The sequence below is a fragment of the Acinetobacter sp. V110_1 genome, assembly GCF_031798975.1.
GTDB classification, from domain to species: domain Bacteria; phylum Pseudomonadota; class Gammaproteobacteria; order Pseudomonadales; family Moraxellaceae; genus Acinetobacter; species Acinetobacter nosocomialis_A.
The window spans coordinates 57672-113150 of record NZ_JAVQNN010000020.1 but is presented as its reverse complement, the minus strand read 5'-3'; the positions used below and the strand labels follow the sequence as shown (position 1 = coordinate 113150).

The 55479-nt window shown below is 40.4% G+C and carries 53 protein-coding genes and 1 rRNA gene (1 of these 54 cut by a window edge); 25 read left to right on the top strand and 29 right to left on the bottom strand.

Annotated elements, in window-relative coordinates; genetic code table 11:
- Window positions 1-163 precede the first annotated feature (163 nt).
- Both rrf and RMA95_RS08410 read left to right on the top strand, forming a co-directional pair.
- A 5S ribosomal RNA gene (gene rrf, locus RMA95_RS08415) occupies window positions 164-278 on the top strand.
- A gap of 175 nt (window positions 279-453) precedes the next feature.
- Window positions 454-1050: a glutathione S-transferase family protein gene (locus tag RMA95_RS08410; protein ID WP_311070138.1), complete on the top strand. Its 597-nt coding sequence runs from the start codon at window positions 454-456 to the stop codon at window positions 1048-1050.
- A gap of 49 nt (window positions 1051-1099) precedes the next feature.
- Here the strand turns inward: RMA95_RS08410 and RMA95_RS08405 are convergent, their stop codons facing one another.
- Window positions 1100-1792 carry a TIGR04219 family outer membrane beta-barrel protein gene (locus tag RMA95_RS08405; RefSeq protein WP_311070137.1) on the bottom strand — a complete coding sequence of 231 codons (693 nt, stop codon included), beginning with the start codon at window positions 1790-1792 and terminating at the stop codon, window positions 1100-1102.
- A gap of 630 nt (window positions 1793-2422) precedes the next feature.
- On the opposite strand from RMA95_RS08405, the gene RMA95_RS08400 reads away from it, so the two are divergent.
- Both RMA95_RS08400 and RMA95_RS08395 read left to right on the top strand, forming a co-directional pair.
- Window positions 2423-3901 (top strand): sodium-dependent transporter, encoded by a 1479-nt coding sequence (locus tag RMA95_RS08400; protein ID WP_311070136.1) that lies wholly within the window; start codon window positions 2423-2425, stop codon window positions 3899-3901.
- A gap of 11 nt (window positions 3902-3912) precedes the next feature.
- Window positions 3913-4056, top strand: a complete 144-nt coding sequence (locus tag RMA95_RS08395) for a methionine/alanine import family NSS transporter small subunit (RefSeq protein ID WP_311070135.1) — start codon at window positions 3913-3915, stop codon at window positions 4054-4056.
- 40 nt (window positions 4057-4096) lie between these two features.
- Here RMA95_RS08395 and rsmB read toward each other — a convergent pair whose 3' ends face one another.
- Both rsmB and fmt read right to left on the bottom strand, forming a co-directional pair.
- The gene (gene rsmB / locus RMA95_RS08390; RefSeq protein ID WP_311070134.1) at window positions 4097-5401 is read right to left on the bottom strand and encodes a 16S rRNA (cytosine(967)-C(5))-methyltransferase RsmB; all 1305 of its coding nucleotides are present in this window, start codon (window positions 5399-5401) and stop codon (window positions 4097-4099) included.
- Window positions 5398-6360, bottom strand: coding sequence for a methionyl-tRNA formyltransferase (gene fmt, locus RMA95_RS08385; RefSeq protein ID WP_311070132.1), 963 nt, complete (start codon window positions 6358-6360; stop codon window positions 5398-5400). The genes rsmB and fmt overlap by 4 nt, the downstream gene beginning before the upstream one ends.
- A 348-nt stretch (window positions 6361-6708) precedes the next feature.
- Between fmt and ilvD the strand changes: the two genes are divergently transcribed.
- The 3 genes from ilvD to RMA95_RS08370 all read left to right on the top strand — a co-directional run bounded on the left by ilvD (window position 6709) and on the right by RMA95_RS08370 (window position 10952).
- Complete coding sequence (ilvD, locus tag RMA95_RS08380) at window positions 6709-8538, top strand: dihydroxy-acid dehydratase (protein WP_022576132.1); 1830 nt, start codon at window positions 6709-6711, stop codon at window positions 8536-8538.
- A 314-nt stretch (window positions 8539-8852) separates the two neighbouring features.
- Window positions 8853-10142, top strand: a complete 1290-nt coding sequence (locus RMA95_RS08375; RefSeq protein WP_086496571.1) for a hypothetical protein — start codon at window positions 8853-8855, stop codon at window positions 10140-10142.
- 78 nt (window positions 10143-10220) lie between these two features.
- Window positions 10221-10952, top strand: coding sequence for a sulfite exporter TauE/SafE family protein (locus tag RMA95_RS08370; RefSeq protein WP_311070131.1), 732 nt, complete (start codon window positions 10221-10223; stop codon window positions 10950-10952).
- Here the strand turns inward: RMA95_RS08370 and RMA95_RS08365 are convergent.
- From RMA95_RS08365 to RMA95_RS08350, 4 genes are all read right to left on the bottom strand, one after another.
- Window positions 10949-11851: a LysR family transcriptional regulator gene (locus RMA95_RS08365; protein ID WP_311070130.1), complete on the bottom strand. Its 903-nt coding sequence runs from the start codon at window positions 11849-11851 to the stop codon at window positions 10949-10951. The two genes, RMA95_RS08370 and RMA95_RS08365, sit on opposite strands and share 4 nt — an antisense overlap.
- A gap of 79 nt (window positions 11852-11930) precedes the next feature.
- Complete coding sequence (locus tag RMA95_RS08360) at window positions 11931-13226, bottom strand: solute carrier family 23 protein (protein WP_311070129.1); 1296 nt, start codon at window positions 13224-13226, stop codon at window positions 11931-11933.
- Window positions 13227-13524: 298 nt separating this feature from the next.
- Window positions 13525-16209: a phosphoenolpyruvate carboxylase gene (ppc, locus tag RMA95_RS08355; RefSeq protein WP_311070127.1), complete on the bottom strand. Its 2685-nt coding sequence runs from the start codon at window positions 16207-16209 to the stop codon at window positions 13525-13527.
- A gap of 171 nt (window positions 16210-16380) precedes the next feature.
- Window positions 16381-17004, bottom strand: a complete 624-nt coding sequence (locus tag RMA95_RS08350) for a TetR/AcrR family transcriptional regulator (protein ID WP_039254035.1) — start codon at window positions 17002-17004, stop codon at window positions 16381-16383.
- A gap of 149 nt (window positions 17005-17153) precedes the next feature.
- Here RMA95_RS08350 and RMA95_RS08345 point away from each other — a divergent pair, with 149 nt between their 5' ends.
- The 4 genes from RMA95_RS08345 (at window position 17154) to dnaJ (ending at window position 23116) form a co-directional block, all read left to right on the top strand.
- The gene (locus tag RMA95_RS08345) at window positions 17154-18260 is read left to right on the top strand and encodes an efflux RND transporter periplasmic adaptor subunit (protein WP_134262719.1); all 1107 of its coding nucleotides are present in this window, start codon (window positions 17154-17156) and stop codon (window positions 18258-18260) included.
- Complete coding sequence (locus RMA95_RS08340) at window positions 18257-21382, top strand: efflux RND transporter permease subunit (protein WP_311070125.1); 3126 nt, start codon at window positions 18257-18259, stop codon at window positions 21380-21382. The genes RMA95_RS08345 and RMA95_RS08340 overlap by 4 nt, the downstream gene beginning before the upstream one ends.
- A gap of 139 nt (window positions 21383-21521) precedes the next feature.
- Window positions 21522-21899, top strand: coding sequence for a hypothetical protein (locus RMA95_RS08335; RefSeq protein WP_002053984.1), 378 nt, complete (start codon window positions 21522-21524; stop codon window positions 21897-21899).
- Window positions 21900-22003: 104 nt separating this feature from the next.
- The gene (gene dnaJ / locus RMA95_RS08330; protein ID WP_263612597.1) at window positions 22004-23116 is read left to right on the top strand and encodes a molecular chaperone DnaJ; all 1113 of its coding nucleotides are present in this window, start codon (window positions 22004-22006) and stop codon (window positions 23114-23116) included.
- Window positions 23117-23229: 113 nt separating this feature from the next.
- On the opposite strand, the gene RMA95_RS08325 is transcribed toward dnaJ, so the two are convergent.
- Entirely contained in the window at window positions 23230-23595 is a 366-nt protein-coding gene (locus tag RMA95_RS08325) for a hypothetical protein (protein WP_311070124.1), read from the bottom strand.
- Between the two features lie 184 nt (window positions 23596-23779).
- On the opposite strand from RMA95_RS08325, the gene dapB reads away from it, so the two are divergent.
- Window positions 23780-24601 carry a 4-hydroxy-tetrahydrodipicolinate reductase gene (gene dapB / locus RMA95_RS08320; protein ID WP_002053870.1) on the top strand — a complete coding sequence of 274 codons (822 nt, stop codon included), beginning with the start codon at window positions 23780-23782 and terminating at the stop codon, window positions 24599-24601.
- Window positions 24602-24652: 51 nt separating this feature from the next.
- On the top strand, window positions 24653-25306 hold the full coding sequence (locus RMA95_RS08315) for an START domain-containing protein (RefSeq protein WP_311070123.1): 654 nt from the start codon (window positions 24653-24655) through the stop codon (window positions 25304-25306).
- A gap of 40 nt (window positions 25307-25346) precedes the next feature.
- Here RMA95_RS08315 and RMA95_RS08310 read toward each other — a convergent pair whose 3' ends face one another.
- Window positions 25347-26537, bottom strand: a complete 1191-nt coding sequence (locus tag RMA95_RS08310; protein ID WP_311070122.1) for an MFS transporter — start codon at window positions 26535-26537, stop codon at window positions 25347-25349.
- 4 nt (window positions 26538-26541) lie between these two features.
- The gene (gene dkgB / locus RMA95_RS08305; RefSeq protein ID WP_311070121.1) at window positions 26542-27345 is read right to left on the bottom strand and encodes a 2,5-didehydrogluconate reductase DkgB; all 804 of its coding nucleotides are present in this window, start codon (window positions 27343-27345) and stop codon (window positions 26542-26544) included.
- Window positions 27346-27465: 120 nt separating this feature from the next.
- On the opposite strand from dkgB, the gene RMA95_RS08300 reads away from it, so the two are divergent.
- Complete coding sequence (locus tag RMA95_RS08300) at window positions 27466-28368, top strand: LysR family transcriptional regulator (RefSeq protein WP_311070120.1); 903 nt, start codon at window positions 27466-27468, stop codon at window positions 28366-28368.
- Here the strand turns inward: RMA95_RS08300 and RMA95_RS08295 are convergent.
- On the bottom strand, window positions 28352-28726 hold the full coding sequence (locus RMA95_RS08295) for a hypothetical protein (protein ID WP_272235748.1): 375 nt from the start codon (window positions 28724-28726) through the stop codon (window positions 28352-28354). The two genes, RMA95_RS08300 and RMA95_RS08295, sit on opposite strands and share 17 nt — an antisense overlap.
- A 90-nt stretch (window positions 28727-28816) precedes the next feature.
- Between RMA95_RS08295 and RMA95_RS08285 the strand changes: the two genes are divergently transcribed.
- Entirely contained in the window at window positions 28817-30241 is a 1425-nt protein-coding gene (locus RMA95_RS08285; RefSeq protein WP_311070119.1) for a PLP-dependent aminotransferase family protein, read from the top strand.
- 2 nt (window positions 30242-30243) lie between these two features.
- On the opposite strand, the gene RMA95_RS08280 is transcribed toward RMA95_RS08285, so the two are convergent.
- From RMA95_RS08280 to RMA95_RS08245, 8 genes are all read right to left on the bottom strand, one after another.
- Window positions 30244-31272, bottom strand: a complete 1029-nt coding sequence (locus RMA95_RS08280; RefSeq protein ID WP_311070117.1) for an NAD(P)-dependent alcohol dehydrogenase — start codon at window positions 31270-31272, stop codon at window positions 30244-30246.
- Window positions 31273-31310: 38 nt separating this feature from the next.
- The gene (locus RMA95_RS08275) at window positions 31311-31871 is read right to left on the bottom strand and encodes a DNA-3-methyladenine glycosylase I (RefSeq protein WP_311070116.1); all 561 of its coding nucleotides are present in this window, start codon (window positions 31869-31871) and stop codon (window positions 31311-31313) included.
- 30 nt (window positions 31872-31901) lie between these two features.
- The gene (locus RMA95_RS08270) at window positions 31902-32147 is read right to left on the bottom strand and encodes a hypothetical protein (RefSeq protein WP_001287364.1); all 246 of its coding nucleotides are present in this window, start codon (window positions 32145-32147) and stop codon (window positions 31902-31904) included.
- A gap of 9 nt (window positions 32148-32156) precedes the next feature.
- Window positions 32157-32693: a peptidoglycan DD-metalloendopeptidase family protein gene (locus RMA95_RS08265; protein WP_311070115.1), complete on the bottom strand. Its 537-nt coding sequence runs from the start codon at window positions 32691-32693 to the stop codon at window positions 32157-32159.
- Between the two features lie 47 nt (window positions 32694-32740).
- Entirely contained in the window at window positions 32741-33775 is a 1035-nt protein-coding gene (gene mutY / locus RMA95_RS08260) for an A/G-specific adenine glycosylase (protein ID WP_311070113.1), read from the bottom strand.
- Between the two features lie 141 nt (window positions 33776-33916).
- Window positions 33917-34279 carry an HIT family protein gene (locus tag RMA95_RS08255; RefSeq protein ID WP_002053765.1) on the bottom strand — a complete coding sequence of 121 codons (363 nt, stop codon included), beginning with the start codon at window positions 34277-34279 and terminating at the stop codon, window positions 33917-33919.
- A gap of 187 nt (window positions 34280-34466) precedes the next feature.
- Window positions 34467-35204, bottom strand: a complete 738-nt coding sequence (locus tag RMA95_RS08250) for a dienelactone hydrolase family protein (RefSeq protein ID WP_311070112.1) — start codon at window positions 35202-35204, stop codon at window positions 34467-34469.
- 170 nt (window positions 35205-35374) lie between these two features.
- Window positions 35375-35533 (bottom strand): DUF1328 domain-containing protein, encoded by a 159-nt coding sequence (locus RMA95_RS08245; protein WP_000490267.1) that lies wholly within the window; start codon window positions 35531-35533, stop codon window positions 35375-35377.
- A gap of 194 nt (window positions 35534-35727) precedes the next feature.
- Here RMA95_RS08245 and RMA95_RS08240 point away from each other — a divergent pair, with 194 nt between their 5' ends.
- The 3 genes from RMA95_RS08240 (at window position 35728) to RMA95_RS08230 (ending at window position 38835) form a co-directional block, all read left to right on the top strand.
- Complete coding sequence (locus RMA95_RS08240; RefSeq protein WP_311070111.1) at window positions 35728-36183, top strand: YcgN family cysteine cluster protein; 456 nt, start codon at window positions 35728-35730, stop codon at window positions 36181-36183.
- 111 nt (window positions 36184-36294) lie between these two features.
- Window positions 36295-37464, top strand: a complete 1170-nt coding sequence (locus tag RMA95_RS08235) for a PQQ-dependent sugar dehydrogenase (RefSeq protein ID WP_311070140.1) — start codon at window positions 36295-36297, stop codon at window positions 37462-37464.
- 105 nt (window positions 37465-37569) lie between these two features.
- A complete protein-coding gene (locus tag RMA95_RS08230; protein WP_311070110.1) occupies window positions 37570-38835 on the top strand; it encodes a replication-associated recombination protein A in 1266 nt (421 codons plus the stop codon).
- 14 nt (window positions 38836-38849) lie between these two features.
- On the opposite strand, the gene RMA95_RS08225 is transcribed toward RMA95_RS08230, so the two are convergent.
- From RMA95_RS08225 to dapA, 5 genes are all read right to left on the bottom strand, one after another.
- On the bottom strand, window positions 38850-39689 hold the full coding sequence (locus tag RMA95_RS08225; RefSeq protein ID WP_311070109.1) for a formate/nitrite transporter family protein: 840 nt from the start codon (window positions 39687-39689) through the stop codon (window positions 38850-38852).
- Between the two features lie 312 nt (window positions 39690-40001).
- Window positions 40002-40205, bottom strand: a complete 204-nt coding sequence (locus RMA95_RS08220; RefSeq protein WP_263614885.1) for a hypothetical protein — start codon at window positions 40203-40205, stop codon at window positions 40002-40004.
- Between the two features lie 190 nt (window positions 40206-40395).
- Window positions 40396-41115, bottom strand: coding sequence for a phosphoribosylaminoimidazolesuccinocarboxamide synthase (gene purC, locus RMA95_RS08215; protein WP_108679651.1), 720 nt, complete (start codon window positions 41113-41115; stop codon window positions 40396-40398).
- Window positions 41116-41151: 36 nt separating this feature from the next.
- Window positions 41152-41751, bottom strand: a complete 600-nt coding sequence (locus RMA95_RS08210) for a lipoprotein-34 precursor (NlpB) (RefSeq protein WP_209045401.1) — start codon at window positions 41749-41751, stop codon at window positions 41152-41154.
- Between the two features lie 15 nt (window positions 41752-41766).
- Window positions 41767-42660 carry a 4-hydroxy-tetrahydrodipicolinate synthase gene (gene dapA, locus RMA95_RS08205; RefSeq protein ID WP_311070107.1) on the bottom strand — a complete coding sequence of 298 codons (894 nt, stop codon included), beginning with the start codon at window positions 42658-42660 and terminating at the stop codon, window positions 41767-41769.
- A gap of 329 nt (window positions 42661-42989) precedes the next feature.
- Between dapA and pncA the strand changes: the two genes are divergently transcribed.
- The 3 genes from pncA to RMA95_RS08190 all read left to right on the top strand — a co-directional run bounded on the left by pncA (window position 42990) and on the right by RMA95_RS08190 (window position 46148).
- Window positions 42990-43634, top strand: a complete 645-nt coding sequence (pncA, locus tag RMA95_RS08200) for a bifunctional nicotinamidase/pyrazinamidase (RefSeq protein ID WP_311070106.1) — start codon at window positions 42990-42992, stop codon at window positions 43632-43634.
- Window positions 43635-43688: 54 nt separating this feature from the next.
- Window positions 43689-44627 carry a bile acid:sodium symporter family protein gene (locus RMA95_RS08195; RefSeq protein WP_311070105.1) on the top strand — a complete coding sequence of 313 codons (939 nt, stop codon included), beginning with the start codon at window positions 43689-43691 and terminating at the stop codon, window positions 44625-44627.
- A 177-nt stretch (window positions 44628-44804) separates the two neighbouring features.
- Window positions 44805-46148: an MATE family efflux transporter gene (locus RMA95_RS08190; RefSeq protein WP_134262695.1), complete on the top strand. Its 1344-nt coding sequence runs from the start codon at window positions 44805-44807 to the stop codon at window positions 46146-46148.
- Between the two features lie 15 nt (window positions 46149-46163).
- Here RMA95_RS08190 and RMA95_RS08185 read toward each other — a convergent pair whose 3' ends face one another.
- Window positions 46164-46634: a DUF523 domain-containing protein gene (locus RMA95_RS08185; RefSeq protein WP_134262693.1), complete on the bottom strand. Its 471-nt coding sequence runs from the start codon at window positions 46632-46634 to the stop codon at window positions 46164-46166.
- Between the two features lie 519 nt (window positions 46635-47153).
- On the opposite strand from RMA95_RS08185, the gene hppD reads away from it, so the two are divergent.
- On the top strand, window positions 47154-48209 hold the full coding sequence (hppD, locus tag RMA95_RS08180; protein ID WP_019458597.1) for a 4-hydroxyphenylpyruvate dioxygenase: 1056 nt from the start codon (window positions 47154-47156) through the stop codon (window positions 48207-48209).
- A 64-nt stretch (window positions 48210-48273) separates the two neighbouring features.
- Here the strand turns inward: hppD and RMA95_RS08175 are convergent, their stop codons facing one another.
- The 4 genes from RMA95_RS08175 to fahA form a co-directional block, all read right to left on the bottom strand.
- On the bottom strand, window positions 48274-49053 hold the full coding sequence (locus tag RMA95_RS08175) for a helix-turn-helix domain-containing protein (protein ID WP_311070104.1): 780 nt from the start codon (window positions 49051-49053) through the stop codon (window positions 48274-48276).
- 295 nt (window positions 49054-49348) lie between these two features.
- On the bottom strand, window positions 49349-49897 hold the full coding sequence (locus tag RMA95_RS08170) for a VOC family protein (protein WP_311070103.1): 549 nt from the start codon (window positions 49895-49897) through the stop codon (window positions 49349-49351).
- A gap of 16 nt (window positions 49898-49913) precedes the next feature.
- Window positions 49914-50546, bottom strand: coding sequence for a maleylacetoacetate isomerase (gene maiA / locus RMA95_RS08165; RefSeq protein ID WP_039254011.1), 633 nt, complete (start codon window positions 50544-50546; stop codon window positions 49914-49916).
- On the bottom strand, window positions 50533-51840 hold the full coding sequence (gene fahA / locus RMA95_RS08160) for a fumarylacetoacetase (RefSeq protein WP_311070102.1): 1308 nt from the start codon (window positions 51838-51840) through the stop codon (window positions 50533-50535). Before fahA ends, maiA begins: the two co-directional genes overlap by 14 nt.
- 357 nt (window positions 51841-52197) lie before the next feature.
- Here fahA and RMA95_RS08155 point away from each other — a divergent pair, with 357 nt between their 5' ends.
- The 3 genes from RMA95_RS08155 to zigA all read left to right on the top strand — a co-directional run.
- Entirely contained in the window at window positions 52198-53586 is a 1389-nt protein-coding gene (locus RMA95_RS08155) for an amino acid permease (protein WP_311070101.1), read from the top strand.
- A gap of 158 nt (window positions 53587-53744) precedes the next feature.
- Window positions 53745-54425, top strand: a complete 681-nt coding sequence (locus RMA95_RS08150; protein ID WP_311070100.1) for a D-Ala-D-Ala carboxypeptidase family metallohydrolase — start codon at window positions 53745-53747, stop codon at window positions 54423-54425.
- A gap of 148 nt (window positions 54426-54573) precedes the next feature.
- Window positions 54574-55479: the 5' portion of a zinc metallochaperone GTPase ZigA gene (gene zigA / locus RMA95_RS08145; protein WP_311070099.1), read on the top strand. The gene runs 360 nt beyond the window's last position; the window shows 906 of its 1266 coding nt (coding positions 1-906); its start codon is at window positions 54574-54576; the stop codon falls past the right edge of the window.

The window sequence follows — 55479 nt, the reverse complement described above, 5'->3', positions numbered from 1 at the left end:
TTGTATATAAAGCATCAATCGATTCATAAATCGACAAAGAAACTTGATTTAGTTACTCCACTAGATAAAATGAACAAATCAGATTCAATCAGCCCAATCTGTAAAGATTTGGAAAACGCTTCGGCAAACAATAAGACCAAAGCAAGTATCCATAAACAGTTGTGCTGGCGACCATAGCAAGAGTGAACCACCTGATCCCTTCCCGAACTCAGAAGTGAAACCTCTTAGCGCTGATGGTAGTGTGGGGTTACCCATGTGAGAGTAAGTCATCGCCAGCTCATTATTCTAACACCCCAATCTCAAAAGAGATTGGGGTGTTGCTTTGCACGGAATAAATATAAAACTCTGAATGTAGACAATAAAAGCCGATATATATTAATTCTAAGAAAGAGTTCTGTTATAAGTAACAAGAAAATTAATCTTTTAAGTATGCATAATAAGGGAAGTGGATCGATGATAATTTATGGTGATGTAAGTTCGGGTAATTGTTATAAGATTAAATTATTACTTTCCTTATTAAAAATTAATCATACATGGATACATGTTGATATTTTAAACAAAGAAACTCAAACAGATGATTTTTTGTCATTAAATCCCAATGGAAAAATACCTGTATTAGTGCTGGATGATGGTCGTGTTTTGAGTGAATCCAATGCTATTTTAGGTTATGTAGCTGAAGGAACAAAATTTATTCCTACAGATCCTTTTATTAAAGCAAAAATGTATCAGTGGATGTTCTTTGAGCAGTATAGTCATGAACCATTTATTGCAGTTGCTCGCTTTATTAATAAATATTCAGGGTTACCAACAGAAAGAATACAGGAATATCATAATTTACAGCCAAAAGGCCATAAAGCGCTATCTATTATGGATAAAGCTTTAATAGAGTATGATTATCTCGTTGGAAATGAATTGACCATTGCGGATATCGCTTTATATGCATATACGCATGTCGCTGAGGAAGGCGGCTTCGATTTAAAGTTATATCCAAATATTCGAGCATGGTGTCAAAGAATTCGAGAATATTTAGGTTATGTAGATATGATTTAAATAAAAAAGAACTCATATAGAGTTCTTTTTTTATATCTGAACGTTTGATTTAGAAGTGTGCTTCCAAGCCTACATATGGACCTTTAAACTCAAATTTAAGGTCATTGTTATCATAGTCATCTAAGTCAATATTGAGTACGCGATAGCCAGCTTTCAAGCCTAAATCAACTGCTAAATTATCGACGAATTTATACTTTACCTCTGCTAATGCATCTGTGATTTTTGCATCATTAAAGTTTGTATAGGTTGCTTCGCCTTTAGCACTTAAACCTGTGAATGGAAGTTTTACTTCGCCTGACAAATAAGCGATAGGATATGTTTTATCAATATCCACACGTTTACCAGTATAGGCAGTGATATCACCATTTAATACAGTTGCACCAAGCCCTGCATCTACACTCACAATATTATCTAATAATTCGTAGTAAAGAATAAAATCGCTATGATCTAAATTAATTTTATAGTTAGCTTGGCCTAAGGTTTCTGACTTAGTTTGCGTATCTAGATTTACATAGCGAATTTTTGCATTTGGAATAAATGGAATTGGATGCTCAAAAGCGAGTGAAAGCTGTGCACTGCCTTTTCGATCTAAATCTTGATCATCTGGTAGTTGTGAAGACATGTTTGCTTTACCATCGTAAAACCAATAACCAACGTCTCCTTTAACTCCTATAAAATCAGCTTGTGCGAATCCGCTAAGACCCATCCCGAGTGCCAAAAAAGACATTTTTAATATCTTCATCATCATATCCTAAGAAAAAGAAATCTTTGAGCGCATGATATAGATATCTGGGTAGTTATGCATTGATGAAAAATAGTGTATAAAAAGCTTATAGAGTTTTAATTTTTTAAAATATTATATGTTTTTGATTTTTATATAAAAATATGTAGTTTGTTGTGAAAATTATTTTATAGAACTTAGTATAAATTTTGTGAAAAAAGAAAATGATGTTTTACTCATTATTATGAGAAAAATTAGTTGATATATCCACTTTGTGAAATCTAAAAGAATTTAAATGGTAGAAAATATCATTGTATATAGCAGCACAATAATATGCTTTAAAATACTAATATCAGTTAAAAAATGATCAGACTAGATCAAAATTTCTAAAAAAACGTAAAATTTCAGATGGAAATTACAGTAAAAAGAAATAAAAACAGGTATTGTTCAGCTATATAGGGGCAAAAAATGGACAAAAATCTTTAAGGAAGAATTTTCTATTTTTGCTTGTTTGTTTAGGGAAGAAAAATACTCAAAAGGTTCATTTTATTTTCTACAAACACAAAAGTATTTTTTGGTTCTTTTTTTGCATGCGGAATAACAATCAACAATAGCAGTAAAAATAAGTAATCTCTTAACATTAGGTGTTCTATGACAGATTCTCGTGAAAACTGGACGTCACGATCTGGTTTTATTATTGCAGCCGTTGGCTCGGCTGTAGGCTTAGGTAATATTTGGCGCTTTCCATACGTTGCATATGAAAATGGTGGTGGTGCGTTTCTTATTCCTTATTTACTTGCACTCATTACAGCAGGTTTACCCTTACTATTTTTAGATTATGCGGTAGGCCATCGTAGTAATGGGTCACCTCCTAAAGCGTATCGAGCTTTGTTTAAAGGAGGAGAAACATTAGGATGGTGGCAGGTTTGTGTCTGTATCATCATCGGTTTGTACTACGCAAGTGTACTGACTTGGGCTGGTAGTTATATTTATTTCTCTATTGGTCAGATGTGGGGAAGTGACCCGGAAGGCTTCTTCTTCAATACCTACTTACAAACCTCAAAAGCGACTGGTTTTGATTTACAGTTTGTAAGTCATTTATTCTGGCCGATTGTTGGAATTTGGGCGCTGACTTTAATCATTTTATATGGTGGAGTGAAAAAGGGTGTTGAATTATCTAACAAGATTTTCATGCCTTTATTGTTTGTTCTATTTACTATTTTAGTGATTCAGTCATTGCGTTTACCAGGCGCGGTACAAGGCTTAAATGCTTTCTTTACGCCAAATTGGTCTGCCATGATGGACTATAAAGTTTGGTTAGCAGCTTATGGTCATACTTTCTTTTCACTCTCCGTTGGTTTCGGGATCATGGTGACCTACGCATCATACTTAAAACCAAAAACCAATTTAACTGGCTCAGGCCTTATTGTCGGTTTTGCAAATGCATCGACAGAGATTTTAGCGGGTATTGGTATCTTTGCAGCGCTTGGCTTTATGGCACATGCAGCAGGTACTGAAGTTAAGGATGTCGTGAGTGGCGGTATTGGACTCGCATTTATTGCATTTCCTAAAATTATTTCAAGTTTAGGGTCGGGTGCTGATCTATTCGGTCTTTTGTTCTTCTCTTCATTATTTGTAGCTGGTATTTCTTCAATGGTCAGTATTTTGGAAGTGCCGATTGCTGCAATGCAAGATAAGTTGAAGTGGGGACGCAAGAAAGCTGTAACCATTATTGGTGGCGGTAGTGCGCTTGTATCAATTATTTTATTCTCAAGTGTAAATGCAATTAAGCTTGTTGATATTGTCGATCACTTTATTAATAACATTGGGATTATTGGTGGCGCATTATTATCGATTATTAGTGTAGCTTGGTTTAAACGTTCAGCACTTAAAGAGCTTCGTGACCATGTAAACCGCATTTCAACCATTCAATTGGGTAAAGGCTGGGATTTCACTTTAACAGTCATCACTTCTTTAATCTTGTTAACAACACTCTCTATGACTGTTTTTAATTTGATCAAAAATGGCTATGATACTTATAGTATGAGCTTACAAGGTGTATTCGGTTGGGGCAGTGTGATTTTCTGTGCAGTCGTAGCTATCGTGTTAAGCAAAATGAAAGATCGCTAGGAGGATAAGGAATGAATACTTCGGCAATCGTGATGTTAATAATTTCGATGGTGTTTGTATGGGGTGGACTGGCTTTATCCATCTTACATTTAGCAAAGCATCCTGAAGAGTTAGATGAAGTTTTAGAAGAAGTAAAAGACCAGCACACACTTTGATACTGGTCTAGAAAAAAGCAGGCTCTTAAGCCTGCTTTTTTTATGCAATTTTTTGGATTTTACAATAATAAAATCCATCACCAGATTGTGCTTGTGGCAATAATTGTCTGCCATGGGTTTGTTCGATTCCCCAAACTGCTTCGATTTTTACTTCTTTTGCATCGGTATGTTCTGCAAAGAAGTCGATCATCTGTTGTTCATTTTCAGCTTTTAAAATTGAACAGGTGATGTAGAGCAATGTGCCCCCAACTTTGAGTTGTTGCCACATATGTTCCAATATCTGTTTTTGTAGCTCAATGGTTTGCGCTATATCGGTAGATTGACGCAATAGGCGTATGTCTGGATGACGACGAATTACACCTGTAGCAGAACAAGGTGCATCAAGCACGATACAATCTACTGGTTCAGCCGGAGTCCACTCGGTTGCATCGGCAGCCAGAATTTCAGTATGGCTTTGATCTAGTGCTAGTCGGTTTAAGTTTTCAGTCACACGGACTAAACGACTCGCATCCTGATCAATGGCGATTAACTGTGCTGGTTTAAACTTTTCGAGCAAGTGAGCCGTTTTACCCCCAGGGGCAGCACATGCATCAATCACAGTTTTATTGTTTAAATCAGGCAATAGGGTTGCACATAACTGCGCATGTTCATCTTGTACAGAAAACCAGCCCTGTTCAAAACCAGGTAACTGAGTGATTTGTACAGATTGCTCAAGAACAATACCTGCTTCAGACAGAGTACACGCACGTGCCTGAATATCGAGACTTTGTAGTTTTGCTAAATAAGCATCTCGACCAATGTGTCGCTGGTTCACTCGTAAGGTTAAAGGTGCAACTTGTTTTAGCGATTGGCAGAGCGCTTCGGTTTGTTCTCCCCAATCCTTTTTTAAGCGTTTAAAAAGCCAACTTGGTAAGCCATGCGCTTGCTGTAAACCTTGCTGAAAATCATCAGTTTCACGAGTAGCTCGGCGCAAAATAGCATTTACAATGCCACTGAGTGCAGGGAACCCAAGTTGTTTAGTCGCATCTACTGTTTCTGAGATGGCAGCGTGCGCTGCAATACGCGTACATAAAACTTGATAAAGACCAACGTATAGGCAGGTTTCTACTGTCTCATTGTTTAAAGGTTTGCTGAGCAGAGGTAAGCTAATTGATTTAAGTGCAAACCATTGGCGTAGCGTACCTAGAACAAGTTCATGAAATAGTGCGCGATCACGTTCTGCAACTTGATTCAGCTGCGTATTTAAAATACTAGCAAGTGATTGCCCTTGCTGGACTTTTAATAACGTCTGAACGACTTGAGCACGTAGGTTAAAACGTGATGAATTTGAATTAACCTGACTCATGGCAGAATCTGTCCTACGTGAAGTTTTTGAGTTTGTGCAATTTGCTGAGCATTTAATGCTTTACCACCCGGCCATTGCACACTCGTCAAACAAACAAATGTATTTTCACCGCAAGCAACATGCACGCCTTGTTTATCAATTGCAATAATTTCACCAGCTTGGGCATCTGCTTTGCTTTGACTAGAAACTGTTGAGTTCCAAACACGCAGTGCATTGTTTTCATCAAGTTGAACAAAAGCGACTGGCCAAGGGTTAAATGCACGGATATTTCGGTCAATTTGAACAGCATCAATTGACCAATCAATACGAGCTTCTGACTTTACGAGTTTATGAGCATAGACCGTTAAGCTTTCGTCTTGAACTTCGCGTTCTGCCAAATATTTTTGTAGTGTTTCTTCTGACTCAAGTACCGCACAAATTGCGGTTGCACCTTGATCTGCAAGTTTATCATGTAAAGTCGCAGAAGTATCTTCGGCAGTAATTGGGCAATAGGTTTTATACATCATATCGCCTGTATCTAAACCGGCAGCCATTTGCATGATCGTGATACCAGTTTCGTCGTCACCTGTTGCAATCGCACGTTGAATTGGCGCTGCACCACGCCAGCGTGGTAATAATGAACCGTGAATATTTAAACAACCATATTTAGGTGTATCGAGCACAGCTTGTGGAAGAATTAAGCCATACGCTGCAACCACCATCACATCGGCACCTAAAGCTGCCAGTTCTTGTTGAGCTGCTAAACCTTCTTCGGTGGAAGCTTTGAAGTGGAGTGGTTGATAAACAGGAATATCATGTTCAAGTGCAAGCTGTTTTACAGGGGATGGCGTTAGTTTTTGTCCACGACCTGCTTTCCGGTCTGGTTGAGTATAAACCGCGATAATTTCATGGGAAGTTTTTAATAAAGCCGCCAATGCTGTTGCAGCAAATTCGGGGGTGCCAGCAAAAATAATTTTCACAAATGCAATCCAAAAAGAGTTTATGGGTAGTATACGTGAAAAACGTTTGAAGCCCTAAACTCATGGCGATTGAGCGTTTTAGTTTTTAAATAGTGAACAAAAAATTATTGAAAAAATTTTATTGATAAAAAAAGGTTATAAAAAAATAAAAAATTATTCATGTAAGTTTTGCTAAATATTGACTGAGTATTATCGTTCTTGGCTTTCCCAATATTATTTGCTTCTATAGAATGGAGAATGATCAAATTATGATGATGAGTCAATATTCCGACTGATCTAACGCTATATCAGTATCATTCAGCCAGAGTGGAAGTCATTTCACTCAAGCACAACTTGTTGGAAACACAAATGCCTGACTATCGTTCAAAAACATCGACACACGGAAGAAATATGGCTGGCGCACGTGGCTTATGGCGTGCAACAGGAATGAAAGATGAAGATTTCGGCAAACCAATTATTGCAGTGGTCAACTCATTTACCCAATTTGTTCCAGGCCATGTACATCTAAAAGATCTAGGGCAGCTTGTCGCAGCAGAAATTCAGGCAGCAGGTGGTGTTGCTAAAGAGTTCAATACAATTGCAGTGGACGATGGGATCGCAATGGGGCATGACGGCATGCTTTATTCTTTGCCATCACGTGATTTGATTGCAGACTCGGTTGAATACATGGTGAATGCACATTGCGCCGATGCAATGGTATGTATTTCTAACTGTGACAAGATTACACCGGGAATGTTGATGGCTGCGATGCGCCTAAATATTCCAGTAGTTTTTGTGTCTGGCGGCCCAATGGAAGCAGGTAAGGTCAAATTCCGCGGTAATGAAAAAGCGATTGACCTTGTAGATGCCATGGTTGTTGCGGCTGATGAAAGTTATACAGACGAAGAAGTTGCAGAATTTGAACGTTCAGCATGTCCAACATGTGGTTCATGTTCAGGTATGTTTACCGCAAACTCAATGAACTGTTTAACCGAAGCTTTAGGTTTATCTTTACCGGGTAATGGTTCGATTGTTGCGACGCATGCAAACCGTAAAAAATTATTCTTAAAAGCAGGCCAGCTTATTGTTGAATTGGCTAAGCGCTATTACGAACAAGAAGATGCAAGTATTTTGCCTCGTTCAATTGCAACTAAGGCTGCATTTAAAAATGCCATGACCCTTGATATTGCAATGGGTGGTTCAACTAATACAGTTCTACATTTATTGGCTGCAGCAAGTGAAGCTGAAGTTGATTTTACTATGGACGACATCGACGAATTATCACGACGAGTTCCTGTACTTTCAAAAGTAGCACCTGCAAAACAAGATGTTCATATGGAAGATGTTCACCGTGCCGGCGGTATCATGGCTATTTTAGGTGAGCTTGATCGTGCGAATTTACTTGATGTATCTGTACCGACAGTGCACGAGAAAACTTTAAAAGATGCATTAGATAAGTGGGACATTATTCGTACTGAAGATGCAGATGTTTATGAGTTCTATCGTTCATCTCCGGGTGGCGTACCAACTCAAGTGGCATTCTCACAAAACCGTTACTACTCAACTTTAGATGGCGATCGTGAAAAAGGCGTGATTCGTAATGCAGAGCATGCATTCTCTAAAGATGGTGGTTTAGCAGTTCTATATGGCAACATCGCGCTTGATGGTTGTATCGTAAAAACTGCGGGTGTAGATGAATCAATCTTGAAATTTACGGGTACAGCACGCGTATTTGAAAGCCAAGATGCAGCTGTAGATGCAATTTTAGGTCATGACATTAAAGCTGGTGACGTTGTGGTGATTCGTTACGAAGGTCCACGTGGTGGTCCGGGTATGCAAGAAATGCTTTACCCAACCAGCTATCTTAAATCGAAAGGTTTAGGAAAAGACTGTGCATTGGTGACAGATGGTCGTTTCTCAGGTGGTTCATCAGGTCTTTCAATTGGACACGTTTCGCCAGAAGCTGCGGAAGGCGGTGCAATTGGTTTGGTTGAAGATGGCGACACCATTGAAATTGATATTCCAAACCGTACGATTCACTTGAATGTTGATGATGCGACTATGGCGCACCGTCGTACAGTTCAAGAAGCGAAAGGCTGGCATCCAAAAGAAGAACGTAAACGTAAAGTATCAAAAGCGTTAAAAGTTTATGCAATGCATACAACAAGTGCGGCAAAAGGAGCTGTACGCGTTCTATAAAATATTCAATTTTAATAATTGAGTAGGAAACATGCACCCATTAACACGATGAATTGCTATCATGTTATGGGTGCATTTTTTATGTCTGGTAAAAAAAATCCGCTTGTAGGAAAAGGTGTTTTCAGATCATTCTATGGGTTTGCCATAAAATGGTGATAAAATCTTCACCTACGCAGAAACTCGCGAAATAACATGACATATTTTCTGCGCGAACTTAGGTAGTCATTTTTCTATCTCGACTACTGTTTAACCTTGCATTATGATCAAAATACCTTTTGATCTCGCTTAGGATTTATTTTTTAGAGGCACTACTCATGTCACTGCTACGCCGTTGGTTTGACCCTATCCGATCGAGCTGGTTTTACCAAAAGCCTTCTCGTCAAGCGGTGTTACCCACGGAAAATGGTTTAAGTATTTATTTACGACTTGATGATGTGTATAGCTATCTGGCTGTTCAGCAATTGTCTCAGCTAGATGAAATTTTAAGTGATGAGCTTAAACCTTTAAAAATTATTATTTCTCATACAGCTTCTGAACCTCCGAATAGCATGACGCATGAGGAATGGCAGCATTATTGTTTAAATGATGCCAAGATTTTAGCAAATCAGCATCGGTTTGCTTTTGATGAGTTCCCAGAAATCCCAAGCCAAGAAGCTTTAAAACAAGCCGCTGTCATACTAAAAAGAACCCCATTACAAGGTCAGAACTTCTTCCATTTACTTGAAGATATCTTTCACATGCTTTGGCAACAGCAATATGGAAAGTTACGTACTTTACATGCCATGGCGGTGAAGCATCAGATGCCACAGCACTTCCCAGAACGTATTTTTACAGATGAGCCTGTACAGGCAGCGTACTTTGAATTTGGTGGACGTAAATATCACGCAGTGGATGATTTATTACGTCTAACCCGTCGTTTAAAACAACAAAAGTTACTGACAGGTATTCCGATTTTTTTAATTAATCATATCGAATGGCGTGAACATTTGATTAATGATGCTGAAGCACTCAATGAAATTCAGGCTCTTCACCCTGAGCTTGATGTATTTATTGCTTTAGAAGATCCAATGAGCTGGTTACTTCTTGCGTATATTAAAGAAGAACTCGCAGACTATTATGATATTCAGTTAAAAGTCTATCCGCTCAGTTACCAAGGTCGAGACTGGTTTGACTGGAGCTTGGCAACACGTGTTTCTAAACGTACTGAGGTGGCTTTTACTCCTTTTTGTCGCCCTACAGAAGAAAGTACGCTTGAGATGGCAAAGCTTTTTTATAGCGTACCGGAAAATCAGCAACTCGATACAATTTTTACGATTTTGCAGGCAGTTTGGACGAAAGGAAAAGACTTATCTTTCCAAAGACACTTCCAAGAGTTACAGCAGCAACTCGGTATTGAGCAGTTAACTGAACAAGATGTCCCATCTGTTTTAGAGCAAAATGATGCACTTTGCAAAGACAAGCATCAGCCTGATTTGCCAGTTTTAGAATTGCGTATTGATGGGCAAAGTTATGTATTTAATAGCTTGTACCGAGTTTGGATGATCGAAAGTATTTTTAGTAATGTTTTAGAAGAAAAATACAAAACGGCCTCAACTTCTAATTGAGGCCCACTCCTAAAAACAAGAATAGGGCAAAACCTGTTTTTTCCGTAGCATAACCATGTAGGGAATCGGAGATAAACAGTGACTTTTTTAGCAATTATTATGATGGTGTTTGCCTTTGCTGGCATGATCAAAGGCATGATTGGCCTAGGTTTGCCCGCAGTATCAATGGGCTTACTCACCATCGCAATGAGCCCTTTTCAGGCTGCATCTCTTTTAATTGTTCCTTCAATGGTCACCAATGTTTGGCAGCTTTTTGCTGAGGGGCATGTTTGGGCTTTTATTCGCCGTTTCTGGACCTTACTCGTAGGCATTGTAGTTGGTTCAATATGGAGCTTTCTACCCACTTTAAGTCAAAGTCATGGGCACAGTAGTGAGATTTTGTTGGGCTGTATGTTGGCCTTATATGGTCTTTATGGACTGTGCGTCAAAAAGCTTCCACACTTAGGGAAACATGAGCGTTGGTTATCGCCGATTATTGGATATATTGGTGGGGCAATCACCGTAGCCACAGGCGTCATTATTATTCCTATCGTGCCATATTTGCAGTCTTTGCATTTAAAACGTGATGAGCTGGTACAAGCTTTGGGATTAACATTTACAGTCTCTACCATTTGCCTTGCTGTTTTTTTACACCATAACCCGATGTCTGGAGTAACACTGGACTATCGTTTATCTTTTGCTGCGTTGTTGGCTGCACTCATTGGAATGTGGATCGGTAAAAAAATCCGTTATCGACTCAATGAGCAGTTATTTCGACGTATCTTTTTTATAGGGTTGGTGTCGTTAGGGCTTTATATGATTTTGCATTAAGCCGTTTTTTCAGGACGATGCTGCAATAAAAAATCTGCAAACTGTTGGTAACTGCTAGGCAGCTGGTTGAAGTTTTGTGTGGCTAAAAGGAGTTTACGATTTGCCCATGCACCTAGAAGTTGGATCGAATGAAAATCATAATCTGATTGCAAACGCTGTGCCGCACGAGCTGGCATAATCGCAATTCCCACACCTTTGGCGACTACTTCAGCAATTGCACTAAAGTTAGGTAAGCGCAAACGGTATTGTATGTTAAAGCCTAATAATTTAGCTTGAGTTTCAATGGACTGTTGCAAAGAGTGGTGGGCTTTAAGGCCAATAAAACCATAACTTAAAGCCTCTACCAAATTCAACTGTTGATATTGAGCTAACTCATGTGTAGCAGGACAAATCAACACTAGAGGATCACTCGCAAATTCTTTCGTTTGCAAATGTCGGGTATCAAAAAAGCTTGAGACCAAGCCAAGGTTTGCAATTCCTTGGGTTAATGCATCTACAATTTCCGAACTTTCTGCTTCGTGCAAATCGATATTCATTTCAGGATGAAGCACTAAATATTGCGGTAATAAACGAGGCAAATATTCGCTTTGAGCTGAAGAGTTACACCAAAGCGTTAAGGCTTGTGTTGTAGAAGACTTAAAGCGCTGCATTTCTTGTTCGAGTTGATCTTTTTGTGCTAAAAGCTGACGAGCATGTTCTACAAAAGCATGTCCCGCTGTGGTGAGTTCTACACCTGTGGTTTGGCGAATAAATAAAGGTGTTTCAAAATACTGTTCGAGTTTCTTAATACGTTCACTCGCTGCTTGAAGAGAAATAGCAGAGCGGTCTGCACCTTTAGTTAGGCTACCTGTAGAGACAATATGAAGAACGAGCTGTAAATCAAAAAAATCAAAACGCATGATAGGAACGTATTGAAGCGCAAAAATTTATCATACTAAATTGGAATGAAAAAAGGCAGCTTACGCTGCCTTTTTGAATTTAAGTTTTATCTTTAAAACTAAATAACCAATTTAGAATAATGGCCGCAAATGTTGCGGTACCAATACCGCCTAAATTGAAATTACCGAACAATAATTCAAAGTTACCGGCACCTAAAATAATCGTGACTGAAGCAACAATCAGATTTTTATTGTTAGAAAAATCAACTTTGTTCTCGATCCAGATTTTTGCACCAGCAATGGTAATTAAACCAAATACGACAATAGATGCACCTGTTAAAACAGCGCTTGGAATGGTACTAATCACCGCGCCAAATTTTGGAGATAGACCTAAGAAAATGGCGAAGACACCCGCAATCACAAAAACAATGGTTGAGTACACACGAGTGACTGCCATCACACCAATATTTTCACCATAAGTGGTCATCCCCGGCGCGCCAACACTACCAGAAAGCGTTGTTGCTAAACCATCTGCAACAAATGCTTTGCCTAATTGTGGCGTTAGGTTTTCGCCAGTCATTGCACCTACTGCTTTAATATGGCCTAAGTTCTCTGCCACTAAAATTAATGCAACTGGCGCAATAATTAGCATAGCTTTGGTATCAAAAGTAGGATGTGAAAAGCTTGGGATACCGAACCATGCAGCCTGTGAGATCTGACTAAAATCGATTGGTTTACCTAGACCTAAACCATTGGTCGTGATGGCATAAATTGCATAAGCCAAGATTAAACCAACCAACAGAAGTAGACGTTGTAATAAACCACGCGTAAAGACTGCAATACTGCCCATACAAAGCACAGTGATTAATGCCATCCACATTTCAAATGGTTGGCCAGCAACGCCTTTAATGGTAACAGGTGCAAGGTTTAAACCAATAATCATCACAATTGCGCCAGTTACTACAGGCGGCATGAGTTTTTCAATCCAGCGCGTACCCGTAAGCATGACAATAAAACCGATGAGTGCGTAAAAGATACCGCACGCTACGATTCCACCTAAAGCCATAGACAGATTTGGATTGGCACCCGAACCTGTAATGTGCCCAGTCGCTGCTGCAACCACACCAATAAATGCAAAACTCGATCCTAAGTAACTTGGAACGCGACCACCCGTAATTAAGAAGAACAGGATGGTACAGATACCGGACATTAAAATAGCGAGGTTAGGGTTAAAGCCCATAAGTAATGGTGCTAAAACAGTGGCTCCAAACATGGCAAATGCGTGTTGGATGCCTAAAATGGCACTTTGAACTGGGGGGAGATATTCATTGGTAGAGACCGGTCGATGGTCAACATCACCTTGGTAAGGCTGCCATTTTGGAAACCAGTTGGACATAAAATGAGCTCATTATTCTTTAATTGGTGCAATGATACTCTTTCTTTGGAAAGCATTTAATCTCTGGTGAGCAGTATGTGAGTGAAAAGTAATTATTTTTTAACGATTGGTATAATTTTAAGAATTCTAAATATAAGGAATTAGTTATTTTTTTATAATAAAACTTAATTTTATGATTTTTAAAAAATATTTAAAAAAATATAAAATCGGGGAAAATTTATAAAAAATGGGGAACTTTGCAAGTAAAAAGCAGCACATCGGTGATGTACTGCCTTGTCAAACGATTGGTAAAAACAGCTTAACCCGTATTACGTAAACCAGCAGCAATACCCGCAATACTCACCATAAGTGCATGATCAACAGGGGTATGTTCTGCCTGACGCTCAGCAAGATAATCACGGCGGCGTTTCATGAGTTCAGCTTGTAAAAGATGCAAAGGAAGTAAGTACGGTTTACGCACTTGCATTGATTGATCAAGAACTTCGTTATTGCTCAGAAGCTTTGATTCATCTTTCAATTTAAGTAGCGTTTCAACAGCATCTTTTAGTCGCTGACGCAACTGGTTACCGAGTACTTTTAAATCTTCATCTTCAGTTAAATGAGATTCGTAGTAGAGTGCAATGTTGGCATCGGCTTTAGACAATACCATTTCCAGCATATCAATGAGCGTTTGGAAATAAGGCCATTGCTGAAGCATTTCATCAAGCGTTGCTTTTTGCTGGTCGGCAATCACTTCATTAATTGCTGCGCCAGTACCTAACCATGCAGGCAACATCAAACGAATTTGTGTCCAAGCAAATACCCATGGGATGGCACGTAAAGACTCGATGCCGCCACTCACTTTACGTTTTGCTGGACGCGAGCCTAGAGGCAACATTTGTAACTCAAGCTCAGGCGTGACAGTACGTAAGTACTTCACAAAATGTGGGTTTTCACGAACTGTTTGACGATAAACTTTCACAGAATGATCTGTCATACGGTTCATGAGTTCACGCCATTCTGTTTTAGGCTCTGGTGGTGGCAACAATGTCGCTTCAAGTGTTGCTGCGGTATAGATTTCAAGGTTTTGCATTGCAATACCTTCTAGACCGAATTTGAAGCGGATCATTTCACCTTGTTCTGTTACACGAATTGCGCCAGAGATTGAACCTGGTGGTTGTGAGAACAGTGCCTGTTGGGTTGGGGCACCACCACGGCTAATTGAGCCGCCACGACCGTGAAATAGAGTCAACTGTACGCCGTGTGTACGAGCAATAGCAGTCAGTTCTTCTTGAGCACGATATTGCGCCCAGTTGGCAGACATAAAGCCAGCATCTTTTGCAGAGTCGGAGTAACCGATCATGACTTCGTGTTTACCCTGAATGTGCTGTTTATACCAATGCATATTGAACAGCGTATTCATGGTAGTTGCAGCGCCATCTAAATCTTTTAGAGTTTCAAACAGAGGCACGACACGTAAAGGATGCTGAATACCAGCTTCTTTTTGCAGTAACAATACAGCTAAAACATCGCTTGGATATTCAGCCATCGAAATAATATAAGCGCCTAACGACTCAGGCGGTTGGTCAGCCAAAGTACGCATAGTTGCAAATACTTCTTGAACATCTGGGTGGCCAATCAAACTACCTTCCGGTTCATTAATATATTTCGGTAGAAGTGGACGTTTGCTTTGTAGTTCCTGAATGAGGAAGTTTTGGCGTGCTTGCTCAGTCCATGACTCAAAATTACCTAAACCTAAATACTCAGTAATGGCTGAAATGGCTTGGCGATGGCGACCTGATTCTTGGCGAATATCAAGTTTAAGTAATTCAATACCAAAACAGTTCACACGGTAGATAAAGTCGAGAAGTTGACCATTCGCAATTTCTGGCAGGTTACTGTCAATTAAAGAGCGATAGCACAGTAATAATGGTTGTAATAGCTCATCTTTGCTTTTAATTACATTGCTGTCATCTGCTTCTAAACCTTGTAGACGCTGCGCTAACCAGTGACGAGTTGCTTTTAAGCGTTCACGTGTAGCACGTAAATACTCACGATAAGGTTCTGCATGTTGGCTACCAATCGCTTGAATCATTTCTTCGGAACACGTCTGAATTGAAAGTTCCCAACGTAAGTTTTCAATATCTCTCAGGTAAAGGTCAGCAGCTTGCCAGCGTGATAACCACAGCACTTCTTGAGTGATTTGATGAGTAACGTTCGGGTTACCATCACGGTCTCCACCCATCCAAGATGCAAAGCGCACTGGCGCAATATTGAGTGGTAAGTTTTGTTGGCAATTGTCTTGAACCAACTCATTCAATTCACGAATGAATTTAGGTACGGCATTCCAAAGCGTTTGCTCAATGGTTGCAAAGCCCCATTTTGCCTCATCGACAGGAGTCGGGCGGTGCTGACGAATTTCATCTGTTTGCCAAGCCGAACTAATTTGCTGTTTTAAGTTCGCAAGTGCGTTTTGGCGTTCACGTGGAGTAAGCTTTTGCTGATCAAGCTGTGAAAGACAAGCGTTGATATCGTCATATTTTTGAATGAGGGTACGACGGCTTACCTCGGTTGGATGCGCCGTAAGTACCAGTTCAATATTTAAATCACAAATTTGCTGAAATAGTTTTTCTGTCGAAATACTTTTATCTTTAAATTTTTGAAATAAGTGAACAAGTGGATTTGGAGAATTAGCCTCCGAATCGAACTCTGCCTGTCTGCGGCTACGCACGACATGGTATTGCTCGGCAATATTGGCAAAATTGAGGAAGTGAGAAAAAGCGCGGGTGAGAGGTAATAGCTCTTCATCGGGCAGTTCTAAAAATAATTGTTCTAATTGCTTTTCGGCTTCAGCTTGACCATCACGTGCACCTTTGGCAAGCGCACGGATTTGCTCGATCTGATTAAACAGTTCCTGTCCTGCATGTTGTTTTAGGGTTTCACCTAACAAATTGCCAAGTAAGCGGACATCCTCACGCAGTGGCGCATCGATTTGCTGAACCATGCTATTTTTCTCCTGTTCTTATTCTTATCGAATATAGCGCGATTAACAAACATTCCAAGCTTTGAGCGTAAGAAAATGTGAATTTTTGCTTAAAAAATAACATTTAATTCGCTTATAGCGACTTAAAAGATGACATGCACTCAGTGCAACTTTTGGCAATCGGACTTTGGTTTAATTCCGATATTTAAGCAGGAATAAATGAATTGCATCTTGAATAATCTGGTCTAACTCTTGCGCATTCGGTACAGCAATAATCCTAAGTAGAACTTTATGGTGACGTACACCAAGCAACAACGTTAAAAGAAGCTCTGTTTGATAAACGGGATCATCGGCCTGAATAAAACCTAGCTCAGCTGCTTTTTGGAAGAACGCGGCTAACAGATTTTGAAGTCGGGTATGGGATGCCGTGAAAAATTGTTCAGCTAAAGGGCTCTGTTCTGCTGCGAGTTCAAATAACACATGTTCAAGCTTTAATGCTTCAGGTGAATAAATAATCTGCAAGGCACGCGAACATACCATATACAGTGTTTGATAAAAATCTGCCGATGCATCTAATTCAAATGGTTTAGTGCCTAGAGTCTCTTCGCAAGTTTCTGTAATCGCGCAGATAAACAGGTTTGCTTTGTCTTGAAAGTGGTTATAAACCGTGAGTTTAGTAACTCCGGCTTCCTGTGCAATCTGGTTCATGCTGGTACCGTGATAACCAGATTTTAAAAAAATAGCTTTAGCGGCTTGTAAGATACGAGCACGCTTTTCCAGATCTTTAGGACGACCACTTTGATTAACTGTTTGCACAAAACCCTCTAATAAAAGTTTAAAAAAATAGATATTTATAAGTTTTTCTTTAATTAATGTACCCATGGGTATATTAATTAAAAAACAAACAAACTATGATGCAAGCATATTGTGCCTTAAAAAATCAGTTTGAATAAGAGCGATAAGATATGAATCTGTTAAAACCTCTCATCATGAGTATGGTGATTGTTTGCACGGTCACATTAATGGGGTGTAGTAAAGAGGCTCCCAAAACAGAAGAAATACCCTATGTGATGGTGACGCAGCCTTCGACTACACTAAACGAATTAAAAAGCTATGCAGGAGATGTACAGGCTCGACAACAAACTGCCTTGGCATTTCGGGTGGGTGGACAAGTTACGGCTCGCTATGTCGATGTCGGCGACCGAGTTAAAGTTGGACAAGTATTAGCAAAGCTCGATGTAGCAGATGCTCAGCTACAATTAAATGCTGCCAAAGCTCAATTACAAAATGCACAGGCAGCAGCGAAAACAGCATCAGATGAACTTAAACGTTTTCAACAATTATTACCTGTCAATGCAGTAAGCCGTTCACAATTTGATACGGTCAAAAATCAGGACGACGCGGCTCAAGCAGCGTTACAACAAGCCCGCTCTAACTATGAAGTTTCTGCAAACCAAACTGGTTATAACCAACTCATTTCTAATAAAAACGGGGTGATTACAGCGCGTAATATTGAAATTGGACAAGTCGTTTCAGCAGGTCAAGCAGCTTATCAATTGGCGATTGATGGTGAGCGTGAAGTGGTCATTGGTGTACCTGAACAAGCAGTTGCCGAGATTAAAGTTGGTCAAGCGGCTTGGATTACTTTGTGGTCTAAACCGAATGAAAAATTTGCCGGATATGTACGCGAAGTTTCTCCTGCGGCTGATCAGTCTCGTACCTTTACTGTGAAAGTTGCACTCAAAGAAGGCCAATCTGCTATTCAGCTTGGACAAAGTGCACGTGTATTTTTTAGCTCGACTCAAACTAATGTCATGAGTGTTCCACTTTCGAGTGTTTCAGCTACAGATAATCAAGCTTATGTATGGGTAGTCAATGCCAACCAAACTTTACGTAAAGTACCTGTAACAGTTGGCGCATATGGCAGAGATAGTGTGCCCGTGTTAACTGGTTTAACACCAAATGATTGGGTTGTGATTGGTGGGGTTCATTTGCTACGCGATAAGCAGAAGATTCATCCGATTGACCGTGAAAACCGTGCGGTGAAAATTCAGGGGGCAACGAAGCCATGAAATTCAATCTCTCGGAATGGGCACTGAATAATAAAGGTATTGTCCTTTATTTCATGCTGTTGCTTGGCATTATCGGTGCAATCTCTTATTCAAAACTATCACAAAGTGAAGATCCGCCTTTTACCTTTAAAGTGATGGTCGTAAAAACCTACTGGCCTGGAGCGACTGCCAAAGAAGTTTCAACGTTGGTGACTGACCGCATTGAAAAGGAGCTGATGACGACAGGGCAGTATGAAAAGATTATGGCCTACTCCCGCCCGGGTGAGTCTATGGTTACTTTCTTTGCCAAGGATTCATTGAAGTCGACACAGATTCCTGATGTTTGGTACAACGTTCGTAAAAAGGTCAATGACATTCGCACTGAACTCCCAAGCGGTGTACAAGGCCCTTTTTTCAATGATGAGTTCGGTGATACTTTCGGTAATATTTATGTACTGACAGGCAAGGACTTTGACTACGCCCTTTTGAAAGAATATGCCGATCGTTTGCAATTACAGCTGCAACGTGTCAAGGACGTTAGCAAAGTCGAATTGGTTGGCTTACAAGACCAAAAAATCTGGATTGAGATTTCAAACACTAAAGCCGTTCAGCTCGGTATTCCTCTTTCTGCAATTCAAGAAGCCTTACAAAAGCAAAATAGTATGGCAAGCGCTGGTTTCTTTGAAACCGGTACGGATCGTATTCAAATTCGTGTAAGTGGACATTTACAGAGCGTTGATGAAATTAAGAAAACGCCTTTATTGGTAGGCAACAAAACCATTCAACTTGGTGATGTCGCTGACGTTTACCGCGGTTTTAGTCAACCAGCTCAGCCACGTATGCGTTTCATGGGTGAAAATGGTATTGGCCTTGCTGTCTCAATGCGTAAGGGTGGTGACATTATTGCCTTGGGTAAAAATCTGGAAACGGAATTTGCCCAGCTGCAAAAGACTCTACCTTTAGGTATGAAATTACAGAAGGTGTCTGACCAACCAGTAGCTGTGCAACGCAGTATTCATGAGTTTGTGAAAGTACTTGCTGAAGCAGTCATTATTGTTTTGTTAGTGAGCTTTTTCTCTTTAGGTTTCCGTACAGGTTTAGTGGTTGCTTTTTCCATTCCTTTGGTTTTAGCAATGACTTTTGCCGGCATGAATATATTCGATGTCGGACTACATAAGATTTCTCTAGGTGCTCTGATTTTAGCTTTAGGCTTACTCGTCGATGACGCGATTATTGCAGTCGAGATGATGGCAATTAAGATGGAGCAGGGCTATAGCCGAATTAAGGCCGCCGGATTTGCGTGGAAAACAACGGCCTTTCCAATGTTGACAGGGACACTCATTACAGCAGCGGGCTTTTTACCTATTGCTACTGCACAGTCTAGTACAGGTGAATACACACGTTCGATTTTTCAGGTAGTGACCATTGCATTATTGGTGTCTTGGGTTGCCGCAGTTTTATTTGTGCCTTATTTGGGTGAAAAACTACTGCCTGATTTTACCAAGACTGGGCATCAAGCACCTTGGTATGTTCGTTTATGGGCAAGATTAACGAAAAAACCGCAACCACAAACTATCGAGATTTCACAAGACCACCATTACGATCCTTATCAATCTAGTTTCTATTTACGTTTTAGGAAAATGGTCGAGTTTTGCGTGACCTATCGTAAAACTGTAATTGCGACAACGGTTGGGATATTCGTACTCTCTGTGCTGATGTTTAAAATGGTTCCTCAGCAGTTTTTCCCGCCTTCAAACCGTACCGAGATTTTAGTCGATTTAAAACTTGAAGAAGGCGCTTCGTTAACTGCTACAGAACAAGCGGTGAAAAAGGTTGAACAGTTCCTGTCTAAACAAAAAGGTATTGATAACTATGTGGCCTATGTGGGTACAGGTTCACCGCGTTTTTATTTACCGTTAGATCAGCAATTACCACAAGCCAGCTTTGCACAGTTTGTGGTTTTAGCCACTTCACTTGATGACCGTGATGAAATTCGTCGCTCGCTAGAAACCCAAATTAAGCAATTGCTTCCACAAGTTCGTACTCGTGTGTCATTACTGGAAAATGGTCCACCTGTGGGTTATCCGTTGCAATATCGCGTGTCCGGTGAAGATCTCAATCTGGTACGTAAAGAGGCGCAGCAGGTTGCTAAGGTCATTAGTGAAAACCCGAATACCACCAATGTGCATTTGGACTGGGGTGAGCCGAGCAAGATCATTGCAATTCAAATTGATCAAGACCGTGCTCGACAAATGGGTGTGTCTAGTGTGGATTTGGCGAATTTCCTGAATGCTTCAATTACAGGCAGTGCAATTGAACAGTATCGTGAAAAGCGTGAACTGATTGAGATCCGCTTACGTGGTGATCAAGCTGAGCGTGTTGAAGTCGCTTCTCTTGCAAGTTTAGCGGTGCCAACAGCCAATGGAACCACAGTGCCTTTAGCCCAGATTGCTAAAATTGAATATAAATTTGAAGATGGCCTGATCTGGCATCGTAACCGTTTACCAACGATTACTGTGCGTGCAGATATTCGTACCAAATTGCAGCCAGCGACTGTTGTGGGCGAGTTAGCGGAATCAATGGACAAGTTACGCGCTGAGTTACCAAGTGGTTACCTCGTTGAAGTAGGGGGAACTGTAGAAGAATCGGCACGTGGGCAAAGTTCGGTCAATGCCGGTATGCCACTGTTCTTGGCAGTGGTCATGACATTACTCATGATTCAGCTGAAGAGTCTGTCGAGAGCAACGATTGTGTTCTTGACCGCACCATTAGGCTTAATTGGGGTGGTTCTGTTCTTACTTTTATTCAATAAGCCATTTGGCTTTGTGGCCATGCTAGGAACTATTGCCTTATCTGGCATGATTATGCGTAACTCGCTCATTCTGATTGATCAGATCGAACAAGATCGGCAAGCAGGGCATCCAACGTGGGAAGCGATTATTGATGCAACGGTACGCCGTTTCCGTCCAATTATTCTGACGGCCTTGGCAGCAGTGCTAGCGATGATTCCACTTTCGCGAAGTATTTTCTTCGGTCCAATGGCCGTTGCAATTATGGGCGGGCTGATTGTAGCGACCATGCTGACATTGTTTTTCCTACCTGCATTGTATGCTGCGTGGTTTAAGGTGAAAAAAACAGCATAAAATACATAAATTTTTTGTGAATAAAGGTGCGAAATATTGAAAAGTCCAATATAGTAGCACCTGTCTTTACACAAAAAATACAGGATTATTTCGCTGCATAAAAAATAGGCATAGTGCAGTGAATTGAGGTGAAATACAGATGGGGCAAGACCATATCGAACAGCATCGCCGTTATATTGTAATTTCTTATGCGTTCATGTTTCTTGCATTGTTTACGGTTATTTTTGCGGCCTTTGCTTATCTGGTCGCTCGTAAAGTAGCTGTTGTGGATGATGCGGAAGTTTGGATTCATGCTCATGCGCTCTGGATTATGCGCAATGGTATTCTATTCCTCTTCATGTCAGTTTTTGCTGTTGTTTGGTTTATTCCTCTCTTCTTTTTTGCATGGAACAGCAACCTTTGGGTAACGGCATCAACAGTTGCTGGTGTTGTTTTTAGCGCTATTGCTTGGTTATTTTTATTAAATGCATGGTTAAAAGGCTTGTCTAAATATTTAAAAAATAAGGCAGTTTTTTAATATATCTGTTTTTTGAAAGTTTTCCCCTTGTAAATTCGGCTAAAGCCCCCCATTTAGTCGGCAATAGAGTATTGATAAAATTTCCGTGAGGAGCACCGCCAAACATGGCTAAACGTGATTATTATGAGGTTTTAGGCGTTTCAAAAACCGCAAGTGATGATGAGATCAAAAAAGCCTATCGTAAATTGGCGATGAAATATCATCCTGACAGAAACCCTGACAATGCCGAAGCAGAAGAAAAGTTTAAAGAAGCTTCTGAAGCTTATGAGATTTTATCCGACAGCGAAAAGCGCAGCATGTATGACCGTATGGGACATAATGCATTTGAAGGCGGCTTTGGTGGCGCTGGTGGTGGCTTTGGTGGTTTCAGTGCAGAAGATATTTTCAGCCAGTTCGGTGATATCTTTGGTGGAGCGTTTGGTGGCGGCGGACGTCAGCAACGCCAACGTCGCGGTTCAGACTTACGCTATGTCATGGAACTTACCCTTGAGGAAGCTGTAAAAGGGGTTAAGAAAACAATTACCTTTACTGCTCCGGCACCATGTGATGTGTGTGATGGTAAAGGCTCTCAAAATCCAAAAGATGTAGAAACCTGTAAAACTTGTCATGGTTCAGGACAAGTACGTATGCAGCAAGGTTTCTTCTCTGTACAACAAACTTGTGGCACATGTCGTGGCCAAGGCAAAATTATTAAAAACCCATGCCATGCATGTCATGGTTCAGGTGTAGCTGATCGCCAGCAAACATTGGAAGTTACTATTCCAGCGGGTGTAGATAATGGCGACCGCGTTCGTTTAAGTGGTAAAGGCGAGGCGATCCGTGATGGTCAAGCGGGTGACTTATACGTTGAAGTGGTTGTTCGTGAGCACGAAATTTTCCAACGTGATGGCGCCGATTTATATATGGACGTACCAGTAAGCATTGCCGATGCTGCACTTGGTAAAGAAATTGAAATTCCGACTTTGGAAGGTCGCGTTAGCTTGAAGATCCCTGAGGGAACTCAAACAGGTAAATTATTCCGTTTACGTGGTAAGGGTGTTCGCCCTGTACGTAGCAGCATGGTGGGTGATTTACTTTGCCGTATCGTGGTAGAGACACCAGTCAACTTAACCTCTCGTCAACGCGAATTACTTAAAGAATTACAAGCATCTTTCGATGGCGAAGACAGTGCTTCTTCACCAAAGAAAAAATCATTCTTTGATCGTTTATTCGATTAATGCTTGATTAGATCGTAAATTAAAAAGAAGGCGGATATTCAAAAATATCCGCCTTTTTATTGCGCTGATTCATCTTATTATTTTTATTCTGCTTAAAAGAAAATGACTACCGATTACTCTGTCGGGTGAGCGACATCAATATCGTCAACACTTACAATAACTTCGCTTGATGCAATTGGAGCTACTACAGCCTCGATAGTAGCTTGATTAACTGGTTTTACAGCTACTTTTACTGTTTCTACTTCTGCGGTTTTTTCTTCAATGATCGGGTCGATATCTTCAACTTTAACTTCAGCAGTGGTATTGCTTGCTACGCTTGTTTGAGGTGTAGGTGTTGCTGCTTGAGTATTTACGTTCGTGGTAATGCGTGCTTTAGATAAGCTTTCTAATGTGTCCCCAGGTTGGATTGCAGGCTCTGCAAATGCTACTGAACTCATCATCCCCATAACGGCTATTAAGCCCATAATTTTCGAATGCATGCTGAACTCCTTATAGTCATCTTTTTTTCATTCGTGGGTCCGTAGTGTGCAGATCAATTCTTTAACTTTTGTGAAAACTGATTAAATTTCGGTTCATCTTAAAAAATATTTTTTACTTTTTATTGTGAGCAAAGAGTTTTGATATAGTAAGCCAATTATGTAAAACACAAGATTGGGAAGGATTATGTCAGCAGCTCCACGCATTGGTATTTTGGGTGCAGGCGGCCGTATGGGTCGTATACTTATTCAGGCAGTTCAACAAGCAGGTTATCAATTGGGAGCCGCTGTTGTACGCCCAGAAAGTACTTTAATCGGTGCTGATGCTGGTGAACTTGCAGGAATTGGTTCAATTGGAGTGAAGCTTACTGGAAGCTTGGCGGAGGTTCTTAAAGACTGTGACGTTGTAATTGACTTTTCGACTCCTGCTGCAACATCTGAGCATCTAAAGCTATGTCGTGAAGCTGGGGTAGCTATCGTGATCGGGACAACGGGAATGTCCGATGAACAAAAAGCTGAGCTTGATGAAACGGCAAAACATATACCTGTTGTATATGCTGCAAACTATTCTGTTGGCGTAAATGTATCAATCAAGTTACTTGAGCTTGCAGCAAAAGTATTTGGCGATACAGTAGATATTGAAGTGATTGAGGCTCACCACCGTCATAAAGTAGATGCGCCGTCAGGTACAGCACTCATGATGGGTGAAGCGATTGCTGATACTTTAGGCCGTAACCTAAAAGAAGTTGCTGTTTATGGTCGTGAAGGGCATACCGGTCCACGTGATCGTCAAACGATTGGTTTTGAAACCATCCGTGGTGGCGATATTGTAGGTGAACATACTGTCATGTTTATTGGTGAGGGTGAGCGTGTTGAAGTCACTCACAAGGCCACTAACCGTATGAACTTTGCTGCTGGTGCAGTACGAGCTGCTGCATGGGTTGTAGGTCGTGAAGCGCACAAATACGACATGAAAGATGTTTTAGGGCTGAACGACGTACAGGTGTAAATCATCTGTACACGTCCTACATGTGGCGAGAAAAACAAGATAGAGCAGAACATGAATAAAAAACAAATTGCTTTGACCACTCTTCTTTGCTTAAGCAGCCTCTATACAGGGGCTGCCTCTACAGACAAGGCGAAACTTAGCCTTGACCGTAATCATATTAAAGTGTGGACCTATCAAAAGGCTGATAACCCAGTCTTTCAATACAAAGCTGAAACAACCTTTGATGTACCCATTGAGCGTGCTGTGGCGGTGATTTTAGATGTAAAACGCGCAGCGCAATGGGTGCCTTATATGGGTAAAGTTGAAATGCTGTCTCAGGATGAGAAAAAGGGTGAATTTACATTATATATGGTTTTAGATTTTCCTTTTCCGCTAAAAGACCGCGATGTTGTGGTGAAAGGAAAAATGAGTAAAGCTGCTAATGGCGTTATTACGATTAAGAACACAGCAATTAATAGTAATTATCCGATTCAACCCGATGTGGTTCGTTTAACTCGTTATGAAGGTGAATGGACATTCCAGAAACTAGCGAACAACAAAGTTAAAGTAACCACGAGTGGCTATGCGGACCCAGCGGGTTCAATTCCTTTAAGCTTTGTAAATATGTTTGTTCAGCAGCAACCGTATCAAATGCTGCTTAAAATGAAGCGGGAAGTAATGAACCCGATTTATGAGCAACCTAAATTGCCCGATATTTTAAAATAATAAGCAATAAAAAAAGCGCCTGAGATGAGGCGCTTTTTTATTAATCTGAACATTGCTGTAAAGTTCGAGCTGGGCTACTTTCACGTTTGATTTGAAATAAAACCAGTAACAAACCGAACCCCGCCAGTAATGCACCAGCAAATGATACTGCGCTATAACCCCAACCTAAATCGAGCACTAACGCACCTGCGGCTGCACCGACTGCGTTACCTAGGTTAAACGCACCGATATTTACTGAAGAGGCAAGCCCTGGTGCTTCATGAGCAACTGACATTACACGCATTTGCAAAGGCGGTACTAAAGCAAAGGTTGCGGCACCCCAGATCACTAAGGCAATCGCTGCTCCAATCTGACTTTGTGCAAGGATTGGGAAAATTACCATCATCACAATCAACAGGACCAAGAAACCAATCAGAGTTTTGTTGATGGACAAGTCTGCAAAGCGACCACCTAAATGGTTACCAATTGAGAAGCCGACACCAATCAACACCAACATAAAAGTAATAAAGGTAGGTGAAGCATGAGTAAACTCAGTCAAACTTGGCGCGATATAGGTATAAAGCGTAAACATTGCACCTGCACCGAGTACGGTGGTAAGTAATGCAAGTACCACAGGGCCACGCGTTAATACTTTCAACTCAGCTTTCACATTTGGTTTTTGGGCAACCATACCTTGCGGTAACGCTTTCCATAAAGCGAGCATGGTAATCACACCCAGTAAGGAAATCGCAAGGAACGACATACGCCAGCCAATGTTTTGTCCTATCCATGTTGCCAAAGGTACACCACCAATATTGGCAATGGTTAAACCCATAAACATAGTTGCCACAGCACTGGCTTGTTTGTGCGCGGGTACAATACTCGCTGCTACAACAGAGCCAATCCCGAAGAAGGCACCATGGTTAAGGCTAGTAATGAGACGTGCACCTAATAAGCTCATATAGCTTGGTGAAAACGCTGCGATCAGGTTACCCACCGTAAAGATTGCCATCAGAAAAATCAGTGCATTACGCCTAGCAAAACCACCAAACCACAGGGTCATGAATGGGGCACCTAGCATGACGCCAAGTGCATAGCCCGTAATTAGCATTCCGGCTGTTGGAATTGAAATACCTAAATCATGAGCGATATTCGGAAGTAATCCCATTGGAGAGAATTCCGTGGTGCCAATGGCAAAGGCACCAATTGCCAATGCCAGTAACGAGAACGCCGTATTTGATTGAGTGTTCATGAGTTTAGTCCCAAACTGGTGCCCATGGCTCTGGGCTAACTTCACGACTGTTACGGTCGAGTTCAGCAATCATTTGCATTTCAGCTGAAGTTAACTCGATATCCTGTGCTTTTAAATTGCTAATCAGGTTTTCACGTTTAGTCGAAGATGGAATGACTGCAAAATCACGTTGCAATGCCCATGCAAGTGCAATTTGCGCTGTTGTTGCTTTATGTGCTGCTGCAATTTCAGCTAAAACAGGGTCTTGAAGCACTTTGCCGTATGCAAGCGTCATGTATGAAGTGACATCAATCTTCTTCTCTTGTAAGAAATTCACAAGTTTATGGTTTTGAAGATAAGGACTTAGTTCAATCTGGTTTGTTGCAATATTTTCAGCACCAATTGTGTCAATTGCTTGTTGAGTAAGTGCAATATTGAAGTTTGAAATACCAATTTGTTTAGTTAAGCCCTGTTGTTTTGCTTCAAGTAAAAGCTGCATGATTTCAGGAATCGAAACGCCTAAATCTGGTGCTGGCCAGTGAATTAAAGTTAAATCGACATGGTCAGTACGAAGCTTTTGTAGGCTCTCTTTTAAGCTTGGAATAAACTTATCTTGCGCAAAATTATCTACCCAGATTTTTGTAGTTAAAAACAAGTCCTGACGTGATACACCGCTTTCAGCAATCGCTTGTCCAATTGCTGCTTCATTTTCATAAATTTGAGCAGTATCAATGACACGGTAACCTACGTCTAAAGCAGTTTTAACAGAATCAATGACTGCTTGTTCTTTAAGACGGAAAGTACCTAGACCAAAACGTGGGATATTCATGTGTTCACCTAAATTTGAATAATCATTTAACTTGAGGTGCATTTTGCTTTTTTTATTGTTGCGAAAAAATAGATGAATAAGCAAAATATCTTTGATGATTAGTCAATAATAGAATAAGCCATGAAATCAACAATTGAAGAACTGGTTGCCTTTATCACAATTGTTGATACAGGCTCCTTTGTAGCCGCAGCAGAACATTTAAAACAGACACCTTCAGGAATAAGCCGCTCTTTGACACGTTTGGAAGCAAAGTTAGGTGTGACCTTGTTAGAGCGAACAACACGTAAGTTAAAACTCACCCAAGAAGGGCAGCAGTTTCTGATAAAGGCTCGTAAAATTTTAAATGAGCTGAATGCGGCCGAAGAAGAACTTCAAAAGTCTGATCAGGGTACTGCGGGACTGATTCGTATTGATTCGGCAACACCATTTGTCTTACATGTCATTGCACCATTAATGCATAAGTTTCGTGAGTGTTATCCCGACATTGAAATCGAAATAAATAGTAATGATCAGGTGATTGATCTATTACAACATAAGACCGATGTGGCATTTCGATTTGGGGAACTCAATGATTCGAGTCTTCATGCCAAGTTAGTGTGCAAGAGTCGTTTATATATTGTGGCAAGTCCAGAGTATTTAGCGATTAAGGGCACACCAACACAGCCTGAACAACTCGAAAAGCATGATCTGATTGGTTTTACACGACCTGATTATATTAATAGCTGGCCAATTAAAGTTGGTGATGAATATTTTTTCGCACAAGCAAATATTAAAGCTTCTAGTGGTGAGACTGTACGCCAGCTCACAATTAGAGGACATGGTATTGCACGGCTATCTGAATTTGAAATTTGGAAAGATATTCAAGAAGGGCGATTGGTTGCGTTATTTGAAGATCAAATAGAACATCAATATCAAAGCATCCATGCTGTGTATTATCAACAAGAGCATCTACCAAAACGAATCCGTTTATTTATTGAGTTTTTGGCAGATCAATTAAAAGATGGTTTTAAAACCTGTCTCTAAACTTACCATAAGCATCACTTGGAAAATGAACTTCTAAAATTGGAGTCGTTTGTCCTTGTGATGAATGTTGAGATAAGAAATAGCTTTGTTGCTGTTCTCGGCAACTAAAATATAATTTTGAATAGACTGAATTCACCATGACAACTTCGTTTGAGCTATTACGTTTATATTCATAATGAGAAATCGTATAGGTCTCATCATCAGTGCGCTGTTCTAATTTATAGTCCTGTTGGTTGGTCATTTTTAAATAACCTTCAATCAAGCTCTGGCAAACCGTGTGTCTGTGCTGCTCATTTTTGGGCTGTGGTTGGCAACCCGCTAAAACAATAGTAAATAAAAATATAGTTTTTAATTTCATGATTTTACTACTCTTTGAGTTGATTTCCATAGCCTAAAGGTGTTCTATAAACCAGTACAGATACAGAAATTTTTAAAAAAGCAGCACAGAATGACTTTTCAATATCAGGTTCTTGCCAATCAATTAGCACATCGTATTTATCAAGATGAACTTAAACCTCATCAGAAGCTGATTTCTTTACGAGATTTCGCTCGTCAGCACAGTATTAGCTTAAGCACGGCAAAAAGTTGCTATGAATTGCTTGAGGCGAGGGGACTCATTTATGTAAAGCCGAAATCAGGTTATTTTGTGGTTGCTCGTAGTCAATCTAGTCCTATTCCTGATAGCCCAGACTTTTTGTCTTTACCTCGACATGTCTCAAATCTGGAGTTGCATAACCAAATTCAAGAAGCAGCCTTACAAAGCCATCTCGTACCGTTGGGTTCGATTCAATTAACGCCGCACTTTATTCCTGTAGAAGGTTTACGTCGTTCTATTCAACGTGCTTTGAAAAATTGTCAGCCTCAAGACTTTCTTTATTGTAATAAACAAGGGCATGAGCAACTAAGAAAAGCGCTATCCGATCATTGGCGTGAAGATGGTATTTATATCGCTCCAGAAGATATTTTTGTTACCAATGGCTGTATGCCTGCTTTGTCTTTGGTGATTCAGAAGCTCACTGAAGTGGGCGATAGTATTCTTATTCCTACACCTACCTATAATGGTCATTTACAGTTATTAGCAAGTTTAAAACGACAGATTGTTGAGATTCCTGCAGATCATCGTGGCATTGATCTTGAGCGTTTAGAGTCCTTAATGCAGCAAGGTTTAGCTAAAGTTTGCTTAATGACTGCGAACTACCAGAACCCATTAGGATATTGTTTTAGCAATACAGAGAAAAAGAAGATTGCTGAATTAGCTGCAAAGTATCAATGTTTTATTATTGAAGACGATATTTTTGGTGAATGTGGCTACAGTAGTGAGCGACCATTGCCTATTCGATATTGGGACCGTGAAGGCTATGTAATTTGGTGTGGTTCAGTTTCTAAGTCTTTGTCGAGTGCGTATCGGGTAGGGTGGTTTTGTTTAACTACAAAGTTAGAACATTTAAAGCTTGAGCTGCTAGTAAGTAATATCGGGGTGAATACACCACTACAATTAGGCCTAGCTGATTTTATTTATAGCCGTGCTTACAGAGAGCATTTAGAACAGTTAAGACCAAATTTAATGCGACAAGTTGAAGAATACCGTAGCTGTATTTTAAAAGCCTTTGAAGGCATTCCAATCGCATTGAGCCAGCCCGAAGGTGGCTATGCATTATGGATACAGTTGCCTAAAAGTGTAGATAGCTTGGCGCTCTATTACACTGCACAAGCTCAAGGAATTACCGTGGTACCAGGCCATGTTTTTGGTGAGGATGAACGCTATCGGCACTTCATTCGTTTAAATGCAGGGCATGAGTTAACAGCAGATGTCCGCCAAGCAATTAAAGACTTGGCGAACTGGTCACGACAACAGATGAAAGGGTTGAGTTAGTTTTATTCTGCGAAGTCTGCTTTAAGCACAATACGGTAGCGTGCTTGACCTGAGTGTAGACGTTCAATTGCTTCATTGAGCTGTGACATTGGAAACAGCTCAATTTGAGGCGCAATTTTTTTGCGTGCAGCAAACTTTAAAAGTTGACGCAGTGCAGCAGGTGAACCTGTAGGTGAGCCAGTTACTGATTTAGCACCACTAATAAGTGAACCTACAGAAACAGGAACAGGTTCAAGGGTGAGACCCAAGAAGTGCAAAGAACCATTTGGCGCTAGTGTAGAAATGAAAGCACGCCAGTTTAGGGTCACATTCACGGTACTAAGCAATAAATCAAATTTACCTTTTTGTGCTGTTACTGCATCGGTGTCGCGGCTATTTACGACATGGTCAGCACCCATTGCTTTGAGTTCTTCAGTTTTATCTGAGTTAGAACTAAAAGCAGTAATTTCACAGCCCCATGCTTTAAGGAGCTTAATGGCGATATGACCTAAACCGCCAATACCAATCACTCCCACGTGATGTGTTGCCTGAATTTTGTGTTTAAGTAATGGGTCAAAAACGGTAATTCCGCTGCAAAGTAGGGGACCTGCACTTTCTGGGTCTAAATCTTCAGGAAGGGGAATTGCCCACTGCCAACCTGCACGAACCTTATCGGCAAAACCACCAGCATGCCCGACGATTGTTGCAACACTTCCGCCTGTACAAAGTACTTGATGACCACCAATACACTCATCACAGGCTTGGCAACTTTCAGCTGTCCAGCCAATACCGACACGTTGTCCAATTTTTAGACCTTTGGCTTCTGGACCCAAAGCAACAATTCGTCCAATAATTTCATGGCCTGCTACCACAGGGTAGACAGTCGATCGCCATTCATTGTTTAAAACAGAAATATCAGAATGACATAAACCACAGTATTCAACTTTTACTTCAACCTGATGCGGTTGCAATTCACCTGCGTCAAATTGGTAAGGAACCAGTTTTTCACCTGCTTGCATTGCAGCATAGGCCTGAATCGTATTATTGCTCATCGGAAACTCCTTAAGCGGATTTGAACCGTTCTGGTGGGTTATGAAGCTTTAAATTGACAATCATTTTCATGATCATCGACCATGCCTACTGCCTGCATAAAAGCATAGCAGGTGGTTGGGCCGACAAATTTGAAACCATTCTTTTTAAGCGTTTTAGAAAGTTTTACGCTCAGTTCAGTTTGAGCAGGGGCCTTACGATAATCTACAACATCATTATGTTGAGGAGCTGCATCTACAAACTGCCAAAGCCATGTAGGAACATCACCGACTTGTACTTTGAGCGCTTGCCAAGCAATAGCATTATCACGAATGGCTTTGAGTTTACCAAAGTGACGAATTAAGCCAGCATCGGATAATTTTAGTTCTAAAAAATCATCTGTGAATGAAGCAATTTCTGGAATTGGATGATTAAAAAAGTGCTGACGGTAGCTTTCTCTTTTTTTCAGTACGGTAATCCAAGATAAACCAGCTTGCTGACCTTCGAGGCAAAGCATTTCAAATAAACGTGCTTCATCGTGTTCGGGTTTACCCCATTCTTCGTCATGGTAAGCAATATAAAGTGGATCGTCGGAACACCATCCGCAGCGTTGAGTTTTCATGATGATGCTCCTTATATTTATCTTGGAATTTTAAAGTTTAAATAGCACCCATTCATTTGGGCGAGTATCCCAATAATACAATTCAGCTTGAGTTAAGTCTTCAAACTTTAGCCAAAAATCTTTGCCAACTTTGTCTGAAAAACCGGTACTGATCAGTAGGGCATCATCGCTGATTTCCATGATCCAGCCTTGATAGCTATTGCCATTTAAAATGATCTTTTGCTGGTTGCCAGACTCGGCAAACTCTACTAAGCGATTGATCAGCGCTTCCGACATAAAATGTTCCTAGCGTAAATATGAATAAGGATTAACAGCACCACGTCCTTTACCATTTAGGTAAAGACCATAATGAAGATGAGGTGAAGTATAACGTGCATTGCCCGTATTGCCGACATAGCCAATTAAATCGCCTTTTTTGATATAGTCACCAACACTTAAGCCACGTTTGTGACCATCAAGATGAGCATAATAATGCCATGTTCCCGCTGGACCTAAAATCCAGATGACTTTGCCACCCAAGTTGTTATTACGAAGATCGGCAATCAGTCCTTCGGTGGTGCTATACACTTTGGTTCCACGTGGAGCCAAAATATCAATGCCTTCGTGACTACGGCCCTGACTGCGTGCCGCACCCCACGTGTCTTTTAGTTCGTCTCGATCAACACCTTTTACCGGAACTGGAAGTCGATTTGGAAGCTGCATACTCTCGAGCTTACTAATTTGAGCGGGTGACAGTGGTGTAGGTTTTTTAGGTGCACTGGCACAGGCAGCCAATAGAATAATAAGAAAGCCAAGTGAGAAATGAGAAACAAAACGTCGCACAAAATACTCCCTGTCATAGTTATATCAAAATTATTTTGACCACTATGTCATGAACGGCTTGTCGAGATCAATTTTTTCATAGCGGTTGGTATACCTTTGGCAATGGCCTGTTCCGGACTTAGCCACTGGCCTTCAAGTTCAATCGCCAAATGTTCTTTTTGATCAGGTTCCACGTGGAACACATGAGCATTAAGTAACCATGTGAAGTGAGTGAAGCTATGGCTGATCTGAAAAGTTTGAGCTTGAGGTTGTAGTTTAAATTGCTGACTTATGCTCAGTCGTTCATGTTCATTTTCTAAAATAGGTAAACAGAATAAACCACCCCATAGGCCATGAGCTGGGCGTTGTTGCCAGAACCACTCATCTTCACACTGAATAATAAGAACATCTGCTGTTTTAACAGGTGGTGTTTTTTTCGGTTTTTTAAAAGGTAATTCTTGTTCTAAACCTTGCTGGTAAGCCTGACAATGAGCTTGCATTGGGCAGTATAAACAAAGAGGCTTTTTAGGCGTACAAATGGTTGCACCCAAGTCCATAATCGCTTGCGTGTAGTCATGGTTGCGATGTGTCGGGCAAAGCTCTTCAGCGAGTTTCCACATTTCACGTTCGTGTTGTGGTTTGCTTAAGTCATCTTCAATGGCAAAGAAGCGAGCTAAAACGCGTTTCACGTTGCCATCCATAATCACGCCGTACTGACGTAAACCCAAAGACATGAGTGCACCTGCGGTCGAGCGACCAATGCCAGGTAGTGCAATCCATTCTTCTAGGGTTTCAGGGAACTTACCTTGCTGTGCTACAAGACCAGCGGCTTTATGCAAATTGCGGGCACGAGCGTAATAGCCAAGACCTGCCCAATAAGGGGCGACTTCATCCCAAGTTGCATGACCTAAAGCGTCTACCGTTGGAAAGCGCTCCATAAAGCGGTCAAAATACTGCAGAACTGTTTTTACCTGAGTCTGCTGTAGCATAATTTCAGAAACCCAAACTTTGTATGGATCATCTGCGACTTGCCATGGCAAATCATGACGACCATGTTGATCGAACCAGTTTAAGAGGGCATCAGAAAAAGAAAATTCAGGCATGAACAGCTATAGAAGAGAAGTAAGGGCTAAATTATAGCTGAAATTGGGAAGAAGTTTTGTTTAAAGCAAGCAATCAGAACGAGCCTGTTCAAACAGAGACTACTTTAAAACGAGTAGTCTCTGCTTCAAGCATAGAAAGGATTAATCCTCTTTTACGCCCCAACGTTGATCAAGTTTCAACGGTTGGTTTTTATAGTAAGGAATGACATGAATGTGGAAGTGGTCGGAAGTCTGGCCAAATACTTCACCATCATTAAAGCCAATATGGAAACCAGCTGGTTGATGACGAAGCTGTGTTTCATGACGGGCAATTTCAAGAAGTGTCAGTAAGCTTTCATGTTCTTTAGAGGTAATGTCAAAAAACGAGCTTACATGGCGCAGTGGCGTTACAACACAATGGCCTTTAGACAATGGATTTGGGTCAGGTAAAATTACAGCAAATTCATTCTTATCAATGATGTCATATTCATCAAAATTGCAATACGGACATTTCTTGTCAGTCATTGTTGTATCCTCTCATGTTATTCCATTAAACCCCGAGTGCGGGAAATAAGACTAGGCTTTGCTCTAGCTCAACGGGAGTATATTTATTGAAGTATGGTTTAAAAAATACAGGAAAAATATTGCAAAGTCATAAAGATTTAAGGGAGCAAATGCGAAAAAAGAACCATTTGCTCCAAATTTGCTTCTTTTATTTTAAAGTACGTTCTAGTAAAGCGTACATTTTAGCAAGGCCTTGTTTTTCCGCTTCGCTGTTGTAGCCAAGGTCGACACCATTCGCTTTAGCTCTTTCATCTGCAAGCGGGTTACTAAAGCCATGTTTAGCATCCTTTAAAACCACTACTTCATGTTTAACCTCAGCAGCTTGCATCTCTTTTTCAAAATTAGCAACATCTTCTAAGGTGACCATGCTGTCTAGTTCACCATGTAGAACTAAAACTTCACCTTGAATGTTGCCTTTTTGAGCAGGAGCCTTAGGTGTTAATGTGCCATGGAATGTCGCAATTGCTTTGAGAGGAGCACCTGAGCGAGCTAGATCGAGTACTACTTTGCCACCATAGCAAAACCCTACCGCTGCAAGTTTTTCACTATTCACTTCTGGTTGAGCAGCTAAAGTTTGAAGCCCTGCATTAGCGCGGTCAGTCACCGTGTCTAACTCTTCAAATGTCTGCATCATCCATTCGTAAGCTTGAGCTGCAGTCGTAGTCACTTTTTTATCGCCATACATATCGATTGCAAGCGCAGCATAACCGTGTTCAGCAAGTTCACGCGTACGTTGTTCAGTGTATTCGTTACGACCCCACCACTCAGGACCAATAATGACACCAGCTACAGGGCTTTCACTCTCTGGAGCTGCAAAGTAACCAATTAAATGGCTGCCATCTGGTGCAGTATATTGAATTTCACGGGTTTTAATTGCTGTACTCATGACATTAATCCTGAAATTTAACTTGATTTAAATACGCTTGATTAAAGCATAAAAAATAAAAGTCATATGAATAACTATGTAAAAATCTACATCAAAAGAAAAACATAGAAATAATCAGCCAATAAAAAAGAAGGAACGAGTTCCTTCTTTTTAATATGGTCATAATTAAATTAGGTTCGGCCTCGCGAAATAAAACCAATAACAGCGAGAATTACAGCGATCACTAATAAAATCACGGCAAAGTCTTTAGATAAACCTGCAACACCACCAAACCCTAATAGACTGGCAATGAGTGCAATCACTGCAAAAATTATTGCCCAACGGAACATATGCTGTCCTCCTTATTTTTCATTGTCTTTTTACTATATAGCGTGTTTTTTGCACGAAATGTGTCGTTTATGTGGTTGAAATGTATATTAAACAATCATTTTGTGATGCTAAAAATACGGCTTATTTTCTTAAGCCCAGTGTAGTTCAATGCTATAATCTCACTTTGCTTTATCTATATAGCTGTTAAAAACTTATGTCTACCGAGACCCTTCGTCCAATGTTTTGGAAAAATTACACGCTAGAGCAGCTGACACAGGCTGAGTGGGAAGCTTTGTGTGATGGGTGTGGTTTATGCTGTTTGGTTAAGCTAGAAGATGAAGATACCCATGAGGTGGCTTACACCAAGGTAGCGTGTAAGTTACTCGATTGCAGCACAGGGCGTTGCTCGGATTATTCAAACCGTCAGCAGCAAGTACCTGACTGTTTGCAGCTGACGCCAGAAAGCTTAAAAACCATTCATTGGTTACCATCGAGCTGTGCCTATAAACGTTTGAACGAAGGCAAGAATTTACCTTCTTGGCACTATTTAAATACGGGTACGAGACAAAGTGTCGTTAAGGCGAAAAAGTCGGTTGCAGGACGTTGTATTCCTGAAACTGATGTACATGAAGATGATTTAGAAGATTATGTAGTGCGTTGGGTGCGTTAATACGCTCCCGATGGGCATTTAAATTACAGCGTATAATAAAGTAACACTTTTATCGTAAATTTTTTAATGATCTCCGTTATATAAAAATAAAAGCAAAAGGAGATAAAAATGATGAGACAACTAGCAGCCCCCTTGTTATGCAGTAGCTTCTTATTATTAATGGCCTGTGGCTCCAATAATACTAATTCAAAAAATCCTGAACAACATACAACTGCAAAAACAGAGCAAACCAATGCTGCCAAACAAACTTATCAGATAGAGGCAGTTGCACATTTTAATGAACCTTGGGCGATTACCAGCTTGCCAGACCAACGTTTATTGGTGACTGAACGACAAGGCAAATTAAAAATTTTTAATCCCCAAAATAAACAAGTGCTAGATGTTCAGGGTGTTCCAGCGGTGAACTATGGCGGACAGGGGGGGGTAGGGGATGTTGCTCTACACTCAGACTTTGCCAAAAATCACTGGATATATCTCAGTTATGCAGCCAAAGGACAAGGTGGATCTGGTGCAGTGATTTCACGTGCAAAATTAGATTTATCTAACCCCAATCAACCAAAACTCACCGATATAAAGCAAATTTGGCAGCAAGTACCTAAAGTCTCAGGGCAAGGCCATTATGGGCATCGTATGCTTTTTGACGCAGATGGTAAGCTTTGGGTGAGTTCAGGTGAGCGCCAAAAGTTTGACCCTGCTCAAAACATGAAAAGTAACTTGGGTAAAATTCTGCGTTTAAATGATGACGGTTCAGCCGCCGTAGGTAACCCTTTTTATCAGCAAGGCGGCGTCACTGCGGAAATATGGTCACTGGGACACCGTAATCCCTTAGGTATGGCTTTTGATCGCCAAGGACAGCTCTGGGTGGTTGAGATGGGGCCTAAAGGTGGCGATGAGCTTAATATTATTACCAAAGGTGAAAATTATGGTTATCCAATTGTCTCAAATGGAGATCATTATTCCGGTCAGCCTATTCCAGATCATCACACGCACCCAGAGTTTAAAGCGCCAGAAATTGACTGGACTCCTGTAATCTCACCGTCGAGCTTAATTATTTATCGCGGACAACAATTTCCCGCATGGCAAAATAAAGCTTTAATTGGCGGGTTATCTTCAGAAGCAATTGTTGTTGTAGATTTAGAGCATAAGCCCGTAAAAGAAGTACAAAGATTAGAGATGAAGCAACGTATTCGTGGGTTACATGAGGCACAAGACGGTTCAATTTGGGTAATTGAAGATGGCCCCAATGCTCGTTTACTCAAGCTGAGTAAGAAACCCTCTTAATGCTAGGAAATACCCTGTAAATAAAGGATGTGTCTCATAGATTCAAATTGTAGATTTCTGTGAGACACAATAGACTATAGTGAAAAGACGATAAAGCTATTTGAGATGTCAGACACCCATATTCCACTTCCTGAACGCCTGCGCCCAAGAGACTTGTCTGAAATTATTGGGCAAGATCATTTGTTAGGTGAACATGCACCCTTACGTCAAATGATTGATCAGGGACATTTGCCTTCTATTATTTTTTGGGGGCCGCCAGGCGTCGGTAAAACGACAATTGCTTTGCTTTTAGCTCAGGCAATAGATCGTCCATTTGTGAGCTTATCTGCGCTGAATACGGGCGTAAAAGAATTACGTGAAGTAATTGCAGAAAGTGGTGACTTACTGACACCTGTAGTTTTTATTGACGAAATCCATCGCTTTAATAAATCACAGCAAGATGCATTATTAGGTGCCGTAGAAAAAGGTAAAATTACCTTAATTGGCGCCACCACTGAAAACCCGTCTTTTGAAGTCAATAGTGCACTTTTATCACGCTGTCAGGTCTATACCTTAAACAGTTTAGACAGTGAAGCAATTCAGACACTACTTAACAATGCACTCCAAAACGATAAATTTTTAAAAGAACGTTATATTCATATTGAAGAGTATGATGCTCTTTTACAGTTTGCAGCAGGTGATGCCCGTAAAGCACTCAATTTACTAGACTTAATTGCAAGTACTTTTGAGCCCGAAGTTGAAAATACCATTACCAATGCTGTAGTAGTAAAAGTCGCTCAGCAAAATATTGCGCGTTATGACAAATCGGGTGAACAGCATTACGACCTCGTTTCTGCCTTTATCAAATCGATTCGTGGTAGTGATCCAGATGCGGCTTTGTACTGGATGGCGCGGATGCTTAAAGGTGGGGAAGATCCGGTTTTTATTGCAAGACGTATGTTGATTGCCGCTTCAGAAGACATTGGAAACTCGAATCCAAATGCACTATTGCTTGCAGGTGAATGTTTCCGTTCTGTACAGGCGGTGGGAATGCCTGAGGCTCGAATTATTTTGGGTCAAACAGCAGTTTATTTAGCGACCAGTGCAAAAAGTAATAGTACTTACCTCGCGATTAATAAGGCCTTGGAACTTGCTGAGAAAACGGCAAATTTACCAGTACCTTTACACTTGAGAAATGCGCCAACCAAGCTGATGAAACAGCAAGGTTATGGGATTAATTATCTCTATCCTCATGACTACCCAGAGCACTTTGTGTTGCAAGACTATTTGCCACCTGAGTTAAAGGGAACCAAACTCTATGAGTCGGCAAGAAACAAGCGTGAAGTTGAAGGTGAACGCTTACAACAACGCAGATGGCAGCACGAACAATAGTTTATTGTTTCCTGCTATTGTTCCAATTCTTCAGTCACCTGACCATAAATCAGCAGGGTAAGCACGCCTGTACCACCAATAATATTGCCAATGGTGGTTGGGATCAGGAAATTAAACAGATATTCACCAAGAGAAGCTTCTCCTTGCCAGACCAGATAGGACATTTCGGTAGAGCCAACGACCACATGGGTAAAGTCGCCTAGTCCTATTAGATAAGTCATGAAAAAGATGACTAGGAATTTATTGCTAACAGAGGGTAGCATCCAGACCAATGCAGCAATTAAAAGTCCAGACATAACCCCTTTAAGCAGATTTTGGATGGCGGAAAAAGACGCAACATGATGTGCGAGCTCATCTAGGGCTTTGTCAATGTTTGGAGTAAACAGGTCGGTGGTCAGGAAGAATAAACTCGCCAAAGCTGTTCCAATGATATTGCATAGAATCACAATCCCCCATAAACGGCCCACGGCTCTTAATTTGTCCAATGTAAAGGGCTTAAATAAGGGCACAACTGTAGTAATGGTATTTTCGGTAAAGAGCTGCATGTGGCCCAAAATGGCAATTAGAAAGCCAATGGTATAACCGAAATTGGTGATTAAATCTGTCCAGATCGCATCAGTTGGGATATAAGAGGCAATAATCGCTTTAAATACAAATGAAAAACTGATGACCAGACCTGCTGCAATGCCTGAAAAGATCAGTGCAGCTGTTGGGCGATCCAGTTCTTCTGCACCATCACGACGGATAATTTCATAGACCAAACGGGGTGACAGTTTCTCATGTTCTTCTACTGCCATTTTTTCACGCCAGCTTAAGGTTTGCTCGACCTTTTTTTCCTCTATTTCATGATCCATCAGATTTGCTCCTCACTGAATAAATATTTTCTACTTATTATTTTTATTTATTGTTAAGGCAGCATTCGGGATAAATCCAGTTTATTCCTAACAGCTTTATGTGTCTTTTTATAAATTGAATGATACGGTGGTAAACAAAATAATATGCGAATAAAAGCAGTTAACCAGATAGGACGGTTAAATATAAACAGAGATAGAGAGTACTTTGTATGACAAGACTATTTGTCGCCTGAGTTAAAGGCGAGCAAGTTCTATAAACGAGTTCGAAACCGGCGAGAGGTTAGGTCTGTGCGTTTACAGTAAGGTAGATGATTAAAGTAAGGTATATGTTCTCAATGTGCGTATGAGTTTCATATAGTCACCTTGAGAAGCTTCAGAAATGACGGTTTCTACTTCAGCTTCGCTCCAACCTTGTTTCAAAGCTGAATCGCTAAAATTAGATAAAATCACTAATGGATTTTCACCAAAATGTATCGAGTGATTCATTAATCTCTTTTCAGGCTTAAATAGTTCCATAAAATTCACCATACTTTAAATTTAATTATTGTGATGCAATTAGTGTTTTTTTAGATTTTAGTGCTTTGTTTTTAGATTGTGCAAGTCATAATTTAATTAAATATACAAATCTGTCTACTTTTCTAAATTTTAGGGTCCTGAAAATAAAAAACCGAGCGGAAATGCTCGGTTTTTTAATGAAGCTGGCGAATTAGATGTCAGATAAATCTACACCTAAACGAGAAGCAACTTCTTCATAAGCTTCAACAACACCGCCTAAACCTTGACGAAAACGGTCTTTGTCGAGTTTCTTCTTAGTGTCTTTATCCCATAAACGGCAACCGTCTGGAGAGAATTCATCACCAAGTACGATACGGTCATGGAAAACACCAAATTCAAGTTTGAAGTCCACCAAGATCATGTTGCCTTCAGCAAATAATGCTTTCAATACATCATTTACTTTATAAGTTAACACTTTCATTTGTTCTAACTGTTCAGCAGTCGCCCAACCTAAAGCAATCGCTTGAGATTCGTTAACCATTGGATCGCCTAGGCCATCATCTTTGTAGAACAATTCAAATGTAGGAGGAGTAAGTTCTTTACCTTCTTCAACACCTAAACGACGGCATAAAGAACCCGCTGCGTAGTTACGAATTACGCATTCAACAGGAATCATTTGAAGTTTCTTAACAAGAACTTCAGTTGGAGAAAGCAATTTTTCAAAATGCGTTTCGATACCTGCTTCAGCAAGTTTTTCCATGATGAAGGCGTTAAAACGGTTGTTCACCTTGCCTTTACGATCTAGTTGTTCGATTTTTTCGCCATTGAACGCAGAGGCATCATCACGAAAGACTAAAATCAGATGGTCGGCATTGTCTGTTTCATATACAGATTTTGCTTTACCAGTATAGAGCAAGGTTTGTTTTAACATGAGGGAACCTTTTAAAAAAAAATGCCTAGTAAACGACTAGGCTGGCCAATTTTGGTAAATCTGGTTTAACACTTCCGCAGCAACATCAGGGCTTGCAAAAGTGTTGTCTGGGTTAAAGAGAGCAAGGCTATGACTAGAGCCAACACCAGTCAGTTTAAGCACATAAGTTTTGTCATTTACTTTAATCGTCGCTTGATTACTGCCTTGAGCGATGATGTTGTAATTTAACGTGCTTAGGGTTGCTTTGGTGTATTGCCAAATTTCAGCAGTACTTCCATCAATTTTTAACAGTGGGTTTTTATTACCATCTGTCACAAGTTGAGGGCGACTAAGCGCGCTACCTGATTGAGCAGATGTATCTGCTGAATCATCTTTCGTTTGTTCAGGGCGTGGCAATGCAAAACGGTTGCCACGCTTGTTTTCAAACTTCGGTGCGTGATCGATAGCGAGCTGGTCTACTGTTGGTGCAGGATACAAAGGCGTCGCTGGTCGTACAGTTGCATCGGCAGGATACTCAAGCGGGGCGAGTTGCTTTGCTTTTTTATAATCTAAAGAGTGATTATTGAGTGCGAAGCGACCACAGCCAGCTAAACTTAAGGCTGAAACTGCAAGGACTAAACCAAGACGTAATTGCATCATAAATTGCTCTTATTAAATAATTCCCGCATCTTTTAGGGCATTGCGGAGAGGTTCGCGATATTGCTCAGCGAGAGGAGTGAGTGGTAAACGAATACCAGTATCAATCAGTCCCATCTCATGTAGTGCCCATTTCACAGGAATTGGGTTAGATTCGCAAAATAGAATATTGTGTAAATTTGCAATCTTATTGTTAAGCGTCTTCGCTTGTGGCTCATCTTTAGCAATTGCAACCGCACATACTTCGCTCATTGCTTTAGGTGCAATGTTTGCAGTAACCGAGATATTACCGTCTGCGCCAAGAAGCATAAGTTCCCATGCAGTTTCATCGTCACCCGAGTAAACAGCCATCTTGCCGTTTAAAGCATCGATTAAAGCTTTACCACGAGGCACATCACCTGTTGCGTCTTTGATACCGACAATGTTAGGAATTTCTGCTAAACGTACCGCTGTATCGTTTGACAAATCTACGCCAGTACGACCTGGTACGTTATAAAGAATAAGAGGTAATTCAACAGCTTCAGCAACCGCTTTATAGTGCTGGTAAAGGCCTTCTTGGGTTGGTTTGTTATAGTATGGTGTTACAAGTAAAGCTGCATCAGCACCGAGGTCTTTAGCTGCTTTAGTTAATTCGATTGCTTCACGGGTTGAGTTTGCACCAGTACCGGCAATAATTGGAATACGTTTATTGGCTACACGAATAATTTCTTTAATAACCTGTGTGTGCTCTTCCATGCTCAATGTTGAGGCTTCGCCGGTTGTACCGACGGCTACAATACTGTTTGTACCTTGTTCTATGTGCCACTCAACCAGCTTCTCAAGACCCTTCCAATCTACACCGCCATCTTTCAACATGGGAGTGACAATTGCGACGATTGAGCCTTGAATGGTCTGTGCTTGCTGAGTCATTTTAAAAAATATCCTATTTATCCATCCGAATCTGAGGTAAGAAAAACAAAATGTGGGATGGTTGCAGTATTTTGATTGTCCAGTTCTAACAATAACAGATTGTTGAATGACAATTATGCAAATTATGACTGATCAGACGCATAAGAACAATATGCTTAACTGATAAACCCTATGTAAACTTGAGCAAAACATAGAATGCCAATTTGATCATTTCAAGTAAAAGACAGTAAATATGACAATATGGTGCAATTCTGCGAATCCCTACTTGATACAGTCTTTTTTATGGCAAGATAAAATGCATATTTTTCCCGAATGGGACTTAAGATGGCATGAAAATGAAGAAACAACCACAAAATTCGGCTTTAGTCGTAGTTGACGTGCAAAATGGTTTTACCCCTGGTGGAAACCTAGCAGTTGCCGACGCCGATACAATTATTCCAACCATTAACCAACTTGCTGGTTGTTTTGAAAATGTCGTTCTGACACAAGATTGGCATCCGGATAATCATATTTCTTTTGCAGTCAACCATGCGGGGAAGCAGCCATTTGAAACCATTGAACTCGACTATGGATCACAAGTGCTTTGGCCTCAGCATTGTGTACAAGGCACTCATGATGCCGAGTTTCATCCAAATTTGAATATTCCAACGGCCCAGCTGATTATTCGAAAAGGCTTTCATGCTCATATTGATAGCTACTCGGCTTTTATGGAAGCAGACCACGCCACAATGACGGGCTTAACGGGTTACTTAAAAGAACGCGGTATTGATACGGTCTATGTGGTCGGTATAGCTACCGACTTTTGTGTTGCATGGACTGCTTTAGATGCCATTCAACTCGGCTTTAAAACTCTAGTGGTTGAAGATGCCTGTAAGGGTATTAATCTCAACGGCTCTTTAGAGCAGGCATGGCAAACTATGCAGCAACAAGGGGTTGTCCGTATGCAATCGACTGATTTGTTAAATGAATGCTAGAGATAGTGCCCATGATGTTTGGGCTTTAATTGCGATTTGATATGGATGAACAGCATGTCTGCATTATTACGTTTTACTCAATTTGTTCAGAAAACGTTTGCTTTATGGGTCATCGTTTTTGCGGCACTGGCACTCTGGCAACCTGAATTTTTTGTCTGGCTTAAAGCTTATATTCCATGGATCTTGGGCATTATTATGCTCGGCATGGGAATGACCATGACCGTAGACGACTTTAAAGGGGTATTGCAAAGCCCTAAAGCCGTCTTAATTGGGGTGGTTGCCCAGTTTGTGGTGATGCCCGGTTTGGCATTTGTTCTGTGTAAATTATTTGATTTACCGCCTGAAATTGCAGTCGGCGTTATTTTAGTGGGGTGTTGCCCAGGCGGAACAGCTTCAAACGTGATTACCTATATGGCCAAGGGTAACGTAGCGTTATCGGTCGCTTGTACATCGGTATCAACACTTTTAGCACCTGTATTAACACCTGCAATTTTCTATCTGCTAGCCAGCCAATGGTTAAAGATTGATGCAGCTTCGATGTTTATTTCGATTTTGCAGGTGGTGCTACTGCCTATTGTGATTGGTCTGATTTTGCGAACTTGGCTTAAACGTCAGGTCGAGTCCTATATTCAAGTCATGCCGTTAGTTTCAGTTATTGCAATTGTCGCGATTGTGGCAGCCATTATTGGTGGGAGTAAAGCAGCTATTTTTCAATCCGGCTTGCTCATTTTGGCGGTAGTGATATTGCATAATGGGTTTGGTTATTTATTAGGTTTTACCGCAGCTCGTTTCTTTAAATTGCCTTATGCAGACAGTAAAGCAATTGCGGTAGAAGTCGGTATGCAAAACTCAGGTTTAGGTGTGGCACTTGCAGCAGTACATTTTGCTGCTTCTCCGATTACAGCAGTACCAAGCGCGATTTTCAGCCTTTGGCACAATATTTCTGGGCCTGCACTTGCGACTTATTGGGCAAGTAAACACAAACAAGAATAACTGTAGAAAAACATACATTACAAAAGAAGGCCAAACGAATAGTTTGGCTTTTTTATTTAAAGAACATTTTAGAGGAAGCTGAATTTAGAACTGGTATGTCTTTTGCTTTGAATTGATGCACTAAAAATAACATGAATATCAACATAAATTGCAAAGAAAAAAATAAGGCTTTTTTTGATGAACCAGATTTTTAAATTATTTATTCCTATGCTCTCAAGCAATTTAATTCTAGTTTTAAGTGGATTGATTGATATTGCTTATGTTGGGCATTTTAGCAATGACCATGTCGCCGCATTATCGGTAACCTTATCTTTATATACAGTGATTTATGTCATTGGGATGGGAATTTTGCAAGGTGTGATCCTCAAGCTCTCGGAAGCTTATGGTTGCCATGACATACCCCATATTCGTCAAATCTTTATTCAAGGCATTTGGCTGATGTTATGTTCGGCATTGGTGAGTATTGGCTTGCTTTACTTGTTTCGTGATTTACCAAAATTATTTGGTGCATCTGAACATGTGGTTTCAATTACTAAAAACTGTATTTGGGTCTTGGTATTTATTTTACCTGCGCATTTACTGATGCGCTTATTTACAGCTTTGTCTCAGGTCACTGAAAATGCGCATAAGGTTTTACTATCAGATAGCATTTTTTTCATTCTTAAAATTATTTTGTCCTATCTTTTGATTTATGGTGTCGCTTCATTTTCAATTCCACCACTCGGTGCCATAGGGGCTTTGTTAGCCACTCTCATTGTACGGTGGTTTATGTTGGCTATTTATTACCTGTTTTTCCTAGAGAAAAGCTACATTTTTATTGAGCAAGCAGAACGGACGGTTGAAGATGGCCGACAAAGTCTGCGTATGATTTTAAAAATAGGCATACCCACTGCTATCATGGCGTTGATGGACGTCGTTGCATTTTGTTCGGTTGCTATTCTGATTTTGCCTTTTGGGAGTGTGGTGTCAGCAGCCCATCAAATTGTCGCGAGCACGGGTGGTTTTATGTTTATTTTTCCCTCCTCAATTGCCTCGGCTTATAGCATTTTGGTATCGCGATCTATGGGCAGTGGCAACATGGAAGAAGCAAACAAAATTGCCAGACAAAGTATATGGGTAATTATGGCAGTGAGTGGTAGTCTGTCCCTAGGTTTATGGTTGGAGCGAGACTTAATTGTCACCTTTTATTCAGATGATTTGGCTGTGCAGGTTTTGGCTGCATCACTGCTGTTAATTGTCTGTATATCTCATTTTCTAGATGGCTTCATGACCTTACTCACCTCTTTGCTGCGCTGTTGGGATGTGTCAATTTTACCCATGCTGATTTTTTTAGTCGTGGTGTTATGTTTCGGATTGGGTGGTGGTTGGTGGATGGCCTATAAAGGGCTGTATTGGGGGAGTCATTCGATTTCTGCAATGGGAATTTATGGTTTTTGGAGTATGGCTGCCATAAGTTATTTAGTGGCTTGTCTAATGAGCGCCTTATGTTTCCGTTTTAGAAAACAATTAAGAGGATTTTGATTGAGCAGACAATGGTTAAAGAGGGTGTGCTGCTAACCAATCTTCAATTTCGTTTTCAGAAATCACTTTAAAACCATGGCGCTGTAACAGTGCTGTGGTAATCCCAACACCCGTAATCTTCTCGCCTTGAAAAGTTCCGTTATAAATTTTTTGACTGCCGCAAGATGGGCTATTTTCTTTTAAAACCACACAACTTGCTTTTATTTGCTGTGCAATTTCTAGAGTGCGGTGAGCACCTTTTAAATATAAGTCTGTTACATCTAAACCAGATGAATCAGTAATTTTTGCCTTGCCATCAAGCACATCTTGACCTGTTCCTCCTACAATTTCTGCGGGTAAGCGAGGCGTGCTAAATCCACCTAATAACTCTGGGCAAAGTGCATGGGCTTTTTTATTTAAAAATAACTGCTGAAGCGTAGTGTGCAAGCATGATCGGCCGTCATAACGTACAGGTTCACCAATTAAACAAGCACTGATTAAAATCATGAGTTTTCCGCCGTTAGAACTTTAAAAGCCATGTGAGTGTACCCAATGATTTATAAAATATGAAATCTAAATCAGGCGCAAACAAACCAAGTAAATTGATCAATAAATTACACAATTCATAATTAAATTATGTATTGCATAATTTAATTGTTTTTAGTAGCATCTGTTTTAAGGTAAATGGCCATTGGAGGTCCAACAAGGATGTTGGCCTCCATAAATCTAGGAATGACTTTAGGAAAAGGCGATTTTTAAAGGTTTATTGAAAAATCTCAATCGTACTTTTAGATAAGAAAGGACTGTGTGTATGGAAAATAAACACCATATAGAAGGGAAATTAATCATCGGCTTCGTGCTCACTCAATCATCGTTTTAATTATTGGTTTTTTTCTCATAGGATGCGTTGGGCTAAGGCATTTTGACGGTTCAAACACTCTCCCAGCAAATGCGTATTCTATAGAGAAAGGAGCTGACCAGATCAGCAGAAATAAACGGATCAGGTAATCACCAGAGGGAAACTAGATGGATATTTTAGAGAACCCATTAGAACTATGCGGTTTTGCATTTATTGAGTTTGTTTCAAAAGAAAATGAATTAGATACAATTTTTGAAACCATCGGCTTTTCAAAAGTAGCCAAGCATAAATCGAAAAAAGTGTACTTATGGCGTCAAGGAAATATCAATATTATCCTGAATTATCAGCCAGAATCTTATGCTTCATTCTTTTTCAATGAGCATGGCCCATCTGCTTGCGCAATGGGATTCAAAACACGTGATGCGGCAAAAGCTTTTAAAAAGGCTGTTGAGCTTGGTGCAGAACCAATGCAATCTAATATTGGGCCAATGGAGCTTAACATTCCTGCAATTAAAGGTATTGGTGGCATGCCAATCTTCTTGGTTGACCGTGACATTTATGAAAATGACTTTGTTTTCTTTGATGATGCGCAGCGTCACCCAGAAGGTGCGGGTTTAAATGAAATTGACCACTTAACTCATAACGTCTACAAAGGCCGTATGGAGTACTGGGCAAATTTCTACGAGAAGATTTTTAACTTCCAAGAAATTCGTTACTTCGACATTAAAGGTGAATATACAGGTTTAACATCTAAAGCGTTAACTGCTCCAGATGGCATGATCCGTATTCCTTTAAATGAAGACTCAGACAAGGGTAACGGTCAGATTGCAGAATTCTTAGCTGATTTTAATGGCGAAGGTATTCAGCATATCGCGTTTATTTGTGATGACTTAATTTCGACTTGGGATAAGTTAAAAGGTTTGGGTCTACAATTTATGACTCCACCGCCAAACACGTATTATGAAATGTTGGAAGACCGTTTACCTGAGCATGGCGAACCGACTAGTGAATTACAGCAGCGCGGTATTTTGCTTGATGGTAATACTAAAGATGGTCAGAAGAAGCTTTTATTGCAAATCTTCTCTCAAAACATGATTGGACCAGTATTCTTCGAATTCATTCAACGTAAAGATGACGACGGTTTTGGTGAAGGTAACTTCAAGGCACTGTTTGAATCGATTGAACGTGACCAAATTCGCCGTGGCGTTCTCGAAGCAAAATAAGTTTTGCTTTGTCTCTAATCTAAAAAACCAAGAGCAATGCTCTTGGTTTTTTTATGGCTAATGATTAGCGGCTTTTAATATATTGATTAATTAAATTAATCTCATTTTTAAGCGTTTCAATAATTTTACTTTGTGGGTCGACGGGTAAAAACATTTCGCTATCCAGTGCCACAATACAAAACTCAATGCTCTGGTTTGAGTTAAATACTGGTAGACCTACTGCGTTAATACCTGTGAGTAAATCACCTTTCGCTGCTGACATTTGTTGCTGGCGGATCGTCTCTTTAAGTTCTAAAAATTCTTGCCAGTTGCGTGGGGCAATGTTTAGTCCCAGTTCCTGATGCTTTTGCCATTCGGCTTCCATTAAGGGGCGAACAAAATGCTCTGGAAGATAAGAAGCAAATAAACGTCCTGCAGCAGAATTAACTAAAGGCATAATCGAGCCGACTTTAGTGACAATCGAAATAGGGTGGTTAGACTCAATTGACTGAACCACGACAGGGCCTTTCGGGGACCATTTACTAATTTGTATGCCGCAACCAATTTTGTTTTGTAGGTCGTAAATTAAATGCTGTACGAGCTGTAGTGTGTCGCTATGTTGAACACAGTTTAGACCTAAGCGCCATGCCTGATCGCCTAGGGCATATTGACCATCATCAAGCTGTTTTGCATATTCCATACGAATAAGGCTAACCAGATAGCGGTGTACTTTAGCCGGATGCATTTCTAGCTTGCTAGATAGATCTTTGAGAATAATAGGTTGATTGTGTTCCAAAAGGGCGTTTAGTACAGATAAACCGACTTCAAGTGATTGAACCCCCCCAGATACTTTTTCTTCAATCATTTAAATACCCTTAATAAATTTACTTCAGCTGTTAAACAGTGACGATCAAAACATAAATTGAAATTGCTGCGATTTACATCATGCCTGAGCCTCGCGAGAAATAGAAATCACCTTTTTCTATTAGCGAAATTGGCATGTTTAATAATAAACAATTTTCTAAAATCACTATGCTCTCATTTATAGCGCAATTTTCTAGAAATTTAGCGTTTTTAAATAATATAAATCGGCATTGATATAGAAACGTTTATTCAAACAATTCTAATCAATGCCGATTTTTTAGTTTGCTGTTTTAAAATTAGGTTCCTAACTCTTCTTCATGTAAGAAGTGAGTGTGGTGTGGAGCGCGTTTGGTTTTGCTCCATTCATCTAACATTTCAGCTTTCATTTCTTCAGTAATTTTTGCAATTTTTTCTTCAGCATGAACATCGTTATAAGTCAGTTCTAAACGATGGCCATTTGGGTCGAAGAAATAAATTGAGTGGAAAATTCCATGGTTCGTCACGCCCAACACTTTCACGTCATTTTCTTCTAAATGTTGTTTCGCAGCCATTAGGGCATTTAAATCTTCAACTTCAAAAGCAATATGTTGAACCCATTGAGGCGTATTTTCGTCTCGACCCATTTCTGGTTGAGTTGGTAATTCAAAAAATGCCAAAACGTTGCCTTGACCAGCATCTAGGAATAAATGCATATAAGGATCAAAGGCTTTCGTTGATGGAACATGGTCTTCAGCAAAAGCTAAGATAAAGTCCATGTTGAGCATTTTTTTATACCACTCAACAGTCTCTTTCGCATCCTTACAACGATATGCAACGTGATGTATTTTTTTAATGGCAAATGTCATGTTGAAACTCCTTTTACTATTCCCAATCTGGTTGTTGTTCTGGTGCCGCGTTATAGAAGGCTGGGATAGACAAACAATGTTGATAAATTGATTCAATTTTTGGAAACGCAGATAAATCTATCTTGAAGCGTTTCGCGTTGTAGACTTGTGGAATCAGGCAGCAATCGGCAATCGTTGCTTGTTGTCCAAAGCAAAATTGCCCGTTTGAATCTTGAAGTTGCTGTTCGAGACTTTGAAAGCCTTCAATAATCCAGTGCTGATACCAATAATTTTTTTGTTCGTCCGAGACATTTAAGTCATTTTTTAAATATTTCAGAACGCGTAAGTTGTTTAAGGGGTGAATATCACAAGCGATTGCTTGTGCAAAAGCACGGATTTTGGCTCTCTCTTTCACATCATTTGGAAGTAGTTTGGTTTCTGGATATTGTTCATCTAGATATTCCAAAATACTTAATGACTGTGACAAGGTTAAATCGCCGTCCACTAAAGTTGGCACTAAGGCACTGCGATTTAACTTTAAATAGTCTTCACTTTGCTGCTCATTTTTAACCAAATGAACTGGTGCAGTTTCATAAGCGAGACTTTTAAGGTTGAGTCCAATCCGTACTCTGTAAGCTGCAGAGCTACGAAAGTAACTATACAGCTTCATAGTCAGGCTCCGAAGTTTCTGCAAAATCAAAATCTAATGCAGGAAGTACAGTGTTTCGAACTTCACCAAAGCCAATACGGATACCATTTTTCTCACAGTGACCTTTCATAATGAGCGTATCGCCGTCTTGTAAGAAACCACGAGTTTCACCATTGGCAAGTGTTAATGGTTTAGTGGTGTTCCAAGTGAGCTCAAGCAAGCTGCCATAAGAGTCCGGTGTGGAGCCAGAAATAGTACCTGAACCCATCAAGTCGCCAACCTGAACGTTACAGCCTCCAATGGTGTGGTGAGTCAGCTGCTGAGCCATAGACCAATACATATATTTGAAGTTGGTTTTACAGATCACATCAGTTTGTGCTGATTTTGGTGTTTGAATCTCAACACTCAAATTAATGTCGTAACTGTTGGCGATATTTTCTTGTAAATAAGCGAGTGGTTTTGGTTCTTGTTTCGGGCCTTCAACTTTAAATGGTTCAAGTGCTTCAAGCGTTACCACCCAAGGTGAAATAGCGCTAGCAAATGATTTTGAGTTGAATGGACCTAGAGGAACGTATTCCCATTGCTGGATATCACGTGCTGACCAGTCGTTTAGCAGAACCATTCCGAAAATATGGTCCCAAGCATTTTCAATCGAGATAGGCTGCCCCAACTGAGTTGGTTTTCCTACAATAAATGCTGTTTCAAGTTCGAAATCGAGTTTACGCGTTGCAGAAAAAACTGGACGTTCTTCATTTGGAAGTTTGATTTGACCTGATGGGCGTACCACTTGAGTTCCGCTCACTACAACAGAGCTAGCACGACCGTTATAACCTACAGGTAATTCGGTCCAGTTTGGAAGCAAGGCATTTTTAGGGTCACGGAACATACAGCCGACATTGGTCGCGTGTTCTTTAGAAGAATAAAAATCGGTATAGCCAGGTACGCGAACAGGTAAATGTAAAGTTACGCTGTCTTGCTTAACTAGAACTTCCTGACGTAATGCTTGGTTTTCTTGAAGTGTTAAATTTTCAACTGAAAGAAGAGACTGTAATGTTTTACGAACTTTAGACCAGTTGGCTTTGCCTGATTCAATAAATTTATTCAGTGTAGGCTGGTTAAAGTATGTGTCTTGATCTGAAAGTTTTAAAAGACCGTGCTTTTCAAGAGCAGCGAGATCAATGACCCAATCACCAATAGCTACACCGACCTGACGCTCGCCTTCGGTTGTTCTACTAAAAATACCATAAGGCAAATTATGAATAGTGAAATCAGATTGAGGTGAAACTTCAATAAAAGAGTTTAGTTTTTGTTCCATTTTCGCTTCCTTGTCTTCATCTCGTGTCTTATACAAATAAAAGTTCGGTCTAGGGACTGAGCTACTCAATAAGTTTTAACCTTGGTTAGATCATTTTTTTACTTATGAGTTTGATATAGACCGAGCACAACCAATTGCTTCATGGTTCTTATAATACTGAATTCATAAAATTACGCAATACATAATTTAATTACACATTGCATAATAATTGTTATTTCTTGCATTTTCTGTTTTCATGCGCGGTTATGAGAAAAGTAACGCAATTATTTTTTCATCAATCTCTATGAAAATCTGATCAATTTATGATATACGTAATTTATTGGAAAAAAATTACGTGACAAGGATGAGAATAATCATATGTCAACACAAGAGCAAGGAAACCTGAAACACGGTTTGAGTAATCGTCACATCCAGCTGATTGCATTGGGTGGAGCGATTGGTACAGGGCTGTTTCTTGGTATATCACAATCGATTAAATTGGCAGGTCCGTCGGTAATCTTGGGTTATGCGATTGCAGGATTTATTGCTTTTTTAATGATGCGCCAGCTCGGTGAAATGGTAGTCGAAGAGCCAGTAAGTGGTTCTTTTAGTCATTTTGCTTACAAATATTGGGGACCATTTGCAGGCTTCATGTCAGGATGGAACTACTGGGTACTTAACGTACTGGTATGTATGGCAGAGTTAAGTGCAATTGGTCTGTATATTCAATATTGGTGGCCGCAAATCCCAACGTGGGCATCCGCGCTAACGTTCTTTATTCTCATTAATGGTATTAATTTATTGCACGTTAAGTTTTTTGGCGAAATGGAATTTTGGTTTTCCATTGTTAAAATCTTAGCAATTTTAGCCATGATTGCTTTCGGTTCGTATTTACTTGCAACCGGTACAGCAGGGCCACAAGCAAGTATCAGTAACCTTTGGGCATTAGGCGGTTTCTTCCCGTTTGGTGTTGAAGGCTTGGTGATGGCAATGGCAGTCATTATTTTTGCTTTTGGCGGTATCGAGCTTTTCGGTATTACTGCGGCTGAAGCACGTGACCCAGACAAAACCTTACCTAAAGCGGTAAATCAGATTATCTATCGTATTTTGATTTTCTATATTGCAACGCTTCTTGTTTTATTCTCATTATTCCCTTGGAATCAAATGGCACAAGGCGGCAGTCCTTTTGTAATGGTGTTTGCTTCTTTAGACAGTCAAGGCGTTGCGACTTTACTCAACTTCGTGATTTTGACTGCTGCGGTTTCAGTTTATAACGGTACAAGCTATTGCAGTAGCCGTATGTTGTTAGGCCTTGCTCAGCAAGGAAATGCACCAAAAGTATTTGCACGTATTAATAAACGCGGTATCCCAACCAATGCAGTGATCCTTTCTGCGGCAGTCACTATTTTATGTGTGTTGTTAAATTACATTTTTCCTGAAAAAGCGTTTGGTTTGCTCATGATGCTTGTAGTTGCAGCGATTGTGATTAACTGGGTAGTCATTTCATGGACACATTTAAAATTCCGTAAATTCATGATCCGCCAAGGTCAAACCACTAAATTCCCAAGTTTCATGTATCCATTTAGCAACTATCTTTGCATCGTGTTCATGCTTGGAATTTTAGTTGTCATGTCGCTAACACCAGATATGCGTGTGGCGGTGATGATGATTCCGGGTTGGATTTTGTGCTTAATGGTGGCTTATCAATTTAAACGCCGTAAGTTAAAAGCTGAGCAGCCTGTACATGCTTTAGAAGCAGATATGTAATCAGGTCTGAGTTAGAAATTAAAAAGGACGTATTAATGCGTCCTTTTTTATTTTTAAAATTTACAACAGAAATTAAAGGACTTTATAATTGTTATATTATAACATCTCTTAAATGAATAACTAAGGCTTCCCGATGTTCAGGGAGGAACAACATATTTATGAAATATTCCTATTTAGGTTTAATCTTACTTTCTCTTACCGCGTGTACGACTCAAACACCCAAGCCAACGGTTTCTAAGCATCCTCACTCTTTGCCTCAGCCATCTAAAACAGTGGTAAGAATAAAACAACAACCCGAAGATTATATTGTTTGGATCGCAACCGCAGATCACGCGCAGTCTGTACAAGCTTATAAGCAATTTCTTAAGCAGAAAGGACTTGCCAATGTAGTGCCAGATTATGAGTTATTACGTTCAGCTCGAGACTGGCAAAAATGTGGAGTTGAGCCTTATGCGGTGCCGCCGAGAGAGGTTTGGCCCAATATTGTTCCGACGCTTAGCATTTTAAAAGCATTAGTTGACGATGGTGTAATTAACGATTTTGAAGTGACATCGGCTTATCGAGCTTTATCTTTAAACCGCTGTGCGGGTGGGGCTGATGCTTCTCGACATGTCTTTAATGCAGCGCTTGATTTTCGAATTGGGCCAGAACAGCCTAGCGACTTAGACCAGTTTAATATTCAACAAACCAAAACCAAGCTTTGTCAGTTCTGGGAAACCAAAGGGCAAGCTCTTAATATGGGTCTTGGTGTGTATGCTTCGGGACAAATCCATATTGATAGCCAAGGGTTCCGTTCATGGGGACCTGACCATCACTATAGAACCTCAATTTGTCAGTGACTATAAAAGCAATTTTTTCAAAGACTAAGTGTATTGGCTTAAATAAAACTGGAATAAAAACTTGATCAATAGTTATGTTATAACATAACATTATTGTGGTTTAGAAATAGATTACGCCTGTGATCTGGCCCTATTTAAATGGCCAGCCATGATCAGTTTAAATAATATTCAAAGAGATCAAGCCATGCACACTGCAATCGCCAACTCATTTGCCAAGCTTCCCGTCACTGTTTTATCGGGCTTTTTGGGTGCAGGAAAGACCACATTACTCAACCATATTTTAAATAATCGTGAAGGCCGCCGTATTGCCGTGATTGTTAATGATATGTCTGAGGTAAACATTGATGCGGCATTAGTACGCGAAGGTGGGGCGGAGCTTTCTAGAACTGATGAAAAACTGGTTGAAATGAGCAATGGCTGTATCTGCTGTACGCTACGAGAAGATTTATTGGTTGAGGTGAGACGCTTAGCCGATGAAGGGCGCTTTGATCAATTGGTGATTGAGTCGACAGGTATTTCAGAGCCCCTACCTGTTGCAGAAACCTTTACCTTTGAAGATGAAGATGGAAATTCTTTAAATGAATTCGCTCGACTCGATACTATGGTCACAGTAGTCGATGCCTTTAACTTTCTTAAAGACTACAGTTCAGTCGACTCACTGCAACAGCGTGGTGAGTCCTTGGGTGAACAAGATGAGAGAACCGTAGTCGACTTACTTATTGATCAGATTGAATTTTGTGATGTGATTATGCTGAATAAAATTGACCTGATTGATCAGGCTCAGCAAGACCAACTCATCGCGATTTTAAAAACGCTAAACCCGCGTGCTCGAATTGAAATTGCTCAATTTGGAAAGATCGCTTTAGATAAAATTTTAAATACACAGTTATTTGACTTTGATGAAGCTGCACAAGCACCGGGCTGGTTAAAAGAGTTACGTGGGGAGCATACGCCAGAGACTGAAGAGTATGGCATTAGTAGCTTTGTTTACCGCGCGCGCCGACCTTTCCATCCAGAGCGTTTTTATGATTTGGTACAGGCTGAATGGCCGGGA

Bases quoted from the DNA above. Each gene is read 5' to 3' on its own strand.
- RMA95_RS08410 (WP_311070138.1), top strand. From the start codon at position 454: ATGATAATTTATGGTGATGTAAGTTCGGGTAATTGTTATAAGATTAAA.
- RMA95_RS08405 (WP_311070137.1), bottom strand. From the start codon at position 1,792: ATGAAGATATTAAAAATGTCTTTTTTGGCACTCGGGATGGGTCTTAGC.
- RMA95_RS08400 (WP_311070136.1), top strand. From the start codon at position 2,423: ATGACAGATTCTCGTGAAAACTGGACGTCACGATCTGGTTTTATTATT.
- RMA95_RS08395 (WP_311070135.1), top strand. From the start codon at position 3,913: ATGAATACTTCGGCAATCGTGATGTTAATAATTTCGATGGTGTTTGTA.
- rsmB (WP_311070134.1), bottom strand. From the start codon at position 5,401: ATGAGTCAGGTTAATTCAAATTCATCACGTTTTAACCTACGTGCTCAA.
- ilvD (WP_022576132.1), top strand. From the start codon at position 6,709: ATGCCTGACTATCGTTCAAAAACATCGACACACGGAAGAAATATGGCT.
- RMA95_RS08375 (WP_086496571.1), top strand. From the start codon at position 8,853: ATGTCACTGCTACGCCGTTGGTTTGACCCTATCCGATCGAGCTGGTTT.
- RMA95_RS08365 (WP_311070130.1), bottom strand. From the start codon at position 11,851: ATGCGTTTTGATTTTTTTGATTTACAGCTCGTTCTTCATATTGTCTCT.
- RMA95_RS08360 (WP_311070129.1), bottom strand. From the start codon at position 13,226: ATGTCCAACTGGTTTCCAAAATGGCAGCCTTACCAAGGTGATGTTGAC.
- ppc (WP_311070127.1), bottom strand. From the start codon at position 16,209: ATGGTTCAGCAAATCGATGCGCCACTGCGTGAGGATGTCCGCTTACTT.
- RMA95_RS08345 (WP_134262719.1), top strand. From the start codon at position 17,154: ATGAATCTGTTAAAACCTCTCATCATGAGTATGGTGATTGTTTGCACG.
- RMA95_RS08340 (WP_311070125.1), top strand. From the start codon at position 18,257: ATGAAATTCAATCTCTCGGAATGGGCACTGAATAATAAAGGTATTGTC.
- RMA95_RS08335 (WP_002053984.1), top strand. From the start codon at position 21,522: ATGGGGCAAGACCATATCGAACAGCATCGCCGTTATATTGTAATTTCT.
- dnaJ (WP_263612597.1), top strand. From the start codon at position 22,004: ATGGCTAAACGTGATTATTATGAGGTTTTAGGCGTTTCAAAAACCGCA.
- RMA95_RS08325 (WP_311070124.1), bottom strand. From the start codon at position 23,595: ATGCATTCGAAAATTATGGGCTTAATAGCCGTTATGGGGATGATGAGT.
- dapB (WP_002053870.1), top strand. From the start codon at position 23,780: ATGTCAGCAGCTCCACGCATTGGTATTTTGGGTGCAGGCGGCCGTATG.
- RMA95_RS08315 (WP_311070123.1), top strand. From the start codon at position 24,653: ATGAATAAAAAACAAATTGCTTTGACCACTCTTCTTTGCTTAAGCAGC.
- RMA95_RS08310 (WP_311070122.1), bottom strand. From the start codon at position 26,537: ATGAACACTCAATCAAATACGGCGTTCTCGTTACTGGCATTGGCAATT.
- dkgB (WP_311070121.1), bottom strand. From the start codon at position 27,345: ATGAATATCCCACGTTTTGGTCTAGGTACTTTCCGTCTTAAAGAACAA.
- RMA95_RS08300 (WP_311070120.1), top strand. From the start codon at position 27,466: ATGAAATCAACAATTGAAGAACTGGTTGCCTTTATCACAATTGTTGAT.
- RMA95_RS08295 (WP_272235748.1), bottom strand. From the start codon at position 28,726: ATGAAATTAAAAACTATATTTTTATTTACTATTGTTTTAGCGGGTTGC.
- RMA95_RS08285 (WP_311070119.1), top strand. From the start codon at position 28,817: ATGACTTTTCAATATCAGGTTCTTGCCAATCAATTAGCACATCGTATT.
- RMA95_RS08280 (WP_311070117.1), bottom strand. From the start codon at position 31,272: ATGAGCAATAATACGATTCAGGCCTATGCTGCAATGCAAGCAGGTGAA.
- RMA95_RS08275 (WP_311070116.1), bottom strand. From the start codon at position 31,871: ATGAAAACTCAACGCTGCGGATGGTGTTCCGACGATCCACTTTATATT.
- RMA95_RS08270 (WP_001287364.1), bottom strand. From the start codon at position 32,147: ATGTCGGAAGCGCTGATCAATCGCTTAGTAGAGTTTGCCGAGTCTGGC.
- mutY (WP_311070113.1), bottom strand. From the start codon at position 33,775: ATGCCTGAATTTTCTTTTTCTGATGCCCTCTTAAACTGGTTCGATCAA.
- RMA95_RS08255 (WP_002053765.1), bottom strand. From the start codon at position 34,279: ATGACTGACAAGAAATGTCCGTATTGCAATTTTGATGAATATGACATC.
- RMA95_RS08250 (WP_311070112.1), bottom strand. From the start codon at position 35,204: ATGAGTACAGCAATTAAAACCCGTGAAATTCAATATACTGCACCAGAT.
- RMA95_RS08245 (WP_000490267.1), bottom strand. From the start codon at position 35,533: ATGTTCCGTTGGGCAATAATTTTTGCAGTGATTGCACTCATTGCCAGT.
- RMA95_RS08240 (WP_311070111.1), top strand. From the start codon at position 35,728: ATGTCTACCGAGACCCTTCGTCCAATGTTTTGGAAAAATTACACGCTA.
- RMA95_RS08235 (WP_311070140.1), top strand. From the start codon at position 36,295: ATGAGACAACTAGCAGCCCCCTTGTTATGCAGTAGCTTCTTATTATTA.
- RMA95_RS08230 (WP_311070110.1), top strand. From the start codon at position 37,570: ATGTCAGACACCCATATTCCACTTCCTGAACGCCTGCGCCCAAGAGAC.
- RMA95_RS08225 (WP_311070109.1), bottom strand. From the start codon at position 39,689: ATGGATCATGAAATAGAGGAAAAAAAGGTCGAGCAAACCTTAAGCTGG.
- RMA95_RS08220 (WP_263614885.1), bottom strand. From the start codon at position 40,205: ATGGAACTATTTAAGCCTGAAAAGAGATTAATGAATCACTCGATACAT.
- purC (WP_108679651.1), bottom strand. From the start codon at position 41,115: ATGTTAAAACAAACCTTGCTCTATACTGGTAAAGCAAAATCTGTATAT.
- RMA95_RS08210 (WP_209045401.1), bottom strand. From the start codon at position 41,751: ATGCAATTACGTCTTGGTTTAGTCCTTGCAGTTTCAGCCTTAAGTTTA.
- dapA (WP_311070107.1), bottom strand. From the start codon at position 42,660: ATGACTCAGCAAGCACAGACCATTCAAGGCTCAATCGTCGCAATTGTC.
- pncA (WP_311070106.1), top strand. From the start codon at position 42,990: ATGAAAATGAAGAAACAACCACAAAATTCGGCTTTAGTCGTAGTTGAC.
- RMA95_RS08195 (WP_311070105.1), top strand. From the start codon at position 43,689: ATGTCTGCATTATTACGTTTTACTCAATTTGTTCAGAAAACGTTTGCT.
- RMA95_RS08190 (WP_134262695.1), top strand. From the start codon at position 44,805: ATGAACCAGATTTTTAAATTATTTATTCCTATGCTCTCAAGCAATTTA.
- RMA95_RS08185 (WP_134262693.1), bottom strand. From the start codon at position 46,634: ATGATTTTAATCAGTGCTTGTTTAATTGGTGAACCTGTACGTTATGAC.
- hppD (WP_019458597.1), top strand. From the start codon at position 47,154: ATGGATATTTTAGAGAACCCATTAGAACTATGCGGTTTTGCATTTATT.
- RMA95_RS08175 (WP_311070104.1), bottom strand. From the start codon at position 49,053: ATGATTGAAGAAAAAGTATCTGGGGGGGTTCAATCACTTGAAGTCGGT.
- RMA95_RS08170 (WP_311070103.1), bottom strand. From the start codon at position 49,897: ATGACATTTGCCATTAAAAAAATACATCACGTTGCATATCGTTGTAAG.
- maiA (WP_039254011.1), bottom strand. From the start codon at position 50,546: ATGAAGCTGTATAGTTACTTTCGTAGCTCTGCAGCTTACAGAGTACGG.
- fahA (WP_311070102.1), bottom strand. From the start codon at position 51,840: ATGGAACAAAAACTAAACTCTTTTATTGAAGTTTCACCTCAATCTGAT.
- RMA95_RS08155 (WP_311070101.1), top strand. From the start codon at position 52,198: ATGTCAACACAAGAGCAAGGAAACCTGAAACACGGTTTGAGTAATCGT.
- RMA95_RS08150 (WP_311070100.1), top strand. From the start codon at position 53,745: ATGAAATATTCCTATTTAGGTTTAATCTTACTTTCTCTTACCGCGTGT.